Source organism: Pseudomonas kitaguniensis, from assembly GCF_009296165.1.
GTDB lineage: Bacteria > Pseudomonadota > Gammaproteobacteria > Pseudomonadales > Pseudomonadaceae > Aquipseudomonas > Aquipseudomonas kitaguniensis.
This window is the reverse complement of the sequence record NZ_VUAZ01000093.1, coordinates 1-56,187: the sequence shown is the minus strand read 5'-3', so window position 1 is coordinate 56,187 and position 56,187 is coordinate 1. Positions and strand designations below refer to the sequence as shown.

The window sequence follows — 56,187 nt, the reverse complement described above, 5'->3', positions numbered from 1 at the left end:
AATGCCGGCCTCACTTGAGAAGTCGGCAAACACCCCGACCGCCCCGCGCTCGCGCAACGTGTGCACGCCGGCGCGTTCGCTGCGGTAGCTGAAAATCACCGAATGGCCTTCGTCCAGCAGGCGCTCGGCGCAATGCAGGCCGACACGCTGGCCGGCACCGGTGATCAGGATCGGGGCGTCTGTTGCAGTCATGGGAGGCTCACGTCGCGGGCAGGTTGAAACTATACCAGCGAGCGGCCGCCCCTGTACTCACGCAGCGGCTTCGGTGACCTTGCGCGCTACGGTCGGGTGCAGCCAGCTCGCCAGCAGGTGCGTCGACAGCGGGATGAACACGTAAACCATCAACGGTGTGAGCGCCAGGGTACTGACCAGCACGCGGGTGAACAGGTCCAGCTCGCCGAGCAGTGGCCCCAGCACAAAGTTGAACAGCAGCGACACCGGGAAGAATGCCAGCCAAATGGCCACTGCCTGCTTCCAGCGCGGGGGTCGTGCACCCACGGCGCCAAACCAGCCATCAATGCCACTGACGCGGTGCTCGGACGGGTCGGCGAACAGCTCGCTGCCACGGCTTAACCAAGTGCTGCGTGAGGCGGAGAATTCCCAGGCATGCAGGGTTTTTTCATCGGCGAAGCGGAAGATGATCTGGAATTCATCATCATTGGGCGGCGGTGCCAGCACGCCGGAACCCAGGTAACCGGGGAAGTCAGTGGCCAGTTGCTCGCCTTCGCGCAGCCAGGCCATCAGTTCTTCATAGCGCCCTTTTGCCACGCGGCGCGCAACCATCAAGGTAACGGGTGAGGTAGACATTGTGTATCTCCAAGTAATCAGGTGCGCTAAGCCGGGTAGGCGGCGCACAAACGTGGCGGCGGGTAGGCCACTACGTTGCTCTTTGTCGCAAAAGCAGCAAGCAAGGATTATTCCTGTTTTACCTGAATACGCCAGAGACTTCGGACGGATTGCCGTAGCCCTTGAATCAGACGCTTCAATCAGCGTTAATGGGATTCAACTTCAACCGGCAGTTTGCCCCCACTGATGCCTGAAATCATTGAGCTTCAACGCGAGACCACACAGGTCGACGACGCCGACGCCGAGGGGTTGTTTCCGATTCGCGAAGTCGCAAGAGTCACCGGGGTAAACCCGGTTACCTTGCGCGCGTGGGAGCGACGCTACGGTTTGATCCAGCCCACGCGCACCGAAAGCGGGCATCGGTTGTATTCGAGCACCGATATCAACACCGTGCAGCGCATTCTCGAGTGGATCGAACGCGGCGTGGCCGTGAGCAAGGTCGGCAAGATTCTCGCGCGTGACGAATCGCACGAGGTACACGGCGCCGCGCAATCTGCGGATACCCAAGATGATTGGGGCCAACTGCAAGCACAGATGCGCCTGGCAATCAGTGATTTTGATGACCGCGAACTGGACCGCATGTACGGCCGGATTTTCTCGGCTTACCCTGTCAACGTCGCTTTTCAAAACATCTTCATGCCGCTGTGGCAGCAACTGCAGCGCCATCAAGGGCGGTTTGGTCAAGCCAGTGAATGGCTGTTCTTTGATAACTTCCTGCGTTCGCGCACTGCGCAGCGCTTGCAGTTGGCCTGCGAGCTGCCGGTGCCCAGGGTGCTTTTGTCGGCGATTGATGCAGAGTGCCGCGAGCTTGAGTTATTGGTGGCAGGCTTATTGATGTCGGGAGAAGCGCTGGCGGTGAAAATCATCGGCGTCGGTCAGCCGTTCGATGAATTAACGCTGGTCTGCGAAAAAATGCGGCCACAGGCCTTGGTGCTGTTTTCCAACCGCTCGCCCACCAGCGATTTACCCGCGCGGCTCAAGCGCCTTGCGCTGACGCTCGATTGCCCCTTGCTGCTGGCCGGCGATGCGTGCGACCTGGCGCAAGACAGCCTGGCAGGTAGTTCCATCGGCTGTCTGGGCAATGAAGGGCGTTTGATGCAACGCCGTCTGCAGCAATTTATCAGTGGCCGGTTGGACAGCTGAATCAGGCGTGTAAGTGTGGGTGAACCAGGCGGTGCTGGTGCAGGATGAACTGGCGCAGGCGCGCTATTTCGTCCGCATCACTTTGGCTCAGGCGGTAGGCGAATAAACCCCGGGCGGTTTCCCGCTCCAGCGTGCCGCGCAACGCAATGCGTTCGTAACCGGACGGGCTGAACCGCAGGCAAAAGGTTTTGGGTGGTTTGCCGCGGCCACGGTTCTCCAGCAGCACGCCCTTGAACGACACCTCATGCACCCACAAAGCGCCAGGGATGCTTTTCACGTTCTCCAGTGCCACCGGCTTTTCGAGCACCAGGCGCCAGGGGCGGATCATCGGGCCGTCTTCGAAAATGCTCGGCACGCCCAAGCGCAGATGAACCGCATGAAACTCGTCTTCCACCAAGTGCAAGGGGAAGGTCAGTTGCTGGTTGTCGAACTGCGCCTGAATCGTCACGTTGTCATGAGCGGCCAACCGGGTGAGCAAATCGCGAATCTGTGCACCGCCGTTGACGGTCAGGCTCGACCACGTATCCCGCAGGTTGAGCTGCGGGTTATGCGCCATGTCCTGGATAAACTCCATTTCGTCCTGCGTCAGTAAAGCGTCGCGTTGCATGATGTTGCTCAAGGGTTAAGTAATAAAGCGCCAATACTGCTCTAACGACTGGGTTATTTACAGCGTGTTATCACCGCTTGTCGACTTGAGCGCCGCCAACTGCGCTTTAAGCTCGGCCACTTGCGCTTCCAACTGCGCGACGCGCAACTGCGCTTTCACCTGTGTGGTGACGTCTTTTTGCACGCCGACGAAATAGGTCTGCTTGTCAGCGTCGTTGTACACCGTCGAAATCGAGAGTTCGTTCCAGAAGTGTGTGCCGTCCTTGCGGTAGTTGCGCACTATTTCCCGGCAGGAACGACCTTGCTCCAGCGCTTCACGAATGGCCAACAAGCCAGGTTGGTCACGGTCACCCGACTGCAGGAAGCGGCAATCCTGATACAGGATGTCATCCAGTGTGTAGCCGGTCATGCGTTCGAACGCGGGGTTAACGTATATCAGCGGTTTGTCCTGGCCTTCGCGTTCGGCGACGACGATGCCGTCGTTGGACGCATTGATGACCATTTGCATCAGTTGGGCGTTAATCATAGAGCGGTCCATGGCGTGTTTCTGGCACTTGGAGTGTATGGCACGGGTTGAGTGTTGCACGGCACGCGCTGAAATATCTGTGCCAACTGCTAATATCCCACGCTTTCGCTTAACCACAGGATCAGATTGATGAAAGTCGCCATCCTTTCCGGCTCGGTTTACGGCACGGCTGAAGAAGTCGCCCGCCACGCTGCCGACATCCTCAATGCAGCTGGTTTTGACGCCTGGCACAACCCTCGTGCCAGCCTGGCAGACGTGCAGGCCTTTGCCCCGCAGGCCTTTTTGGCGGTGACCTCGACCACCGGCATGGGCGAACTGCCGGACAACCTGCAACCCTTGTATTCAAGCATTCGCGACCAACTGCCTGCTGCCTGGCGCGGCCTGCCCGGCGCGGTGATCGGCCTCGGCGACGCCAGTTATGGCGATACCTTTTGCGCTGGCGGCGAGCAACTGCGTGAGCTGTTCGTTGAACTCGGCGTGCGCGAAGTGCTGCCGATGCTGCGCCTGGACGCGAGTGAAAGTGTCACCCCGGAAACGGACGCCGAACCATGGCTCGCCGAGCTGGTGACTGCACTGCGCGGTTGACCACAGGTTCGCTGCCCGCCTGTGTCACGCGGCTTTTCGCGCTTTTATTGGCGCCGCCGCGCTGACGCGGCGTGTACTATTCTTAAGGCTGACTCGCTCGGTCATTAAGCTGGCTGCGAAGGCAACTACTTGCATCGCGGCGTCTTACTAGACTGGCCCTTCACCCAAAAAAACAATAAGAAAGTCCGCCAAGGAGGTCGTTGCCGTGAGCTTATCGCCCGTTCAATCCTCACAGACTGTCAAAGAGCAGGTCAGCGCTGCCGAATGGCAAACCCGTGTCGACCTGGCCGCCTGCTATCGCCTGGTGGCGCTGCAGGGTTGGGATGACCTGATTTTCACGCATATTTCGGCCAAGGTGCCGGGCACTGACGACTTCCTGATCAACCCTTACGGGCTGATGTTCCATGAAATCACGGCGTCGAGCCTGGTCAAGGTCGACCAGGCCGGCAATAAGCTGATGCATAGCCCTTACGAGATCAACCCCGCGGGCTACACCATCCACAGCGCCATTCATGAAGTACGCCACGATGTGGTCTGTGTGCTGCACACCCACACGGCGGCCGGCGTTGCGGTTGCCGCGCAGAAGCAAGGTGTGTTGCCGATCAGCCAGCAATCGCTGTTTGTGCTGGCGAGCCTGGCGTATCACGCCTACGAAGGCGTGGCACTGAACCCCGAAGAAAAGGCGCGCCTGCAGGCGGACCTGGGCCAAAACAACTTCCTGATGCTGCACAACCACGGCCTGCTGACCTGCGGTAGCAGCATTGCCGACACTTTCCTGATGATGTTCACCTTCCAGCGCGCTTGCGATATACAGGTGCTGGCGCAAAACGGTGGGGCAGAGTTGATCACCATCGAACCGCAGATTCTGGCCGGTGCCAAGGCGATGGTGGCGGCTGTCACCCAGAGTGCCCAAGGTATGGGAGGGGCGCTGGCGTGGCCGGCGCTGTTGCGTAAATTGGACGCGCAAGACCCTGAGTATAAAAGCTGATGCCTCTCGCCGAAATTCCGCTTAGCGTCTGGCGCAAACGTGGCCAGGAATTCGTCTTTCGTGGCCACACCATTCGTTACTGGGTGGCCGGGCAGGGCGAACCGTTGTTGTTGATTCATGGTTTTCCCACCGCCAGTTGGGACTGGCATTACCTGTGGCAGCCGCTGGCGCAACGCAACCTGGTGATCGCGTGCGACATGCTCGGGTTTGGCGAATCGGCCAAGCCGCTGGACCATGAATACTGCCTGTTGGAGCAGGCCGACCTGCAACAGGCGCTGCTCGACCACCTGCGCGTAAAGCTGGCGGTGCATGTGTTGGCCCATGACTACGGCGACAGTGTTGCCCAAGAATTATTGGCCCGCCATTACGAAGGGCGTTTTAAGTTGGCCAGCTGTGTCTTCCTCAACGGCGGGCTGTTCCCCGAAACCCATCGGCCGGCGCTGGCGCAAAAACTGTTGCTCAGCCCGCTCGGCTGGATGATCGGTCGCGTCTATGGGCGCACGGCCTTGTCGAACAGTTTCAGGCAGATTTTCGGCCCCGACACGCCGCCCAGCGAAAGCGCGCTGGATGATTTTTGGAGCCTGATCAGTTGCAATGATGGCCCACGCATCCTGCACAAACTGATCGCCTACATTCCTCAGCGTCGACGCCTGCGTGAGCGCTGGGTGACGGCGATGCAACGTGACGAGGTGCCGTTGCGGGTGATCGACGGCGCAGTCGACCCGATCTCCGGCGCCCATATGCTGGAGCGCTATCACCAGTTGGTGCCCGGTGCCGACAGCGTGTCGTTGCCCACTATTGGCCACTACCCACACATCGAGGCGCCGGTGCTGGTGCTTAAGCATTACCTGGCGTTTCGCGAGCGCATTGGTCAGCCAGCGCCGCGTGTCGCCTGTTCCTGAGCGACACGCACCCGGTAACCATCATCATCGCGTTGCCTTATCGGGCACCATTCAGCCTCGGCCGTCTTTATTGTGACCAAAGGCTGCGTGTCTGACACTCAAGCCATTCCCATTGTGGCCAGCGGAGTTCGGTATGAGTGAGTCAGTGCAGTTTAAGGATAAGGTCGTGATCGTCACCGGTGCCGGCGGCGGGTTGGGCCGTGCCCATGCGCTGCTGTTCGCCAGGCACGGGGCCAAAGTGCTGGTCAACGACCTGGGGGGTTCCGCTCAGGGCGAAGGCGCGAATGCGTCGGCGGCTGACCGGGTGGTCGCCGAAATACGCGAGGCAGGCGGCATTGCCGAAGCCAACCATGACTCTGTCACCGACGGTGACAAGATCGTGCAGAACGCGCTCGACGTATTCGGCCGCATCGACGTGGTGGTGAATAACGCCGGTATTCTGCGCGACAAGACCTTCCACAAAATGGACGACAGCGACTGGGACCTGGTTTACCGGGTGCATGTCGAAGGCGCGTACAAAGTTACCCGCGCCGCCTGGCCGCATCTGCGCGAGCAAGGTTATGGCCGCGTGATTTTTACCGCGTCCACGTCGGGCATCTACGGCAACTTCGGCCAAGCCAACTACGGCATGGCCAAGCTGGGTTTGTACGGCTTGACCCGCACCCTGGCGCTGGAGGGGCGCAAACACAACATTTTGGTCAACGCCATCGCCCCCACCGGCGGCACGCGCATGACCGAGGGCCTGATCCCACCGCAGGTGTTCGAGCGTCTCAAACCGGAGTTGATCAGCCCACTGGTGGTGTACTTGGGCAGCCAGGTCTGCCAGGAAACGTCGGGGCTGTTTGAAGTGGGTGGCGGCTGGGTCGGCAAGACCCGCTGGGAGCGCAGCCTGGGCGTGGGGTTTGACCCGCAGGCCGGGTTTTCAGCCGACGACGTGGCGGCGCATTGGGCGCAGATTTGCGACTTCGAAGGCGCCGCGCATCCCAAGGACACGGTCGAGTCTTTGAAGGAGATGATGGCTAACTTGCAGAGGTTCAGCGGCTGATCATTGCTTGAACATTGTTCAATCATACGGGGCGCGAAGGCGCCCCGTTTTTTTGCGCGCATAAAAAAAGCCGCTGCAAAAGCAGCGGCCGAAGTCAGACGTTGGATCAAGGAGCGACAAATCAACGTCAGTGAACAGCGCTAACAGATTGATACAGCAGATCAATCCATTGGAATCAGACTTTTCTTGCAGTGACGCAAGCGGGCCATTGGCCCTGAAAGCCCGCTAAGAATAATCTTCTGTAACAAATTGAGTAAGAGCGGTTCACGACAAGGACTGTTACAAAAACAGCAACAATAATCCCAGCCCACCTCAACACCCCTTGCAGCTCACCGCTTAAAGCTTGCAGCTTAATTGAGGTTTATCCATCCACTTGATAACCCGCTATCTACCCAATCCATGGCCCTGCGCGAACCCCGGCCTGCGGGCGGGCTAATCCTTTCGAGCGACAACACGAATACTCCTTTGGTGCGCTTATCGCTCTTGATCGGCGGCAGTACGGTGGAGCCTTCTGTCACTCACCGGGGAAGACGCATGACAAAAACAACAATGCGCGCCATCTTCACGCCACAGGCGCTTGCCGCTGCGGTTGCGTTGGGATGCTGTGCCCAGGCACAGGCTGTTTCGTTCAACATTGGCGAAATCGAAGGGCAATTCGATTCCTCGCTGTCAGTGGGTGCCAGCTGGGGCATGCGCGACGCCGACAAAAAACTTGTGGGCACACCCAACGGCGGCACGGGGCAGGCAACCACCGGGGATGACGGGCGACTCAACTTCAAAAAGGGCGAGACCTTCTCCAAGATCTTCAAGGGTATTCACGACCTGGAGCTCAAGTACGGCGACAGCGGCGTGTTTGTGCGCGGCAAGTACTGGTACGACTTTGAGCTGCAGGACGAAGACCGCGAATTCAAGCAGATCAGCAATCACCATCGCGACGAGGGCGCCCGCTCTTCCGGCTACGAATTGCTCGATGCGTTCTTCTATCACAACTATTCGATTGGCGACCTGCCGGGCAACGTGCGCGTCGGCAAGCAGGTGGTGAGTTGGGGCGAGAGTACGTTTATCGGTAACTCGATCAACAGCATCAACCCCATCGACGTCTCGGCCTTCCGCCGTCCGGGCGCCGAGATCAAGGAAGGCCTGATCCCGGTCAACATGCTGTTCGCTTCCCAAAGCCTGACCAACCAGTTGTCGGTGGAAGGTTTTTACCAGTTGAACTGGGAAAACACCGTACTGGATAACTGCGGCACATTCTTTGGTGGCGACGTGGCGGCCCACGGTTGCAATGGCAACTACACCGTCGGCAGCCCGGCGATTGCACCGTTGCAACCGGTGGCGGCCGCCTTCGGCCAGGGCTTTCAGGTCACGCGTGAAGGCGTGGTGGTGCAGCGCGCCAAGGACCGTGATGCGCGCGACAGTGGCCAGTTTGGCGCGGCGTTGCGCTGGCTCGGCGATGACACCGAGTACGGCCTGTACTTCATGAATTACCACAGCCGTACGCCCACCGTGGGCACGATTACCGCCAACACCAACCTGGCCACCATCGGGCGGATCGCCGCCACCGCCAATGCCATCGCGCCTGGCAGCGGGGCGGGCCTGGCCCAAAGCACGATGCTCGGCCGTGGCCAGTATTACCTCGATTACCCGGAAGACATTCGCCTGTACGGTGCCAGCTTCTCCACCACCTTGCCGACGGGCACGGCGTGGACCGGCGAGATCAGCTACCGGCCGAATGCGCCGGTGCAACTCAACACCACCGACCTGACGCTGGCGCTGGTCAACCCGATTGCGGGGAACACCGCCTCGCCGATCCGCAGTTCGTTTGGTGCCGATAACGCCGGCTATCGGCGTAAAGCAATCACCCAGATCCAAAGCACCATGACCCAGTTCTTCGACCAGGTGCTGGGCGCTGAACGCCTGACGCTGGTGGGCGAGGCGGCCTTTCTGCACGTCGGCGGCCTGGAAGCCAAAAACAAACTGCGCTACGGCCGCGATTCGGTGTTCGGCGCCTACGGCTTTCAGGGTGATACCGACGGTTTTGTCACAGCCAATTCGTGGGGTTATCGCGCCCGCGCGATCCTCGACTACAACAACGTGTTCGCCGGGGTGAACCTCAAGCCCAACGTGTCTTGGTCCCAAGACGTCAGCGGCTATGGCCCCAACGGTTTGTTCAACGAAGGTGCCAAGGCGGTCAGCCTCGGCGTGGACGCGGACTACCGCAACACCTACACCGCCAGCCTGAGCTACACCGACTTTTTTGGCGGCGACTACAACACCCTCACCGACCGCGACTTTATCGCCCTCAGCGTCGGCGTGAACTTCTGATTGGGTTTAAGCAAGGATAAGTACCTATGCACAAGATAATTGCAGTGATGGCCCTGAGTTTGCTGGCGACCAGTGTGCTGGCGGCGGTCCCGCCCGAAGAAGCTGCCAAGCTCGGCACCAGCCTCACGCCGATGGGCTCCGAAAAAGCCGGCAATGCCGATGGCTCGATTCCGGCCTGGACCGGCGGCCTCCCTAAAAACGCTGGCGCGGTCGACAGCAAAGGCTTCCTCGCTGACCCGTTTGCCAACGAAAAGCCGCTGTTCGTGATTACCGCCGCCACGGTGGACACGTACAAAGACAAACTCTCCGACGGCCAAGTGGCGATGTTCAAGCGCTACCCCGAGACCTACAAGATCCCGGTGTACCCAAGCCACCGCACGGTCAACCTGCCGCCGGATATTTATGAGTCGATCAAGCGCAGTGCGCTGAACGTGCACGCGATCAACGACGGCAACGGCCTGGAAAATTTCACCGGCAACCGCTACTACGCGTTCCCGATTCCGAAGAACGGCGTGGAGGTGCTGTGGAACCATATCACCCGTTACCACGGCGGCAACCTGCGCCGCATCATCACCCAGGCCACCCCGCAAACCAACGGCAGCTACACCTCGATTCGCTTCGAGGAAGAAGTCGCGGTGCCGCAAGCCATCGCCGACATCGACCCGGCCAAGGCGGCCAACGTGCTGAGTTTTTTCAAGCAGTCGGTCACCGCTCCGGCGCGCTTGGCGGGCAACGTGCTGCTGGTGCACGAAACGCTCGACCAAGTGAAGGAACCGCGCCTGGCGTGGATCTACAACGCCGGCCAGCGCCGCGTGCGCCGTGCGCCGCAAGTCTCGTATGACGGCCCCGGTACGGCCTCCGATGGCCTGCGCACCACGGATAACTTCGACATGTTTTCCGGTGCGCCCGACCGTTACGACTGGAAGCTGGTCGGCAAGAAGGAGATGTACATTCCCTACAACAGTTACAAGCTGGATTCGCCGCGCCTCAAGTACGACGAGATCATCAAGGCTGGGCATATCAACCAGGACCTGACCCGCTATGAGCTGCACCGGGTGTGGGAAGTGGTCGGCACCGTCAAGCCGAGCGAGCGGCACATCTACGCCAAGCGCCACATGTACATCGACGAAGACAGTTGGCAGGTCGCGCTGGTGGACCACTACGACGGCCGTGGCCAACTGTGGCGTATCGCCGAGGGCCATGCACAGTTCTACTATGACCACCAAGTGCCGGCCTACACCGTGGAAACCCTGTACGACATCATCGCCGGCCGCTACATCGCACTCGGCATGAAGAACGAAGAGAAGAGCAGCTTCGTGTTCGGCTTCGCGGCCAAGGCGGCCGACTACACCCCGGCAGCGTTGCGCGCAGAGGGCGTTCGCTGATCCTTTAGGGGGACGGGTAAGGTGTGCTGAGCCCGCTCGGCACAATTAAGGTAATGGTCATTAATCAACCCGCTGAATACTTCTTCAACAACCGCCGACCACAGGGCTAGGGTAGGCGGCAGGTTGCATAACAATAAAAAAGCAGGATGCAGCAATGACCGCCATGACACGCTGCCTGGACCGTCCTGGATTCATGCCACGGCTGTCTGCCCATCATCTATTGCGCCCGCGCCTTGCCGGGCCTTTGCTCGCGGCGCAGGCACGCGTGAAATTGCTCTGCGCGCCGGGCGGCAGTGGCAAGAGCGCGCTGCTCGCCGAGTGTGCATTGCAGGCCCCGACGGGCTGCCAGGTGTATTGGCTGCCGCTCAACGGCAGCGTGCTCAGCCCTCTCGATTTCTGCTCGCGGCTCGCACAAAACCTCGGCCTGGCGTTTGTCGACGAAGCGACCTTGCTGCTCGACCTCAGCCGTTGGCAAAACCCTGCATGGCTATTTTTCGATGATTTCTGTCGCTTGCCCGCGCCCGCGCTGGACGCCTTGCTCGACCGCTTGCTCACCGCCAGCAGCCCCTCGCTGACGTGGTGGCTGGGTGCGCGGCGGCGCCCGGTGTGCAACTGGCCCCGGCTGTTGCTCGACGACGAGCTATTGGAATGCACTGACTTGCTCTTCAGCCGTGCGGAGATCCAGCAACTGCTCGGCCCCGGCCACAGCGTCGACAGCGTGATGCAGTTCAGCGCCGGTTGGTGCGCCGGCGTACGCATCGCCTTGCTCGGTGACGGGCACCCCGAAAAAACCCTGCTCGACTATCTGCAACATGAGTTGCTGCACAGCTTGCCGGTCGAGCTGGACGAAGCCTGGCGGGTGTTGGCGCTTTTGCCGCGATTCAATGCGGGCTTGTGCGAGCACCTGTTCGGTTCGGGCGACGGCGATCAGTACCTGCGCGATTTGCAGGCGCTGGGTGCGTTTATCCAAGCCTGGGACGACAGCGCCGATTGGCTGCAGGTGTTCCCGCCCTTGACGCAATTGATCCGCGATGCGCCCTGGCCGGCCAAACGCGCCTGGCACCGGCGTGCGTGCCAATGGTTCACCCGCCAACAAGACTGGCAAGCCGCCTTCGAACAGGCGCTGTTGGCCGAAGCCTATGAAGTGGCGGTCAGCCTGTTACAGCATTTCAGTTTTGAAGACCTGTTCCGCGAGCAAAACGTGGTGCTGCTGTTGCGCCTGCATGAGCAACATGGCGATGAGCTGATGCTCGGCTCGGCGCAACTTGTGGGGCTGTTGACGGCCGCATTATTGTTTGCCGGGCGGTTCGACCAGGCGGTAGCGTGCATCCACCAACTCGCGCGGTTCGCGCCGCAACCGACGGCGGCGCAACAGCGCTATCTGTTGGCCCGCTGGCAAGCGCAATGGGGCTGGTTGCTGCATTTGGGCGGCGATGCCGAGCGCTCCCGCGAGCATTTTCTGGAAGCGTTGCAAGCCTTGCCCGACAGCGCCTGGACCTCGCGCTGATGTGCCTTTCGGGCCTGACCCAGCAAGCCTTGCTGCGCGGTGAGTTAAACGTGGCGCAAGGCTTGAACCGCGAAGCCTTGTGCCTGGCCCGCGCGCAGGGCTCGCTGGTGCTGGAGGCGTTGCTGGAGCTGGACCACGCGCAATTGCTGGAGCAGCGCGGCGTGCCGTATCGGGCGCAGAGCCTGCTGGAAAACGTACAGGCGATGCTGGCTCGGCAGCGGCTCAAGGCGCAGCCATTGGAAGGCCGAATCGCTTTGCGGCGCGGGCATTTGGCGCTGCGCCAAGGCCACGACAGCCTGGCCACCGAGTGTTTCGAGGCCGGGTTGAAGCTGTGCCTGCACAGCCAGGACAAGCGCGTGCTGTACGGGTTTCTCGGCCTGGCGTTGCTCGCCGCGAACCACGGCGATTACGCCCAAGCCTTTGTCCAACTGCGTGAGGCCGAGCGCCTGATGCAACAACGGCAGGTGCCTGACACGGTGTATCGCGCGGTGCTGCTATTGGTCAGCGGGCACTTCTGGCTGCAACAAGGTCGCGCCGAGTTGACCGTGGCAGCGGTGCGCCGAGTGCTGCGTCACTTTCGTGGGCCACAGGCCCGACAGGCGCCGCCGGCCACGCTGGAACTGATCCCGCGGCTCGAATATTTGTTGGTGCTGGCCGAAGTAAAACTGGGCTGCGCCGATCAACCTGTGGCGCGCTTGAATGCCTTGCTCACCACCACGCAACAGCGCGGCATGCTGTGCCTGGAGACCGAGCTGCACTTGGTGTTGGGCGAGGTGGCCTGGCAACTCGGCGATGCGGCCCTGGCCCGTCGCGCCCTGCAAGCCGGGTTGGCATTGGCCGGGCGTTGCCAGGTGCAGCAGGCGATTCGCGAGCTGCGTTTGCGCTCGCCAGGGTTATTGAGTGAGCTGGGCCTGGAGGCGCAGGCGGCACCCAGCGCTGCGCTGCAAAACCCGCTGAGCCAACGTGAGCTGGAAGTGCTGCAATTGATCGCCCTCGGCAACTCCAACCTGGAAATCGCCAATCGGCTGTTTATCTCCCTGCACACCGTCAAGACCCACGCGCGGCGCATCCACAGCAAGCTCGGCGTGGAGCGGCGTACACAAGCGGTGGCCAAGGCGAAGACTTTGGGCTTGATGGCGTGAAGGTTCAGGCGGTGCAGAACGCCTGGCGGTATTCGCCAGGCGTGGCGCCCATGGCCTGGCGAAAGCGTTGGCTGAAGTGGCTGGCGCTGGCGAAACCGCACAGCCAGGCTATTTCACCCAGCGCCAGAGCGCCGCTGCGCAGCAGGCTTTGCGCATGGGCCAAGCGCCGCGCCAACAGGTATTGATGCGGCGGCAGGCCGAAGCTTTGGCGGAACATCCGCGCAAAATGGTATTCCGACAGCGTACACATCGCGGCCAATTGGCTCAGGCTGATCGGGTCTTGCAGGTGGTGGTCGATGTAGTCCACCAACAGCCGCCGTTGGTGCGCCGCCAACCCGCCTTTCAAGCGCAGCCCGTCGCGCGCGCCGACTTGGCTGAGCAATGTGTGGCTGAGCATTTCATGCGCCAGGCTGCTGGTCAGCAAGCGCTCGGCGGGCTCGTGCCAGTTGAGGGCGATCAACTGGTGAAAGCGCCGGGCCTGGTGTGCATCTTCAAGAAAGGTGCTTTCGCGCAATTGCAGTTCACGCGGCTCACGGTCGAGCAGGGTGACGCAACCGAGGGCAAATTGCTCGGGGCTGAAATACACATGGGCCAGGCGAATCTCTCCGTTGATCACCCAGGCTGACTGGTGCTCGGCGGGCAAAATGCACAGTTTGTCGGGGCCGCCTTTGGTGCCCGGCTGGTCGCGGCGGAAGGTGCCGGTGCCGCCGCCGATGTAGCACGACAACGTATGGTGGCTGGGCGCCTGGTAATCCTGTGCATCGTGATGGTTGCTCCACACCGCCGCAGACACGCCGTCACCGAGCTCGGCGCAGGCTTCAAGGCGTGCGTTGGGCGAGCGGTTAAGCGCTTGAAACACGTGCAGCGATTCCAGATCAGGCATGGTGTGTACTCTTTGACGCCTTGCATCGTACTCCGCAGCGCGCGGGCTGTGAGCCCGCCGCGCAACAAAAGCGCAAGAATATGCAAGAGCGCCGGCGGGTTGCCGAGCAACACTGTGGCTCAACCACCGGAGCCTGCCATGAACCTTTCCCTGTATTTACTCACCGTGCTGATCTGGGGCACCACCTGGATCGCGCTTAAATGGCAACTGGGCGTCGTGGCGATTCCCGTGTCGATCGTCTATCGCTTCGGCTTGGCGGCGCTGGTGTTGTTTGTCGTATTGCTGCTTAGCCGCAAGTTGCAGGTGATGAACCGGCGCGGGCACTTGATCTGCCTGGCGCAAGGCTTGTGCCTGTTTTGCGTCAACTTCATGTGCTTTCTGACCGCCAGCCAATGGATTCCCAGCGGTTTGGTGGCGGTGGTGTTTTCCACGGCCACCCTGTGGAACGCCCTCAATGCGCGGGTGTTTTTCGGCCAGCGGGTCGCGCGCAATGTGTTGCTGGGCGGCGGCCTTGGGTTGATGGGCTTGGGCTTGTTGTTCTGGCCCGAGCTGGCGGGGCACACCGCCAGCCCGCAGACCCTGCTGGGGCTGGGCTTGGCGTTGTTGGGGACGATGTGTTTTTCGGCGGGCAATATGCTCTCCAGCTTGCAACAGAAGGCCGGGCTCAGGCCGTTGACCACCAACGCGTGGGGCATGGCGTACGGCGCGGCGATGCTGGCGACCTATTGTGGGGTGCGCGGTATACCCTTCGACATGGACTGGAGTGCGCGCTACGTCGGGGCGCTTTGGTATTTGGTGATCCCGGGGTCGGTGATTGGTTTTACCGCTTACCTCACCTTGGTCGGCCGCATGGGGCCGGAGCGCGCGGCGTATTGCACGGTGCTGTTCCCGGTGGTGGCGTTGAATGTGTCGGCGTTTGCCGAGGGGTACCAGTGGACCGCGCCGGCCTTGGCGGGGTTGGTGCTGGTGATGCTGGGGAATGTGTTGGTGTTTCGCAAGCCCAAGCCTGCGAGCCCGACGCTTCAGGCCAAGGCCATCTAACGCGCGCGCGCTGGCTAGCCTGCGATGCCCTTCTGCCTGATCGTTCTAATGGGGGAGGGTTATTTGAGGCCCAGCCGTTTGGCCATGCGGCCCAGGTTGGCGCGGTCGAGGCCGAGTTCGCGGGCGGCGCTGGCCCAGTTGTGTTGGTGGCGTTGCAGGCACGTGCTGATGACCTGGCGTTGGTAGTGTTCGGTGGCCTGGCGCAGGTCGCCGGTGACGGTGACGGCGGCGGCATCCGCCTGTGCCTCGGGCACCGGCGGCGCGCTGACGCAGGGCAAGTCGAGGTCCTGCGCGCTCAAGCTCAGAATGTTCGGGCGCTCGCGACAGCTACCCAGCGCTTTGAGCGCGCTGCGCCCGATCAAATGTTCCAGCTCGCGCACATTGCCCGGCCAGTTGTAGGCCAGCAATGCCGATTGGGCATCGCTGGTCAGGCGCAGGCCGCCCAAGCCCATGCGCGAGCGGTTCTGCTCCAGGAAAAAACCCGCCAGCAACAGCACATCGCGTCCGCGCTCGCGCAGCGCCGGCACGTGCAGCGGGTACACGCTCAGGCGGTGGTAGAAGTCTGCACGGTAATGGCCGTTGCGCACCTCTTCGGCGAGGTCGCGGTTGGTGGCGGCGATCAGGCGCACGTCCACCTGATGCTCTTTGTCCGAGCCCAGGCGCTGTAACTGACCGCTTTGCAGCACGCGCAGCAGCTTGGCTTGCACGCTCAGCGACAACTCGCCCACTTCGTCCAAAAACAACGTGCCGCCATTCGCCAGCTCGAACTTGCCCCGGCGCTCGTTCAGCGCGCCGGTAAAGGCGCCGCGCACGTGGCCGAACAGCTCGCTTTCCACCAACGTCTCGGGGAGTGCGGCGCAGTTGAGGCTGATCAGCGGTTTTTCCGCACGCGCGGAGGCGGCGTGCAGGGCTTGAGCGACCAGCTCCTTGCCCACCCCGGTTTCGCCGGTGATCAGCACGGTCAGGTCGCTGCCGCCCACCAGCTTGATTTCTTCGACCAGGCGCTTGTGAGTCTTGCTCTGGCCGATCATTTCTTTGTGCTGTTGGCCGCTGGCCTGGCGGTAGATTTCGGCGCGCTGGTGCGCGTCTTCGGCACGCAGTGCCAAGCGCTCGATACGTTCGGCGACGTTGACCGTGGCCGCAGCGAGGCTGGCGAAGGCTTGCAGCGCTTCCAGCTCGACGCGCTCGAAACGTTCAGTGTCCAACGCGTCCAGGGTCAACAGGCCCCACGGCGTATCCTCGATAAACAGCGGGCAGCCCATGCAGTCATGCACTGGCAGGTGGCCGTGCAGGCCATCGATCAAACCGTCGTAGGGGTCGGGCAGTTCGCTGTCGCTGTCAAAACGGGTAGGGCCGGGGCTGCTCAGCAGCACGGCGAAACGCGGGTGTTCGCTGACCTTAAAGCGCCGACCGAGGGTGTCGGTACTCAGACCATCAACGGCCAACGGCACCAACCACTCACCGTCGAGCCGCAACAACGCGGCGGCGTCGCACGGCAGCAGGGCGCGCAGCGCGTGCAGCAGGCGGCGGTAACGCTCGCCTTCGGGCAGCTCGCGAGACAGGTCTGCGACCAGCGGCAGCAGGGTAGTGAGCAGCGATTGTGCAGTCATAATGACTCCTTGTAGTCCGTATGACTATAAAGTGCTAGAAGTCATATTGACTACATTGAATTTAACTTATTGAATAATATAGTTTTATTTGTTGGCACACATACTGACTAAGCAAAGGCATTCAGTTAGAAGACTCAGGAGTCTGCCATGCTTAGTGCCCAAGACCGTGCCATCATTCAATCCACTGTGCCGCTGCTCGAAAGTGGCGGCGAAGCGCTGATCACGCATTTTTACCGCATGCTGCTCGCGGAGCACCCGAGCGTTCGCCCGCTGTTCAACCAGGCCCATCAGGCCAGCGGCGACCAACCCCGCGCCCTGGCCAACGGCGTGTTGATGTACGCGCGGCATATCGATCAGTTGGACGCGTTGGGTGACCTCGTTGCCAAGATCATCAACAAGCACGTGGCCTTGCAGATTTTGCCGGAGCATTACCCGATTGTCGGCGCCTGCCTGCTGCGCGCCATCTGCGAAGTGCTGGGCAGCGAGATCGCCACGCCTGCGGTCATGAGTGCCTGGGGCGCGGCGTACGGCCAGTTGGCCGACATCCTGATAGGCGCCGAAGCCGCCATCTACGATCAAAAAGCCCAGGCGCCGGGTGGCTGGCGCGGTGCGCGGCCGTTTGTGCTGGTCAAACGCGTGGAGGAGAGCGCTGAAATCACCTCGTTGTATTTCGCCGCCGCAGATAACGGGCCGATCCTGGCCGCCGCTCCGGGCCAATACATCGGCATGAAGCTGCTGCTTGATGGCGAAGAAGTGCGCCGCAATTATTCCCTGTCGGCGCTGAGCGATGGGCGCTTTTACCGTATCAGCGTCAAGCGCGAGCCCGGCGGGCGGGTGTCCAACTACCTGCATGACCAAGTGCATGTGGGCGCGACAATCGACCTGTTCCCGCCGTCGGGTGAGTTCATCCTGGCCGCCAGCGATAAACCGTTGGTGCTGATCAGCGGCGGGGTGGGTATTACGCCGACATTACCAATGCTCGAAGCGGCGTTGGCGACTGAGCGGCCGGTGCACTTTATCCACTGTGCGCGTAACGGCTCGGTGCATGCGTTCCGCGAGTGGGTCGATGGCTTGGCGGCCATGCACCCGCAACTGAAACGCTTTTACTGCTATGCCGAAGAGGATGGCACACGCCCGGCGCCGCACAGGGTGGGCATGCTGAGCCAGGCGCAACTGGCGGCGTGGTTGCCCGAGCAGCGTGATCTGGATGCTTACTTTCTTGGCCCTAAAGGCTTCATGGCGGCGGTCAAGCGGCACCTGAAGGCGTTGGGTGTGCCGGAGCAGCAAAGCCGCTATGAGTTTTTTGGCCCGGCTGCGGCGCTGGAGTAACGCGCTTAACAGTGTGCTTTTTGTAGGTGTGTCAGTTGAGAAATACTTAGCTGACACACCGCTATCGCGAGCAAGCCCGCGCCCACAGTTGACTGCATTCTGCTTGAGAGAGTGGCTTGGCTATTCGCGCTGATTAATCCCCCGTTAACCCCTCTCTGTTTTAACCACACTCTGTGTGTAAACTTGCGGCCATCAGGCACAACCATAATCAGGCAAAGGGAAACGGGGATGAGTGACGAATTGCGTTTAGGCAGGGAGCGACGCTTTCTAGTGTTGCTGGGCATCATCTGCCTGGCGCTGATTGGCGGCGCGCTGTACATGCAAGTGGTGTTGGGCGAGGCGCCGTGCCCGCTGTGTATCCTGCAACGCTATGCGTTGCTGTTGATCGCGGTGTTTGCATTCATCGGCGCCGCGATGCGCAGCAAAGGCGCGGTCACCCTGTTTGAAGGGCTGGTGGTGGTCAGCGCTCTGGGTGGCGTGGCGGTGGCCGGCCATCATGTGTACACGCAGTTCTTCCCCGAAGTGAGCTGCGGCGTCGACGTGCTGCAGCCTATCGTTGATGAGCTGCCGCTGGCCAAAGTGTTCCCGCTGGGCTTTCAGGTTGACGGCTTTTGCAGCACGCCATACCCGCCGGTGCTCGGCCTGTCGCTGGCGCAATGGGCGCTGGTGGCGTTCGTGCTGACGGTGATCCTGGTGCCACTGTGCATTTACCGCAATCGCCAACGCCGGGCCTGAACCGATTCACCTAAGCGCCTCGACCCTCCTTTAAGGAAGGGCGGGGCGTTTTTTGTGCTCAGGGATGTGTGAAAGGGCTGTGACAAGCGGTAATGTCTGTGGCGCGCAGCATGCGACATGTTGTCACACGGAGCCTGTCGCGGTAGGCTCCTGACGCGTAGAAACGCCGCATAAATTTGCGCCCGGCGGGTAAATTGTGCTGTCAGTTCGTCGTTTGAACGCTGCCACAAATGCAACCCGGCCCGCGCCATTTGGTGATGTCCGAATGCCTTGTTTTATGGGGACTTTCTTCGTGTTTGCGTGCCCCTACACGGTGCAGGGGAGGGTGTGGCCTGCGCAATAACACGGCAATTTTTGTGGTTTTTGTTGAGAATCGAACACGATAAGATCCTGAATCTTTGCAGGATTGGTGAAGGATTGTTGCTGGAATCGATAAAAATTATTTCTTTATAAGACATGGTTTATACATCGCTAGCTAACTACAATCGCCCGCAGTGGAAGTCCGATGCTGTTCAGTATTTGAGCATCGGAGTGGTCGAGGGGCAGACGGATCGCTCTGTGCGACCCCAGTTTCCGGCAGCCTTTCAACTATCCGCACCAAATGGAATTGGTCTGTAACAAGGCCTTTAGCCACGAAATCGAATAAGAACTCACCGCAGGTCCGTGAAACGCCCCGTCATGGCGTGCCGGGCAGGCTCTTATTCAATCGAAGAGAAATGCCAACCCTTGGCAGGGTGAAGTGTTGGCGATCAAAACCCAACTGCATTGCGCAAGCTGCTTTAGAGGTCGTGAGATGAGTAAAAACAGGTACCCCCGATTACTAGGCTTTTTGCCGCTGCTTGGCATGATGTTAATGCTGGGAGGCTGCAAGTGGACCTTGCTCGACCCAAAAGGACAGGTCGGTCTGGATGAACGAAACCTGATCATCACCGCCACCCTGCTGATGCTGCTGGTCGTGGTCCCTGTGATCATCATGACCTTCGCCTTCGCCTGGAAATACCGTGCGTCGAACACCAGCGCTACGTACGCGCCGAAGTGGTCGCACTCCACCAAGATCGAAGTCGCAGTTTGGCTTGTGCCGATCCTCATCATCGTTGCCCTGGGTTATGTGACCTACAAGTCCACCCACGCGCTGGACCCGTACCGCGAGCTGGAATCGGACGTCAAGCCGATCAACATCCAAGTGGTTGCGCTGGACTGGAAGTGGCTGTTCATCTACCCGGACCTGGGTATCGCCACTGTGAACCAGATCCGGTTCCCGGAGCACACTCCGCTTAACTTCAGGATCACCTCCGACGCCGTGATGAACTCGTTCTTCATCCCTGCGCTGGGCGGCCAGATCTACGCGATGGCAGGCATGCAGACCCGCCTGCACCTGATCGCCAACCAGAAAGCTGAAATGGAAGGCATCTCCGCTAACTACAGCGGCGCTGGCTTCACCGGCATGAAATTCAAAGCGATCTCGACGAGCCAGGAAGATTTCGACGCCTGGGTAGCCGAAGTCAAGGCCGCACCTAAACAGCTTGATCAAGCTGAATACGACGCCCTTGCCAAACCAAGCCAAAACAACCCTGTTGCGCTGTACTCCGCGTTCACGCCGAACCTGTTTCAGAAAATCGTCGACAAGTACGAAGGTATGAAACCAGGCAAGCCGGTCAAGCACGAGAAGAAAGAAGTGGCTGCGGTTGAAGGTTCTGACACAGGCTCGCATTCAACTGCTGGGGCAGAGGAGTAAACGATGTTTGGTAAATTAAGTTGGGATGCGGTCCCGTTCCACGAGCCGATCGTGATGGTGACCATCGCCATGATCGCGCTGGGTGGTCTGGCACTGTTTGCAGGTATCACTTACTTCAAGAAGTGGACCTACCTGTGGACCGAGTGGCTGACTTCGGTTGACCACAAGAAAATCGGTGTCATGTACGTCATCGTGGCCATGGTCATGCTGCTGCGTGGTTTTGCCGACGCCATCATGATGCGTACCCAGTTGGCCATGGCCACCGAGGGTTCGCCTGGCTACCTGCCGCCTGAACACTATGACCAGATCTTCACCGCTCACGGTGTGATCATGATCATCTTCATGGCGATGCCTTTCTTCACCGGCCTGATGAACCTCGCCTTGCCGCTGCAGATTGGTGCGCGTGACGTTGCCTACCCGTTCCTGAACTCCCTGAGCTTCTGGCTGCTGGTATCGGGCGTTGTACTGATCAACCTGTCGCTGGGCGTCGGCGAATTCGCCAAGACCGGCTGGGTGGCGTACCCGCCGTTGTCGGGCATTCAGTACAGCCCTGGCGTGGGTGTGGACTACTACATCTGGGCGCTACAGTTATCAGGACTCGGGACGACACTGACGGGGGTCAACTTCCTGGCCACCGTCTTGAAGATGCGCGCCCCTGGCATGAAACTGATGGACATGCCGATCTTCACCTGGACCTGCACCTGGGCCAACGTCCTGATCGTGGCTTCGTTCCCGATCCTGGCCGCTACCATGGCGCTGCTGTCGCTTGACCGTTACCTGGATTTCCACATTTTCACCAATGAACTTGGTGGCAATCCAATGATGTACGTGAACCTGTTCTGGGCATGGGGTCACCCTGAGGTGTACATCCTGATCCTGCCAGCGTTCGGTATCTTCTCTGAAGTGATCTCGACCTTTACCGGCAAGCGCCTGTTTGGTCACCACTCGATGGTCTACGCTTCCGGCGCGATCTCGGTACTGGGCTTCATGGTTTGGCTGCACCACTTCTTCACCATGGGCTCGGGGGCAAGCGTCAACGCCTTCTTCGGCCTGGCGACGATGCTGATTTCGATCCCGACGGGGGTGAAGCTATTCAACTGGCTATTCACCATCTACCACGGCCGTTTGCGTGTCACCAGCCAGGTTCTGTGGACCCTGGGCTTTATGGTGACCTTCGCTATCGGCGGCATGACCGGCGTACTGCTGGCCATTCCGGGTGCTGACTTCGTGTTGCACAACAGCCTGTTCGTGATTGCTCACTTCCACAACGTGATCATCGGCGGTGCGGTATTCGGTTACATCGCTGGTTTCAGCTTCTACTTCCCGAAAGCGTTCGGCTTCAAGCTGCACGAAGGCTGGGGCAAGGCTGCATTCTGGCTGTGGATCTCGGGCTTCTTCGTCGCGTTCATGCCGCTCTATGCACTGGGCTTCATGGGCATGACCCGTCGTCTGAACGCCACTACCAACCCTGAGTGGGTACCGTACCTGTACGTTGCCATGTTCGGCGCACTGATGATCGCTGCGGGTATCGCCTGCCAGCTGATTCAACTGTACGTCAGCGTGCGTGATCGCAAGCAGAACATGTGCGAGTCGGGCGACCCATGGAATGGCCACACCCTGGAATGGTCGACCTCGTCGCCACCGCCATTCTACAACTTCGCTGTGATCCCTACTGCGAACACGATCGATGCGTTCACCGAAGCCAAGGAAGACGGTACTGCGTACCAGCAACCGAAGCATTACGAGCCGATCCACATGCCAAACAACACCGCCACCGGCGTGGTGATGGGTGCGCTGTTGACGGTGTTCGGTTTCGCGATGATCTGGCACATCTGGTGGCTGGCAATCGTGGGCCTGGTAGGCACCATCGGTTACTTCATCGTTCACGCAGCGCGTGACGATCAAGGCTACATGGTGCCGGTCGAAACGATCGAACGCATCGAAGCCGAGCAACACGCTCGCCTGGTAGCCGAGAAGAAAATCCCGGCCAACCGTGTAGAAACCTCGTTGGAACAGGCTTAAACCATGTCGAACTTAGTGACCAATGCTGGACACGCCCATGTCGATGACCATGGGCACGATGACCATCACCACGACGCCGGGCCAACGACCGTATTCGGTTTTTGGCTCTACCTGATGACCGACTGCATTTTGTTTGCGTCGATCTTCGCGGTGTACGCGGTACTCGTAAACAATACTGCCGGTGGCCCGTCGGGCCACGACATCTTCGAACTGCCTTACGTGCTCGGCGAGACCGCCTTGCTGTTGTTCAGCTCGATCACTTACGGCTTCGCCATGTTGGCCTTCTATAAGGGCAACAAGAAGGGCGTACTGACCTGGTTGGCTCTGACCTTCCTGTTCGGCCTGGGCTTCATCGGCATGGAGGTCAACGAGTTCCACCTGCTGATCTCCGAAGGTTACGGCCCGCACCGTTCCGGCTTCCTGTCTGCGTTCTTCACGCTGGTAGGCACCCACGGTCTGCACGTATCCGCTGGCCTGCTGTGGATGGCAGTGATGATGTATCAGGTCAATAAACACGGCCTGACCAGCACCAACAAGACGCGTCTGAGCTGCCTGAGTCTGTTCTGGCACTTCCTGGACGTGGTCTGGATCTGCGTATTCACCGTCGTCTACCTGATGGGGACTCTGTAATGGCTAATGCAAACTCCCATGACAGCCACGATGCAGGCCACGGCAGCGTAAAGTCTTACGCTATCGGCTTCATCCTGTCGGTAATCCTGACCCTGATCCCGTTCGGCCTGGTGATGTACCCAACCCTGCCGAAGTCGATCACCTTGATGATCGTCCTGGCGTTCGCGGTGATTCAGGTGCTGGTTCACCTGGTGTACTTCCTGCACCTGGACCGCTCGGCAGCCCAGCGTGAGAACGTGATTGCGTTCGTGTTCGCAGGCCTGGTGATCGTTCTGCTGGTTGGTCTGTCGCTGTGGATCATGTTCAGCATCCACACCTTCATGATGGCGAAGTGAGGTAAGACCCGATGTCGCTTAAGCACTTTATCCAAATCACCAAACCGGGGATCATTTTCGGTAACGTGCTTTCTGTGGCAGGCGGCTTCTTCCTGGCCTCCAAGGGACATGTCGATCTGGCCATCTTCCTGGCAGCAATGATCGGTACGTCCCTGGTGGTGGCTTCCGGTTGTGTGTTCAACAACTGCATCGACCGTGACATCGACGTCAAGATGGAGCGCACCAAGAACCGCGTGCTGGTGCAGGGCCTTATCTCCCTGAAACTGGCACTGCTGTTCGCGACCGTCCTGGGTGTTGCCGGTGTGGTGCTGTTGTACAAGGTGGCTAACCCGCTGGCGGCGCTGTTTGCCGTGATCGGCTTTGTTATCTACGTTGGCCTTTACAGCCTGTACCTCAAGCGCAAGTCGGTTCACGGCACGCTGGTGGGCAGTCTGTCGGGGGCGATGCCGCCGGTGATTGGTTATGTGGCTGTAACCAATAGCTTCGACATGGCCGCGCTGGTGCTACTGGTGATGTTCAGCCTGTGGCAGATGCCGCATTCCTATGCCATCGCGATCTTCCGTTTTAATGACTACCTGGCTGCTTCGATTCCGGTTCTGCCGGTTAAACGTGGCATTCAAGTCGCCAAGAAACACATTTTGCTCTACATCCTGGCCTTCCTCGTGGCGACCTTGATGTTGACCTTCAGTGGCTACGCCGGCATGAGCTACCTCGCCGTTGCCGCCGCCATGGGCATGTACTGGTTGTACATGGCCTGGACCGGCTACAAAGCGGTGGATGACACCGTGTGGGCGCGCAAGCTGTTCGTGTTCTCGATCTTCACCATCACCGCGCTCAGCGTGATGATGTCCCTGGATTTCCAAGTGCCCAAAGAGCTGTTGCTGACCTACGCCCACTGAGTGTGCGAGCAATAAAAGGCCCCGCCTTCGCAAGAAGCGCGGGGTTTTTTATGGCGTGCCCTTTAAACTATTCCCACCCTTTACACCTGCAGGAAGCAAAGCAATGAGTAAAAAAGCCGTTATCGTATTCAGTGGCGGGCAAGACTCGACGACGTGTCTGATCCAGGCGCTGCCGCTGTATGACGAAGTGCACTGCATTACCTTCGATTATGGCCAGCGCCATGTCGCAGAAATCGAAGTCGCACAAAAGCTGGCAAAACAACTGGGCGCCACCGTTCATAAAGTCATGGACGTGTCATTGCTCAACGAGTTGGCCATCAGCAGCCTGACCCGCGACAACATCCCCGTGCCGACCGTGAGCAGCTCAGGCGACAGCCTGCCGAGCACGTTTGTGCCGGGGCGTAATATCCTGTTCCTGACCCTGGCTGCGATCTACGCGTACCAGGTAAAGGCCGAGACCGTGATTACCGGCGTCTGCGAAACAGACTTCTCGGGTTATCCCGATTGCCGCGATGAGTTCGTCAAAGCGCTGAACAAGGCGCTTGAACTCGGCATGGAATACAACGTACGCCTGGAAACCCCGTTGATGTGGCTGAACAAGGCCGAGACGTGGGCATTGGCCGATTATCACCACCAGCTCGAGCTGGTGCGTGAGCAGACCCTGACCTGCTACAACGGGATTATCGGCACAGGCTGTGGCAATTGCGACGCGTGCAACCTTCGCGCGCGTGGCCTGAATGACTACCTGCAGAACAAGCCGGCCGTCATGCAGAGCCTGAAGCAGAAGTTGCAGCTGAACTAAGTCACTGACGCCGATGGGTTGCCCCGTCGGCGTCTTGTTGAATCAGGCAGCGGTAGCGCTACCGGTGATCCAGCGTTTGAACAACGCACGCGCGCCGTAGGCGGGCAAGATATTGAAAAACGCAAAGCCGACTTTGATCGCGATTTGCACGTAGATCATGCTCAGGATGTCACTGGTCTGCATGGCGCCGTAGAAGGCGATGAAGCAAAACAGGAAGCTGTCGATAATCACCGCAAAGAACGTGCTGAGGAAGATGCGCAGGTACAAGTATTTGGAGTTGGTCAGTTCTTTGATCTTGCACAGCAAGTACGAGTTTATATTCTCGGACACCAGGAACGACACCGAAGAGGCGACCAATACCGAAGACACTTGAATGATCACGTCATTGTACGGCCCATCAAGCTTCCAGCCCGGCAGCCCCGGCAAAAACGTAGAGCCATAGAGCAAGATGATGATCATCGCGTTACTCGCAAACGCGAACAGAATGGCCCTTCTGGCGAGGCGCAAGCCGAATTGCTCGTTGAGCAAATCCACGATCAAAAACGTCAGCGGGTAAAGAAACGTGCCCGGCGTGACGATGATGCCCAGCGACTCCAGGTAAAGCGGTTTGGTCGCGGCAATACTGGTAAAAATATAAAAAGTGAACAGCAGCAAGTTCAGGATGATGTAAATCATCCACGAGCTTTCATTGCGGTCATTCAGGTCGTAGGCCGTGAGTGTCTCCCCCTGTGAGTAAAACTTCTTGTACATGTTCTTAACTTCCATTTTGTTGAGGTTATCCATTATTTCGCTGTTGATCACTTCACTGATCTTTTTCTTGATGACCTTGCCGGTGGCGATCACCATGATCACCGCCAGGCGCTTGTCATTCTCAAACCCCAGCAACTTGTATTTGCTGTTTTCAACGGCGCCCTCATGCGTTGTCATTGAAGCGCTCCTCAATGATGTCGCCGACCACACACACGCGCTCTGAGCTGGCACAGGCCTCAAGGGTGATGAACATTTTTTTACTGGCCCGGTCGTACACCAGCTTGTCTTTGCCGAGGCTCGACGCGCCTTTTTGCACGATCAGTAAATCGCCCGGTTCATAGCTGCCGGAAATCGCGTGCTCAAGCCGCACACCGATCAGGTTGTGGGAGGTGCCGAAGTAGTAGGTCAGCGGATACAGCGTGGCCAGTTCGCCAATACGCTTGTCCAGATTTCGAATCACCTGGCTTTGCTTGAGGATCGGCACGGCCGCCGGGTTCATGTTGCCCTGCGGCGAAACACTGCTTTCGATGATTTCCTTGGCTTCAAAATCGAGGGTCTCGATTTCGTCGTAAGACACGCCGAAGAAGTCGGAGATCTTGCGGATGGTCGACTGCTGGACGTTGACGACCTTGCCTTCAAGGATGTTGTAGATGGTGGTTCTGGTCAGGCCAGCGGCACTGCATAACGACAGCTGCGTTTCGCCACGACTCTTGATCAAATACTTGATGTTGCTCTTCAAGTGCTCGGTTTTTTCCCGTCGGTGTATCAAGTGCTCACCACTCCCTTTTAGTCATAACTGTCCATTTTTGCAGCCAATCACGCGCTGGAGTGACCGTTCCCGAGGCGCATCTGGCGTTGCGGCGGCGCAAGTGTTGCATGCGTTAACCCCAACAATAAAGCCCCGGCTGCGCTGCCACGGCGCTTTGGCGGAGCCCAAGGCATGCAAAAAAACACATTTAATTTGGAAAATGTTTAATTTCCTGTTTAATTAACCGCTCGGTTCAGGACGAATCGGCCCGTAACGCCCAGCAAGGGACCTGCACTGATGGCAGTCAATACCGTACAACTGAAAACCCAGGCCGACCTGCTGCGTCGTGGCCTGACGGCGCTGCAAGCTGAAGATTTCGAGCTTGCAAGCCTCCTCGATGCCGAAGTCACCCGGCAACACCGCACCCTCTCTCTGGTAGCCTCATCCTGCGCCGTAACGCCGCGAACCCTGGTGGCCTGCGCCTCGGCCCTGGTCAATGTGACGGCCGAAGGCAGGCCCGGCAAACGCCGGGGCAGCGGCTGCGAGAACGTCGAACAGGTCGAAGCGCTGGCCATTCGCAGAGCGCGCGAGCTGTTCGATGCCCACTACGCCGGCGTGCAGTCGGAATCGGCGTGCAGCGCGATTTCGCAGGTGCTCTCGGCGCTGCTTGAGCCTGGCGACACCTTACTGGACATGGCCAATGACGATGCCGGCGATGTTGCCCTCGGCAGCCCGGCGGTGTTCATCAGCGCGGCGTGTTACAAGGCCGTTCGCTACGGCATCACCCGCGAAGGCCTGATCGATTACGCGCAGGTGCGCAGCCTGGCCCTGGCGCACCGCCCGCGCATCATCCTGTGCAGCGCCTCGGCGTACTCGCGAGGGCTGGATTTCGAGCGGTTTCGCGCGATTGCCGATGAGGCGGGTGCGATCTTGTTGGCGGATATTTCCGACATCGCCGGGCTGGTGGTGACCGGGCGCCATCCGAGCCCGATCAACGCTGCACACGTCACCATCACGTGCACCCACACGCAACTCGGCGGCCCGCGTGGCGGCTTGATTCTGTGTGGTCGAGATGCCAACACCAAGGTGCCCGGCTTGCGCTCGACCTTCAGCCGCGTGCTCGATCACGCCGCGTCGCCGCGCACGCAGTGCGCACCGGCGGTCAACCTGATCGCGGCAAAAGCCGCCGCCTTCGGTTACGCAAAAACCGCGCAATTCGACGCCTGCATGGGGCGTTTTCGCACACTTGCCGATGAAGTCACCGATGCGTTTCAGGCCCATGGCTACCACGTCGTCGGTGGCTGCAGTGAAAACCCTGCGGTGCTGGTCAGGTTGCAGGGCGGCATGACCGGCTACATTGCGGAGTCGGCGCTGGAGTCTTGCGGCATCGTCGTCAACAAGCATCGCGTACCGGGCGATGCACGCTCGTCCTGGGTGACCAGCGGGTTATGTATCGGCACCGGCGCCATGGCCCAACGCTTGGTCGACCGTGAGGGCTGCCGGCAAGTTGTTGCGCTGGTGTGTCGAGTACTCGACAACGTCACGCCGCTGGGCGAGCTGGATTACCAACTGCAACCGGCGGTGCGCGAGCAGTTGCGTGCCGAGGTGCAAACGCTGTGCGCGGAGTATCCGATTGGCGACTACCTGGAGGGCTGATTCGCGGGTGCCCGGTTAAATCAGCCGGCGCTTTCCTCGTCATATTCCTGTGTACGAGCAGTGCGAACCCATCACCCGCCTACAAGGAGTAGTCCCCATGGTCAGCGTCAGCCGTCGCTCCCTTCTCGCCCTCGGTGCGGCCCTGCCGGTGCTCGGGCGCCTGGATTGGGCGGTCGCCAGCCCTTCGCCGACCAAGGCTGACACGGTGCGGCTCAATTACAACGAAAGCCCCTACGGGCCTTCAGCCGCCGCCCGCGAGGCGATGCAGCGCGGGGTTGGCATTTGCGCGCGTTATCCCTACAGGCACATGTACGCGTTGGCCGCGCTGTTTGCCCAGCAGCAAGGCATTGCCGAAGAACAGGTGGCGGTGTTTGCCGGCTCCATGGCGGCCCTGCGTTACGCCGTTTTGGCGTTCACCAGCCAAAGCCGCGGCCTGGTGATGGCCACGCCGTCCTACGAAGTGCCGCGCCAGGCTGCCGAATCGTGGCAGGCGCCGGTGCACGAGGTAAGCCTGGACGCTACGCACGCGCATGACCTGCCGGCGATGCTCGCAGCCGACCCCCAGGCGGGCATGCTGTATGTGTGCAACCCCAACAACCCGACCGGCACGCTGACGCCGCCCGAGGCGCTTCGGCAGGCCTTGGCGAACAAACCCAAAGGCAGCGTATTAGTGGTGGACGAGGCCTATATCGACTTCTCTGATGCGGCCAGTTGCGTCAGTTGGGTCAAGGACCATGACGACGTGTTGGTGTTGCGCACGTTCTCGAAAATCTACGGCATGGCCGGCGCGCGTCTTGGCCTCGCGATCGGCCACCCGGCGCTGCTGGAACGGCTGGCGGTGTTCGGCGGCGACAATGTGCCGGCGGCTTCCACGTTGCTTGGCGCGCGTGCAAGCCTGGAGGACATCAAATTGCTTGCGCATCGCAAGGCGCTCAACACCCAACTGCGTGATGAAACCGTGGCCTGGCTGCAGGGCCGGGGGTTTACCTGCACGGCGTCGCAGAGCAATTGCTTCATGGTCGATGTGAAGCGACCGGCGCAGCAGGTGATTGAACGGCTGGCCGCACACAACGTACTGATCGGGCGCGTGTGGAAAGACTGGCCGCAGTGGGTACGCGTGACGGTGGGCAATAAACACGAGATGCAACGCTTTCGTGAGGTGTTTGCGGCGCAGGTGACCTGACCCGAAAGGCCGGTGTAAATCTTCACTGGCTGTCTGTGGCTGGCTCGCCCCACGATGCGCTGGACACGGCTGTTACGGCATGATCCATTCATGCCTCAGTGTTAGAGATATTTCCTACGATGTGAGTCGACTCTGATCAGAGGCTTCGGGATTGAAGCATTGCTGTCAGAGCGTTAGCCTCATCGTTGTCAATCATCAGGGGCGATAATCATGCGACGCGATGGTCAAGCCAGTAACTCCCTGTCCATACAGCCCGCCGATGTACGCCAATTGCTCGATGCCGAGCTGACCCGGCGTGGGTTGGGGCACTTTGAGGTTTACCAATGTGGGCCGGCGCTGGACGAAGCGGAAATCATCACCAATTACCCCGATGCGCTGGACAGGGCCGACTCGGCGGATGATTTTTACCAGCGTGGCCAATTGCTGTCCTTGTCCAAGGGCCGCGTAAAACCGTTTTTCTGGAGTGATGAAAACCTCCTCACGCCTGCCGCTGAAGCCGTCCCGGTGCCCGGCCCGTGTGCGCCGGTAGGCGAAGGCGCGAGCTTTATCGTGCATGGCAACCGGGGTTTTTACTCGATCCTCAACTTGTGCAGCTTCGGCGAAGAGCAACAATTTCGCGACACGGTGCTGGCCAACAAAAGTGAGCTGCAGATGCTGCTGGTCTCGGTCTACGACGAAGCCCTGGAACGCTGCGCACCAGCACCCGTACCCGCCGCGCCGGCGCACGACAGCGTACTGACGCCGCGAGAAACCGAGGTATTGACCTGGACCAGCCTGGGCAAAACCTACAACGAAATAGCACTGTTGGCCGCCATGAGCCCGCGCACCGTCAAATTCCACATGAAGAACGTCTGCAGCAAGCTGGATGTCACCAACGGCAAGTCGGCAATCCGCAAGGCGCTGAACCTCGGTTATATCCGCGAACAGGCCTGATCCCCACGCATCCCTGCATAAACGTCACGCTCGCCGGTGTTTTTTCACCGGCGAGCGCTCGCGTATGCGCGTCATTCGGGCCTACCTGTCTAAAAGGGCAGCTTGTTCGCCATCGAGCGGTGCTTTAGTTTTTTTGCAGCCAATGAGTCTAGCTCAGGCAAAAAATAACAATAGCTGCAACACCGCAAAAAATACCTACGCCCAGCAATGAGCACGGTGTTACAGCGTGCCGCTTAATTATGGAGTGATTATGCTGGTCGATAAGAATAACGAACCTGCTGGCGAATACGCGGCGGGCATTTCCCGTGAAACCTTCGGGATGCTCAAGCATCTGTGCAAAAAAGATAACTACCACTGGGCCATCGCGTTGGGTAAGGACTACGCAATCATTGCCTTCGCGATTTACCTGTCGTTGGGTATCAGCTATTGGTTCTACCCGGTTTCGCTGTTTCTGATTGGCACCACACAGCGCGCCCTGGCGAATGTGCTGCACGAGTCAGCGCACAAAATGTTGGCCAATAACCGCGCGATCAATTGGGTTTCCGGTACGTTCCTGTCGGGCTATCTGATCTTTCACCTGCACCAGTCCTACAGCACCTCGCACATCAAGAACCACCATGTGCACTTGGGCCACCCGGAAAAAGACCCGGACTACAACTTCCACCTCAAATGCGGGCTGTACGACGTCAAGCAGAGTGAACGTGAGTTCTTTCTCAAGAACGTCGTGATGGCCTTGTCCGGCTACCGGACCGTGCAGTACATCAACTACATCATCAAGGACCGCGTGAAAGCCCAAGGGGCAGACAAAAAGCTGCGCAACGAACGCATCATGCTGTGGGCTTATTGGGCGGTGATCGTTGCAGTTGCCGCGTGGTTCGGCGTGGTCGCGCAACTGCTGCTGTTCTGGCTGGTGCCGCTGTTCACCACAGCCGTGGCCGTGGGCTGGATCATCGAGTTGGCCGAGCATTACCCGTTGCCGGCCGCTGAGACGGAGAAGCTGCTGCTAACGCGTAATCGCAAGGGCAACGCGTTGGAAAACTTCTTTTTCGGTCGCCATGACGACAACTACCACTTGGTGCATCACCTGCACCCGGCTATTCCTCACTGGAACATGCGCAAGGCCCATGACCTGCTGATGTCGCACCCCGAGTACGCGCGTTGGGACAACTTGTGGGCAGGGATTTTTACCCGCGACCGCCACGGCCGTCACAAAGAAACCATGCTCAGTTACGCGGCCAAGTTCCGCGCCCACAAAATTGCCAACCACGCCGACGAATCGAGCTTCGCCCGTCGCATGCTCAACCAGGCCTACGGGGGTTAATGCCGTGACTCACACTGACAACAGCCTGATGGCGACCCTGGCCCTGAAAAAGCTGGCGGCGAACAAGACCTACCGCGACCTGTTCCTGGCCAGTGAGACCCTGCGTGACTTCCTGCGCCCGGCCGCGCTGCGCTACATCATTTCCGAAGATCGCCTGGAAATGCTCGACAAGCTCGCGGCCCTGCAAGGCAAAGGCTACCGCACCGGCGTCGAATACGTTGGCGAAGAGGCCACCACGCTGGCCGAGGTGACCACTGCCACCGACGAATACCTGAAACTCATAGATTTGATGGCGCTGCACCCCACATTGGTCGAGCCGCCGCAACTGGGCTTCGACCTGTCCAACGTCGGCAGCCTTATTTCCCGCGAACTGGCGATCGAGAATTGCTCGAAGATTCTCAGGCATGCCGCCGACAAGGATGTCGGCGTGATCCTGAGCATGGAGCGGTCGCAGTGGACCGACTCGATCCTGGATATTTTCATGCACCTGAGTGCGCATTTCGCCAACCTCGGCATCACCCTGCAGGCGCAGTTGAACCGCACGCCCGATGACCTTGCGGCGATCCTCGCCACCGGCTGCAAAGTGCGCTTGGTCAAAGGTGTCTATGCTGAGCCGGCGGCCATTGCGTTGCCGCGTGGCAAGCAACTGAATGAGCGTTACCTGGGCTTGCTGGACCGCATCAACGGCGCCAGCACGAACTACGCCTTTGCCACGCAAGACCCGTTGCTGGTGGAGGAAATCCTCAACAGCCAGGTTGCCAGCCGAGGCGAGCTGGAGATGCTTCACGGTGTGCGCCCCGAGCTGATCAAGGCGATCAACGACCAGGGCCAGGTCAAGACCCGAGTATCAGCGGTCTACGGCACTCACTGGTACTTGCACCTGTTGCACCGCGTGGCCGAGTTTCCGCAGAACATTTTTCTGGCGCTGGATGACGTGGCGTCGCCGCAACCGTCCGCAACCGCCACTTACTACTGAAAAGGACATCCCCATGAAACAGTACGTCGCGTTGGTTGATGTCTACTCAAGCGGTAACTTTCTGCCGCAGTTCTTCCATGAAGCGGGCATCGGCCTGATCCACGTGCAGAGCACGCCGCAACTGATGCCGAGCATGCTTGGGCCGAACCTCTCAGAGTTTGAACACAACCTGATATTCAACGGCAACCCCGAAGACGTGGTGCGCCGCCTGCGCGAGTTCAACGTGATCGCGGTAATCGCCGGCCAAGAACCTGGCGTGCCGTTCGCCGACTATTTGAGCGAGCAATTGCAATTGCCATCATCGAATGGCAGTGCCGGTTCGCGGGCACGCCGCGACAAGTTCGAGATGATCAGCAAAGTCGCCGCCGGCGGCCTGTTGACCGCGCGGCAGATCAAGTCCGCCGAGCCTGCCGAGTTGTTTGCCTGGGTGCAGGACGGCCAGGTGTTTCCCTGCGTGATCAAACCGCTCAGCTCAGCCTCGACCGACGGCGTGTCGATCTGCCACAACGTCGACGACGTTAAGCGTGCCTGCGAAGAAGTGGTGTCCAACCTCGATATTTTCGGCCTGGCCAATACCGAAATCCTCTGCCAGTCCTACCTTAAAGGCCCGGAGTACATCGTCGATACCGTCAGCCGTGACGGGCAAACCTACGTCTGCGGTATCTGGCGTTATGTGAAGCGTGAAATCAGCGGTGGCAAAAACATCTACGACCGCGACGTGCTGATTGCGCCTGACAGCGCAGAGGCCAACGTTTTAGTGGATTACATCGTCAAGGTGCTCAAGGCGTTGGGCATCAATAACGGCCCGGCCCATTCGGAAGTGATCCTCACCGAAGCCGGCCCGGCGTTGGTGGAAGTCGGCGCACGCTTGAACGGCAACATGGAACCTGCTTTCCATGACATCAGCCTCGGCGGCAACCAGGCGCAACTGACTTACCTGGCGTATTGCGACGGTGAGGCGTTCAAGGCGGGCTATGCCGGCAAGCGCTATCACAAGCTCAAGGAAGCCTGCGTGATCAACACCGACACCACGTTGCAAGGCGAGGTGACGGGCTTCAACGAAGCGGCCATTCACCTGATCGAGGCGTTGCCCTCGGTGCATAAGCTGAGCGTCAAATACAAGGCCGGCAAGTCGATGAAAAAAACCGTGGACCTGCTCAGCAGCCCGCTGCGGGTGTTCCTGGTAGCGGAAAACCAGCGCGCTATTGACCAGGATTACGAACAGATTCGTCAGAACAAAGATAACGTGTATGTGATCCGCTGATGGGCACCTATCGCGCGTTACGCGGGCTCAATGGACGCTTGCAGGCACTGTTCCTGATTACCCTGGTGTTTCGCATGGGCACCATGGCGTTCCCTTTTTATGCGGCGTACCTGATTCATCAGCACGCCGTATCTGCGGGCACCGCCGGTTTGCTGGTGGGCGTGTACGGCGCGGGTGCTTTGTTTGTGGATTTGATCATCGGCGCGGTGATCAAGCGCTTTACCGCCAACCGGGTCATCCTCGGGTCGTTGCTGCTCAACGCGTTGCTGCTGATGGTCATCCCTTCGGTGGATAACACGGCGGCGCTGTTTGTGTTGTCGTTTGTCTGGGGCGCTTGTTACGAGGCCTTCACGCCCGCGACGTTCTCCGAAACCGTCACCCACAGCAGCAATGAGACGCGCAAAGTGGCGTTCTCCTGTAACCGCCTGGCCATCAACATCGGCATGGCGATTGGGCCGTTGCTGGGCAGCCTGATTTTCTTGAGCAACGCCGACGCGGTGTTTTATCTCAACGCGGCGTTGTCGTTGGTTGCGTTCGCCGCTTGCCTGCGGTTTGGGCGCGCGGTGCCGGTTACGCCGCAAGCGGCCGTGGTGGGCAAAGGCAGCGGTTTGCCGGAAACTGCACCGCACGAGCGTTCGCGGTTGTGGGTAATTTTGCTCGCAGCGTTGCCGGTGCACATCGCCTACGCGCTGCCGCCGACGTTTCTTTCGGCCTACATCATCAATTACACCGAGTTGCCAGCGTATTACGTCGGCATCATTTTCTTCATCAATGCACTGTTGGTGATTCTGTTCGAAGTGCCGATCAATCAACGCATGTCGCACCTGTCGAGCAGCCGCTCACTGGTGGCCGGTTTCCTGCTGGCGGGTGTGGGTTTCTTCCTCATGGGGTTCAGCCACATCGGCGCGCTGTTACTCGTGGCCACGGTGCTTTGGAGCCTGGGCGAGATGATCGTGTTTCCCGGCATCACCCACTATGTCAGCAGTATTTCCAGCCGGCATACCGTCGACCGCAACCTTGGCTATTACTCGGCGGGCGTGAACATTGGGGTCATGATCACGCCGTCGCTGGCGTTCATGTTGGTGTCCCAGCCATCACTGCCTTCGCCCTGGCTGTTGGCCGGGAGCGTGTTGCTGTTGTTCGCAGTGGCAGTGGGCGTGATGAAAAGCTCGACTCTTTTGTGGAACAAGGAAGCGTGAAATGAATATCGTGCATTTGAACACCGCTGGTGCGGGTTTGATGTCGGCGGGCACCCTGAATGCGATCCAGCGCTTTACGGCCATAGAGGCTCAAATGGGCAGCTATGAGACGGAGCTGGCCTATGAGGAACTGCTCAATGTCGACCTGTACCGGGTCGCGGCCGGCCTGTTAAATGCACAGCCCTCGGACATCGCTTTTTTCAGCAGCGCCACCGAAGCCTGGACCAGCATCCTCGGCAAGTTGAACTTCCCCCGAGGCAAACGGGTGTGGGTGTCGACCTCGGAGTACGCGGCGAACCTGATCTTTTTCAACTACCTCAAGTTATCGCGCGAGATTCGCGTCGACGTCATCCCAGCCACCGCCACCAGCCCGCTGGACCTTGAATGGGTGCGACGCCACTTGGACGACGATGTGTTTCTGGTCAGTGTCTCGCACCTTCCGTCGTGCTGTGGCGTGATCAACCCGGTAGAAGCACTGGGTGCGCTGCTCAGGGGTTCGAACGCGCTGTATGCCGTGGATGCGTGCCAGTCGCTGGGGCAGTTGCCGCTGGACGTGCGTGATATTCACTGTGATTTATTGACCGGCGCGGGCCGCAAGTTCCTCTGCGGGCCGCGTGGCAGTGGGCTTGCCTACGTGTCGCCACGCCTGCTCAATCAATTGCAGCTGAATTTCGCTGACTTGCACGCCGCCAGCACCGATGGCCACGTCAACCGGCTGGACGTGGCCGGTGCGCGGGTGCTGGAGATTGCTGAAAAGAGCTTTTCGGCCCTGGTCGGCTTGCACACAGCGTTGCAAGAGTACGCGCAGGCAGGCGCGAAAGTGAGCACGGAGCCCTACGCGTTGCTCGTGCAAGAATTACGACGCCTGCCGCAGTTAACCCTGCTGTGTGAGCAGTTTGAGCAAACCGGGATTGTCTCGTTCGTGCCGCACAACCTGCCGGCCAAGGCATTTGTCGGCCAAGCCCGCGAGTTGGGGCTCAACCTGTGGGCGGGCACTGCCGCCCATACGCCGTTGCTGTTGAAGGACCTCGGCGCGAGCCATTTTGTGCGCGCCTCGGTGGGCCGGCATATCACCCTCGCTCAAGTCGAGCAGGCGCTGTTGACCCTGCGCAGCGTGTAGCGCCTGGCATTTACTGCGCGGCGATGCTGTAACCGTCAAACGCGCTTTGCTGTTGCAGTGCGGTCACGATGCTTTTGCGCGTGACCGGCTGCTCCACGCCACTGTTGTCGACGAAGGTTGCGTTTTCCAGCTCCGCCTCACTGCCTTCACCCACAAACGTGAAGCCCAGGAACTCCAGCGCTTCACGGTCAACATTAAGCTTGGTGCGCGGGGTGCGCAGCGCCAGGGTGACGCTGACGTCATCTTTGCTGATCACAAACACTTCAGCGTCTTTCTTCGGCCGTGCAGCTTTGCTTTTGCCGGTACTTGGGTTGCTGATGGCCTGGTGAGACTGGTTCAGCACCTTGAGGGCCAGGCCGTAGACCAACTCCTGAAACTGCGGGTCGTCCTTGAAGCTGGACAGGATGCGGCTGATCGAGAATTTGCTGCTGAGGTCTTCCAGCGCAATGTTGTCGGCGGCCTCGGCGTCCTTCAGTTGCTTGAGCTGGCCCATCAGGTCATAAGCCTTGTCGTCGTCGAAGGCGTCCTGTGCCTGGCGGATAGCCACGCGCAGCTCGCGTATCTGGTCGCTTTCCCTGGAGGTGTGAAACGCGTCCAGGACCATCTCGCTGATGATCTTGGCGGCCGGCACATGCTGTGAAAGATTGATGGCGTTTTCGTATTCAGCTTTGGATTGCAAGGCGATCACGGATGCTTCTGCGGATTCGGACATTGAAATTTCACTACTTCAGTAAACGGGACAAAAAAGCGTCGCGCATTTTCAGCGGGGAGGGGGATCAGGTCAAGGCGGCACACTGCCCTTGTCGCGGCGTTACTCCGACACGCTGTCCTTGCCCGCCGCCTTGGACCGATACAGCGCTTGATCGGCGCGTTGCAGCAGGGCCGCGGGTGACTCACCCGATAGCCGCTCTACGACACCCTGGCTCAGGGTTAATGTGTGGTTGCCCACGGTGGGAACCTCGATGATTTTGCGACGAATTCTTTGCGCCAGTTGCCTGGCACTGCCCAAGGTACTGTTGGGCATGACCACCACAAATTCATCCCCGCCCCAGCGAGCCAGCAAGTCACCTGGGCGCACACAGGCTTCCAGGGCTTCCACCAAATTCACCAGGGTTTGGTCGCCGACGCCGTGGCCATGTTGGTCGTTGATCGGCTTGAAGTCATCAATATCCATGGCCACCAGCGCGAGCGGCAAGCGGAAGCGTTCGGCACGCTCGCACTCTTCCAGCAGCACTTTTTCCAGGCGATAGCGGTTGGCGATGCGCGTCAGGGTATCGCGCTCGGCCAGGGAGCGGTTTTCGTCCACCTGCAGTTGCAACTGCAGGTTGACCCGCGACAACTCACGGGTGCGTTCAGACACCAGCGTCTCCAGGGAGTGGTTACGCTGTTGCAGCGTTTCGAGGGAGTGTTTACGCGCCTGAATATCGCGTTGCGCGCCGACCATGCGTGCGACTGAACCGTCGGCGTTACGCGAAATCACGTAGCCATGGTCCTCTACCCACATAAAAGTGCCGTCTCTCTTGAGGCAACGGTATTCGACTTGGTAATGAGTGGCTCGCCGACTGATGTATTCATCAAACTGCGCCATGACCTGAAGATAGTCATCGGGGTGGATCACGCTTTCCCAGGTGAACACGCTGTTCTCCAGGGAGTGGCGGGCGTAGCCAAGCATGTCGTACCAGCCGGGGTTGCGATAAACGAAACCGCTGTTGGCGTTCCAGTCCCATACGCCATCGCTGACCAGTTCCATGACGGCATGCAACATGTCGGCGTTTAGTTCGGAAAAATCATTCCTGTTGCCCGGAGCATCATCCATTTTGCACGGTTTCCTGCGTTGGCTGGCGCGTAGGCCAGTCTTTATTGACGCCGAGACTCCGGGGCTGATTTTACTGTACATCGGATTGGATGGATTGGGGGGGCGATGTTTTAGTCGAATGGCTTTGTGCTATTGCCTGAATCGAAAAAAGGCGCGCTACGCCTTCATTTGTTTGGCGATAAAAAAACCGGGCTGATGCTGATTTAATCTGCGCAAGCGCCGCGCCTTACTTCGGCGCGACCATCCGCGTTTTCGGTTTGCCATTCGCGTTGTGCTGGTAAATCTCCTCAGGCTGGCCCTGCTCATTGAAAAATACCTGGCCGATGCCCGCCGAATTCCACAGCCGTTCACCGGCCTCGGCATGCTGCGGAATATGCGGCACCACCTGCATGGTGCGGCGGCGAGTAAACCCGTTGAGCGGCGAGCGCGGCGAGTAGAGCCAGCGGTTGAGGCGGTCGAACCATTCCAGCAGGCGTGGCGGGAACTCGTTCTTGATGCCGCTGCTGGTGATCTGCCAGATCCTGGGGCCCGCGTTGCGGTGGCGGATCAGCACTTCATAGACGAACGAGTAATGCACGTCACCCGAGAGGATCACGTAGTTACCCGGCGTGCGCGAATGGCGAAAGATGTTGAGGATCACCTGCGCTGCGCCGCGATGGGCCATCCAGTTTTCGGCGTCTACCAGCAGCGGGTAGCCGCACCAACTGAACACCTTCTGCACGGTCTCGATCAACTTCACACCAAAGATCGGTGCGGGCGAGACGATGATCGCTGACGGATGGTCGAGCAACGCCTGTTGCAGCTCACTCAGGGCTTCCCAGTCCAGCAGGCCGGAGGGTTGCTTGAGGGTGAACTCGCTGCGCCAGCGCCGTGTGCGCGTGTCGAGTACCACCAGGGCGGGCGTGGTGGGCAGTACGTAATGCCAGTGCTGAAACTTCAGCAGTGTTTGCAGCAGGGTATCCTGCGCGCCGGCGTCTAGATGGTTGCCGTGTGGGTGGGCGGTCAGTGCCTGGGTTTGGTTCACCAATGGGACAAACACATCCGGCTGGTTGCCCCAGCCCTGGCATAGCATGTAAGCGAGCAGCGCGTTGCCGATGATGCGTTTGGAGAATGGGTGGCCGTAGGCGGTTTCTTCCCATTGGGCGCTGAGGTTCCAGTCGTCGGTAATGTCGTGGTCATCGAAAATCATCAGCGTCGAGAGGTGCGCGAACACCCGTGCAACACCGGGCAGTCCGTCACGGAAACGGTCGATCTGCACCTGCTCACGGGCATAACGCGGCTGTTCTTCGGCGCTCAGTGTCGGCGGCTGCAGGGTGATCAGCGCCCAGGGCGTGGGCGACCAGACCAGTGCGTACATCGCGATCACTTCGGCAAAGGTCACCAAGTGGTTGTCGGCGGTGCTACTGGTGAAAATCGGCTTTTTTACGCCACCAAAAAAACGTTCGCGCAAGGTCTCGTTGCTGTCCAGCGCGGGCAGCAGGTCGGCGCGATTGTAATAGCTGGCGCGATGCCCATAGAGGCTGGCGCTGTCATCCACCACCGCGCCTTCCAGGTATTCGTCGAACAGCCCGAGGCGCGCGATCAGTGCATGAATCGCGCGCAGCATCGGCCCGGCCACATCGTCGGCGTAGATCTGGTCGCCGCTCATCATCAGCAGCGCCGGGCGTTCGGCCAGCGTGTGTGCGTCGGCCAGCAGGCGGTCGACGCACAGCAAGCCTTCGTCCGCTGCGTGGTGGGGTTTACGGCACGAGCCATGCACCAACTGGTGCAGGCGGCTGTGCAACACGAACGTCGCGGTGGGCGCTTCGGCATACAGCAGGTGCGGCGCCCATTCGGCGATGCCGAGGTGATCGATCAGCAGGTCATAGCCGATCACCACGTCCAGCGGCAGAGCGTCGTTCAGCGGCACGTCGATCAGGTGGATGAAGGCGTGGCGCCCCACCGCTACGACTTGGCACTGGCCTTGGTCCAACTGAATTTCGCGGGTGTGTTCGCCAACGTGCAGCCTCAGGGTTGGCGACAGTTCACGGGTTGCCATCAGCCACAGCACCAAGCGTTTGGGTTCCAATCGCCGCAACAGCGGCCCAACAATAACGGCGGGCAGGGTGCCTGCTTGACGCATAGGGAAGACGGCTCTGTGCAAATAAAGCACCCAGCTTAACCCAGCGGATGTCAGCGTTTTGTTAAGCCCCGGCTGGCGGGCCTGTGTGGCAAGCCCGCTCGCCACACAAGCCCAGCCTCTATCAGGTACACAACCCTTCAACCGCCTTGGGCACGGTAAAGCGGAATTCGCTGCCTTTGCCCAGCTCACTTTCAGCAACGATCATGCCGCCATGTGCCTGGATGATGCCTTGGGTGATGTAAAGCCCCAAGCCGCTGCCGTTGGGGTTGTTTTCGGTCTGTGTCCAGTAGCGTTCAAACACATGCGGCAATTGCTCAGGCGCAATGCCTTCGCCGGAGTCGCGCACCGAAAACAACACATCGTCGCCGTCGCTTACCGCGTTGATGTCGATGGCGCCCAGGCGTGGGGTAAATTTGATCGCATTGCCGACCAGGTTCGACAGCACCTGGAACAAACGCTCCGGGTCGGCATTGATGTGCAGGCCGGGTGTTGCGTTGAACGACAGTTCGATGCCTTTCTCCATCGCCAGCGGCGCGAGCAACGAATAGGCCTCTTCAAACATATGGCTGACGTCGAGTGCCACCGGCTTGACCACATAACGCCCGGCTTCGATTTTTGAGGTGTCGAGCAAGTCTTCCAGCAGCACATTCATACGCCCGGCCGCCTGTTGCATGGTGTCGATGGCCGATGAGATACGCCGCGACGTGTGTGGGCCTTCAGAGCTGAAGGTCTTTTGCATCATGCCGCAGAGCATCGAAATAACCGTCATCGGGTTACGCAGGTCGTGGGACACCACCGCCACCAGCTCATCACGCGCACGCACCGCTTGCTGCTCGCGCAGCACCTGGCGCGCCAAGTCGTTTTCCAGCGCCGAGCGGCGCAGGTCGTTGGCGGCAAACAGGTCGCCATGGCTCCATCGAGTGGAGATGCCGGCCATTTCCACTTTCCAGATTTCAAACGAGGTGCGTGGGCGCAGGCGCATACCGGCGTCGGAATTGTCCAGGTCCAGCGGTTTGTTCGGGTTACCGCTCCAGTTGATGTTCTCTTTCACTTCCGGGCGAAACCACAGCACGCCGTTGTCCACCGGCTTGGGCAAACTCATGGCCAATACGCCACTGGCCACCTGCTGATAGTCAAGTGCGGGCGGGTACACCGAGGCCAGGTTGTGGCTTGCAAACACCGGTGTGCCGCGCGCTTGCAGCCACGTGTGCAGCGCGCGAATCTGCGCTGGCTGTGGGCAATCGCCGTAAACGTGCAGTTGCTTGTCTTCGATGATCGCCACGCCGCTCGAATGGGTCAGGTCCATCAACCACTGCGGCTGCTGGGCCAGGCTCTCGAACACGCCTTGCTCAGAGGCTTTCATCGCCTGATCGAGCAGCGCCAGCGCCTCGACTTTTTCTTCGCGCTGACGGCTCAGGTCCAGCGCCTCCATGGCGCTGATCTGCAACGACAGCACCTGGCCGATGGTTTGGCACGCGGTGCGCAGGTCATTGGGTACCAGCAACGGCTCGCGGTTGCCGCAACTGATCAAGCCCCAGAGTTTGTCGCCCTTCATTAACGAGATGCTCATGGACGACAGCACGCCCATGTTTTGCATGTACTGGCAGTGAATCGGCGACACACTGCGCAGCGTCGCGAAGCTTAGATCCAGCGGCTGGCCGGTGTCCGGGCGCAACGTGGGCAACAGCGGCACCGGCTCGTAAGCAGCATTCGGGATAATGCGCAGCCAGTTGGTGCGATACAGCTCGCGGGCCTGCTCGGGGATGTCGGACGCAGGAAAGAACAGCCCGTTGAACAGCTCCATCGACGGCGCCGAGGCTTCGGCGATCACCTGGCCATGGCCTTCATCTTCAAAGCGATAGATCAGCACGCGGTCGTAACCGGTGATGGCCTGAACTTCATTCACGCTGATTTCGTAGAGTGCTTGCAGGGTTGTTGCCGACTGCAAGCGTTGCAACATTTTGCCCAAGTCACTGATGCGGCCATTCAGCGCGCGTGGCTTGAAATCTTCGAGCCTGGGTTCGAACTCCAGCACCAGCACGTGTTGATGGCGATGCAGCAGGCCTTCGAATGGCGCACCGTTGAGCGTGACATGCAGCGGCGGCGCGTCGAAAAAACAATTGTCTTCAGCCATGGCGCGCACGGCCTGGGCGTGTTCTGCGCCAATCAGCGTGTGCAGCGGCTGGCCTAACAGCGCTTCAGGCGCATGGTTGAACACGCTGCCGACGTTGGTGCTGACCTGGATGATGTTCAGGTCAGGCTCCGACAACGTCAGCAGCACACCGTGAGGCTGAATCGCCCCCGGGAAGCGAATGGGTTCGTCGGCACAGTTGGCAAGCAGCGCGTCAAAATTCTCGGGTTTCATAGCAGTACCTCCTGGCTGGCCAGCCATTGCTCAAAGCAACTGAACGTTGCACACGCCGCCATCACCGCGCGCTGATTGGCGGCCGTGCTCAGTGGCTGGCGGCCCAGGTAATCGAGAAAGTCTTTCCAGCGGCGACCGGTCTCGGCGCCGTACACGTTGAGAAATGCGCCGCCGTTATCCGCGTCGAGGTCCAGGCGTCGGGCCATTTCGCGGCGCAGCACCTGGCCACCCAATGTCGCGCCTTCCAGCACATACAGGGCGCCAAGGCAGGCGGCGGGAGTGGCCAAGGTCGGCAGTTCGCAGCAACGGGGCAGGGCGCGGATGGCCGTGTCATTCAAGCCGAGGGCGTGCAGGTCGTTGACCAACGTGGGGGTTTTCACACGCAAAACGCTGTCAAATCCATTCGGGATCAAGCCACTGTCAAACAGCGCCGTCTCCATCGGCCGATAGAACCCGTAATACGCCTGGATCAAGCGCCGGTACCAATCAGCATCCAACTGCTCGGAAAAAAACGGCAGGCGTTTTTCCAGCGCTACGTGCAGCAGGCCGGTGCCTGTGCGCAGCGATTCCAACAATGACGGCGCACCAACCTCAAGGGCCTGTGAATGCATTCAATACGCTCGAACTGTGGGCCTTTCGGCCATGAATGACGCGAGTAAACAGGCGCCGATTCTACACAACTCATTGCGGCCGACCGTGCGCATAAAGCGAAAAGGCTGACCGGCGAATCAGAAAAGTCGCACCTGGCGTACGTAATGGCCACAAAGCCGTCCCACCCGGTCGGTTTGACTGATGTCGCTACGACATCAATGCAGCGACGAGCCCTGTTGGGTCAGGGCCGTTTGTACGCACTCAACCAGATGTTCAGTACTCCACGGCTTGGGCAAAAACCGCACGGAACTGCCCAGTTGCGCCGCGAGCTTGGCATTGCCGGAGGTCAGCACCACCGGCATCGATGGCCAGCGATGCGCCACTACTCTGCTCAAATCATAGCCGTTGAGCAACCCCGGCATCTGAATATCACTGACAATCAGGTCGACCGGGTCATCGCCGCGCTCCAGATAGATCATGCCTTCATCCGCCGACGGAAAGGACGTGACCTGCGCACCCAGCTCCTCCAGCACATTTACCATTAACGAGCGAATGATCTCGTCGTCTTCCAGCACTAAAATCGATGGCTGAGCCATGATCCTTCTCCACCATCAGGGTTCAGTTAGGTGGAGTGGGGCGTGCGGGGTTAGGTTCGATTGAATATGTTCCAGGCGATGGGTGGTCATTTAGAGGGCCTGGGTTGTGCATCGTCACGGCGCATGCAGGCCTGACAAACAGGCATAATCGTCAGTAACACCCGCTGTGGAGTCCCCCATGAAATACGCTTTATTGAGCCTTGCTGTCATCTTCAACATCACCCTCAACTGCGCCACGGCTATCGCGGCAGGCGATGCCGAGGCGGGCGGCAAGTTGTTCACCAAGACCTGCGGCGGTTGCCACAGCGTCGGCGAAGGCGCGCGCGGCGGCTTTGGCCCCGAACTCAACGGCATTATCGGCCGACCTGCTGGCACCACGCCCGACTATCAATACTCCGACGCGATGAAAAACTCCGGCGTGGTCTGGACGCGCGACAAGCTCGCCGCCTATATCGAGGCGCCGAAAAAAGTGGTCAGCGGCACGCGCATGATCTTCTGGGGCATCAGCGACCCGGAAAAGATCGAAAACATCCTGGCGTACCTCGAAACCTTCCAGCCCAAATAATCATTCGCGCACATTCTTGAACAGCATCAACCGCGCACTCTCATGCAGCCCGCGCGTCAGCCCCTGCAGGCGCTGAAACTCTTGCGGGTGCTGCTCGGCCACGTCCTCGCGCGGGGTTTGCGAGGCCAGGTCATGCAGCGTCGGCGAACTGCCGTCGTGCTGCATCTGCAGCAAAAAGTCCTGGGTCACGCCGCCGATTATCGGGAACGTGCCTTCGTGCAACACCAACGGCACCATGCGCTCGCCTTCCGGCGCCGGTTGCTGAATGTCGCGGCCCATCGCGCCATTGCGAAACGGCACGCCGGCCATGCCCGCTACCGTCGGCAGCAAATCCGCCAGGCCCACGGCCTCTTCAATCACCCGAGGTTGCAGGCCAGGGGCATGGATCAACAGCGGCACGTTGTTGCTTTCAAGGCCCAATTGTTCAAAGGCGGGCAGCATGTGCGGGATCTGGCTGATGCGCGTGTTGTGGTCGCCGAAAAACACGAAAATAGTGTTGTCGTAATAGCCGCCGGCCTTGGCGATTTCCATTAAACGGCCGATGTTGAAGTCCAGCAGGCGCACCGCGTTGTATTGCTCGACGCTGCGCGAGCCGGCTTCCTGTGCTTGCTCCAGGGTCACGTTGCGCACCTCAAAACCATCGTTTTGCTTGGGGATGGTGAACGGGCGATGGTTGCCGGAGGTTTGCAGGTAGGCGAAGAACGGCTGGTTTTTGGGCACGGCGCGCAGCAGTTGATCACCTTCCTTGAACAGGTCCAGGTCAGAAATGCCCCATACGTCGACCCGTGGTGAGCGCCAGTAGCTTTCCTCAAACAGTTGCACGCCGTCGATGCTCTGGCGGATCAAAGCGTTGATATTCGCCCAGCCGGCGTTGCCGTTGATCATGTAGAACTTCTGGTAACCCTCGAACGCGTTCACCAGCGTGTGTTGCCGCGTGATCAGCGGGTTGCGCGTGGCGGTCTCCTGGCGCGTCACATCGGGCACGCCGGTGAGGCTGGCCCACACGGTTTTGGCGGTGCCGGTGACGGGCACATAAAAGTGTTTGAAGAACCAGCTTTGCGTCGCCAGTTGGTCCAGGTTCGGCGTAGGGTTCAGCGGGTTGCCGTAGGCGCCGACGGCGCTGGTGCCGAGCGATTCGAGCATCACGAAGATCACATTGGGTGGGCGATCACCCGGCAGCCGATAAGGCTGTACACCTTGTTCACGTATGAAATTCAGTTGCTGGGGGTCGGGTTTATCAACACCCAAGTACTGCGCCACTTGCGGGTAATGTGCGCGCACCTGGGTTTCATCGAACTGCGATTGGCCGACCTTGAACGTGTCGTACAAAAACAGCACCGGGTTCAGGCCCACGGCGGCGACTTGGGTATTGCCGGAAAAGAACGCATCGCTCCAGCGCAGCGGCACCGGGTTCTCCAGGTTCAGGTTGGCGACGCGACCGAGCAGCGCCAGCAGCACGGCGACCACGCCCACCACGGCCACCGAGGCCAGCGCCCACTTGCTGCTCGCGGTGGGTTCACGGTCGAGGGTCAAGCGCTCCAGGCACACCAACGCCCACACCCACAGCGCCACCGCTGCCAGCCAACAGGCGGTTATCCACAGCACCGGGTAGGTTTCCCAGACCATCTGTTGAGAAATCTGCGCGTCTTGCAGGTAGCGCAACACCGTCGCGTTGAGGCGTACGCCGAGGTAGGCGTAATGGCCGAAGTCGATGATGTACACCAGGCCGACCACGGCCAATGCCACCACCAAATAGCCGCGTGCCAGCCAACGCAGCGCGGGCAGGGTGGTCAGGTTCCAGCGCGGCAGCCACGCGAGTACGGCCAGCGGCAGCAGGATCAACACCGCCAGGCGCAGGTCGAAACGCAGGCCGATGCCCACGGTTTCCAGGAGTGCCGGGGTGTTTAAGTCGAGGCCGGAAAAAGCCAGCACAAACACCAGCCGCAACGCCGCGAGTAACACAAACACCAGCCCGATGGCCCCCACGCCGTAGCGCAGGCGACGCGATTGCAACGCACCCATTATTAACCTCTGTTCAATTTCATAAATCCCACAAGACACCTGTGATTGCGGTGTGTCAGCACTGCATTTTTTTGCGGGTAGACCGCCATCGCGAGCAAGCCCGCTCCCACAGGTTGAGTTGCATTAATCCGGCGATGACGCAGTAAACCACCAGCAGCGGATCGACCAGGTAGTCCCAGTAGTTTTCCGAGGCTTTGAGCCGCAGCGCGAACGCCAACGTGCCGATTGCCAACATCCACACCGCCAGCGCGTTACGCAGCCACAGCATCAGCAACGCCACTGCGCCCACCAGCACAATCATCGGCCTGGGGTTGAAGCCCCAACGGTAAGGGTCGACATACGTCAGCCCCATCGTGGCCGGGTACAGCACAAGGCTCAGCGCGCCAAACAGCAGCAACATTTGCACTTGATGTGTGCGCCCAAGCGGCTGCACCACGCCTAACCTGCACAACGCCACCCACGCCAACAACACCAACGTGCTGATGGCCAGGTCATCGGTAAAGCTGCGTACATACGCCGCCACGGGCAGCTCATTGACCGGGATAAAACTCACCGCCACCAACATCGGCAACAACCACGGCCGCCACGGTGCGGTAAATCGAAACAGGCTTAAGAGCACAAACCCCAGCAGTACAAAACTCAAATGGGCTTGCCAGAAGGCCGTCATCACAAGCGCTCCTCCAGCCAGGCTTCGTTGAAGCTGACATGTTTGATAAAGGTGTTATTCCACGAGTACACCAAGTGGTACATACCGTCCGGGCTGCGGCTGAAGTACGGGTACTCGTACTCGAAATCACAGCCACGCGGTTTGCATACGCGGTAGTCCAGGTTGCTCAGAAAGCGCTGTTCCAGCGGCAAGCGTTTGGCGCCACTGGAGGCGCGAAAGCCTTCGCCGATAATTTCTTTGTAAGCCTGGGGCGAAAACGGTTGGCCAAGCGGGTCGGGCGATTGGTCCAGCTCCACCACCGTGCGCCACTGGCTGAACCGGGCGTCGGTGCCATAAAGGCTGAGCTTGAAACGGCCGTCTTGCAGGTCGTTGAGGGCCACCAGCAAACCGTCATCCTGGGTGGCCACCGCGGCCAGCGATGAGTTGGGGTTGGCCGGCTCCAGCGGGTAGGGCTCGCTCCAGGTTTGCCCGGCATCTTCGGTGCGGCTGGCAAGCACGCGGTGATGGGTTTCGCCGGCGTAGCGCAACATCGCCACGGCGCGTTGGCCGTCCAGCGGCACGATGGTCGGTTGCAGCGAGTTTTTACCGCGGCTGATGCGGAATTTGTCGATCACCGCACCGTCGGGGCTCAAGTACAGGTACTCGGCAAACTTGCCCATCAACTCGTGGTACACCGGCAAGCCGATCGAGCCGTCAGCGTGGAACACCGGCGCGGCGCGCACCAACGTGCTGATATTGAAGAACGGCGACGTCACCAGTTGCCTCGGTGCGGTCCAGTTCGCGCCGAGGTCTTCGGAGACCATCACGTTGATCGCACTGGTGGCCCAGCCGCCGACCGACACCGACACATAAAACAGCCACAGGCGTTTATCTGGCCCCAGCGCAATCACCGGGTTACCGAGTTTGCGAATGTAGCGCTGGGTGCCGTCGCGGGTACTTTCGCGCGTGGCCAGCACCTGTTCGGCGCCCCATTCGGCACTGCTTGCATCAAACCGCGCGGTGCGCACCTGCACATCGGCGGCGCCTTCGCGCGAGCCTGCAAACCACACCGCCATTAAGTCGCCGCCGGGCAGCGCCGTGACGGACGAAGAATGCACAAAGTCGGTGAGCTCGGAAGACACAAAGCGGCTGGTGTATTGCGGCGCGGCCGCCACCTTCGAGGTGTTCGGGCTCGCCTGGGCAAAGGGTGCCAGCACGTGGGGCGGATGGCTCAGCCAGGCGGCGATGAATACGCCCAGCAGGCTGCAAATCAGTAGAGCGGAGCGCATAGAGAACCTGTCGGAAAGAGGATTACTGCGCACGTTCATCCGGCAGGCGCGTCCTGCGACCGGTGAGCATGGATAACGGCAGGTTGTCCCGCACCTGGACGCTTTCGAACACCGCTGCCAGTACATGCACGCAGACCAAACCGAGCAGTACATTGGCGGCGGTCTCGTAGACTTGCAGCGGCCAATCGGCGCCCCACAAGGCGTCGACTTCCTGCATCAAGAAGCCGCTGGTGCCGATGGTCAGCAATGCCAGCAACATCAACAGCATTACCAATGCGCCAATCGGCGAATGGCCGAGCCGATGCAGCGGTCGCCCGTTGACCAAACTACGCGCATGGGCGGCGAGCCGTGCAGGCGTTGGCCAGAAATCTGACCAACGCGCGCTGCGCGGCCCAACGAACCCCCACACGGTGCGCACCAGCAGCCAGGCCATGGCGTAGTAGCCCAGCCAAACGTGCCAGTCGTCGCCTGCTTCGTTAAAGAAGTAATTGGCGGCAAAGACCCCGGCGATAGACACATGAAACAGCCTCACCAAAGGGTCCCACAGGCGCAGGGATTCGCCTGGCATCAGCCCTTGATCTCAGTCTTCAGCGCTTTGCCGGTGACCGGGTCGTGGTAGATTTCGACTTTGCGCTTGTCCTTGTCAAAGCCGTAGATTTCATAGCAATTGCCGTCGGTGACCTTGAACGTGCTGATCTCATAGCCTTCGGCCTTGAGCTTGTCCTGAAACACCTTTTGGGCTTGCCATTGCGAGCGCTCGGCGGTGGTGCACTGCGGGCCGGCGACGGCCAAAGGGCTGGCGATAATCAGGGACAACAAGAGAATTTTGCGCATGGAAAAGCTCTCAGCAGATGTGGGAGATTGCACAGTGCAAAACCAACCTTAGCGCAACCTTAGTTGGCAATGAGCCGTAACATCTTTCCCGGAATAGCCCGCGCCAGAACCCGGCATGATGCCGCCGATTCCTACAGAGATTCCGTTATGCGCCTACTCCTCGTCGAAGATGATCGCGCCCTCGGCCAAGGCATTCGCGTGGCATTAGGCGCCGAAGGCTACACCCTCGACTGGCTGCAGGATGGCCTCAGCGCCCTGCATGCCCTGCGCACTGAAAGCTTTGATTTGCTGCTGCTCGACCTCGGCCTGCCGCGCCTCGATGGCCTCGACCTGCTGCAGCAACTGCGCGCCGAACAGCACGACCTGCCGGTGCTGATTCTGACCGCCCGTGACGGCACCGCCGAACGCATCGCCGGGCTCGACGCGGGCGCCGACGACTACCTGATCAAACCCTTCGACGTCGAGGAACTCAAAGCCCGCGTGCGCGCCCTGTTGCGCCGCAGCCAGGGCCGCGCGCAACCGCTGCTGGAACATGCCGGCGTCAGCCTCGACCCGGCCACCCAACACGTGCGCTACCAGGATGAAGACATCATCGTCACCCCGATGGAATACCAACTGCTGCACCAACTGATGGTGCGCCCCGGCAAAGTCGTGACCCGCGAGCGCTTGTCCCGCGCGCTGTACGGCTGGCAAGACCGCGTGGAGAGCAACACCCTCGAAGTACTTATCCACAACCTGCGCAAAAAACTCTCCACCGAGCTGATCCGCACCGTGCGCGGTGTCGGCTACGTGCTGGCGCTCAAACCATGACCTCGGTTCGCGCGCGTATTCTCATCCCGGTGCTGGTGCTGATACTGCTCGGTGACGCCCTGATCAGTTGGCTGGTGCTGCGTGACAGCCACCACGAAATCGAAGAAGTCTACGACGCCCAACTCGCCCAAAGCGCCCGCCTGCTGCAAGGCGTACTGCGCCAACGCGACCCCGGCGAGGCCGACTGGAACCGCCTCTACCAAGCCTTCGACCACGCCATGAGCCGCGTCGGCGAAGAGGGCGTCGCCCACCCTTACGAAACCCGCCTGACCTTCCAGGTATGGCGCACTGATGGTGAATTACTGGTGCGATCCGCCGAAGCGCCAGTGCTGGCTGCGCCGCCCACCACCCTCGGCTCCCACGACCTGATCGACAACGGCAACGACTGGTGCGCTTTCCTCCTCGCCGACCCGCAACAGGGCCTGTTGATTTGGGTGGGCGAGCGCGACGACATTCGCCAAGACCTGATCGAACGCATCGTGCGCCACACCCTGTGGCCCACGCTGATCGGCGTGCCACTGCTGACCCTATTGATCTGGCTGGCCATCGGCTGGGGCCTCAAACCGCTGCGCGCAATGGTGCTATCCATTCGCGGGCGCAACACCGACACCCTGCAACCGCTGCACTTAAAGCCCCTGCCAACCGACCTGGAACCCATGCAAACCGCGCTGAACCGGCTGTTGGTGCAAGTGGACGACCTGCTCGACCGCGAACGCCGCTTCATCGCCGACGCCGCCCACGAACTGCGCACGCCACTGGCGATACTGCGCATCCACGCGCAAAACGCGCAAAGCGCCGCCACCGAAGAACAGCGTCGCGAAGCACTGGACTTCCTCGTCAACGGCGTCGACCGCGCCACCCGCATCGGCAGCCAACTTCTGACCATGGCGCGCATCGAACCGCACCTCAGCAACCCCGTGTGCAAACGCGTGCAACTCACCGAACTGGTGCGCGAAGAACTCGCTGAACTGACACCGCTGGCCATGGAAAAAGGCGTGGAACTGGTGCTGGAGGGGCAAGAAGAATGCTGGGTGCAAACCGAACCGGTGGCGCTGGCGATTGCGCTGCAAAACCTGGTGACCAACGCGCTTAACTTCTCGCCGGCCGGCAGCGAGGTGCGCGTGGTGATTGGTGCTAATTGTTTGAGCGTGGAAGACCAAGGGCCGGGCATCGATGAGGCGGAATTGGGGCGGTTGTTCGAGCGGTTTTACAGCCGGGGGAACGCGAATGGCGCGGGGTTGGGCTTGGCGATCGTGGAGATGATTGTGGGGAAGATCGGCACGCGGTTGACGTTGCAGAATCTGGCGACGGGTGGGTTGTGTGCACGGTTGGTGTTTGAAGAGAAGTCGGTGGGATAGGCAGGGAAATAATCTGCATAAAAAGGGCGTCAGAATTTTGAGGACACATCTGACTCAGGATCAGGAAGCACCCTGCATCAAGTGCGTGCCTGTCTATCGTAGCCTGCGGCCAAATTGTCATCAGATGTAAGGGGCGCGCATGATCGATCCGCTCATCAAAAATAGCCTCTCGGACTACACAGAACACGAATTTATCAGGTTCCTGGAAGCGCTGTATAAGGCGGATGTTTCGCCGAGCGAGGCCCGCGCTGATGCGCTTTTATTCCACTTCAGGAACATTATTGGACACCCCAATGGGGCGGACCTGATCTACCACCCAGAGCCGGGTGCTGATACGTCGGCGCAAGGAATTACCCGCACGGTTAAGGAATGGCGGGAAGCTAATGGCTTGCCGGGGTTCAAGCCGGCCGGTTAACGCAGTGGTGCAAATGCACCGAACAAATGCGGGTTCTGTGCTTGGAACGATTTAAACGTTTGGTATTTCCAGCGTTCACCGCCTGGGTCTTGATCCGTTACGGTGACTTCGCCGAAGTACCAATGCTCTGACTCGAAAATATCTCCGTCTTCATCCTCGTGGGTAAAGTGAAAACCTACTTCGTGAAGCCCTGGTGGGAGAGTCAGGTTCCATTCATGGGCGAGGCTTCGGCCAGTGATTCGGGTTTGACGAAAGTGGTCATAGTTGAAAGGCTGGGTGTGACCGAGGTGGCGGGCTTTGTCGGTGTAGACACAGACTCGGCTTGAGAACATATCCGGAACCATGACGCAGGCGACAACCCAGCAATCAGGGGCTTGCTCTGGTCGTGCGGCAAGCAGGTGGCCTGAGACATTGATTAACTGCTGAGCACAGTGCGCTAGAATTTCCGGCGTGGTTTGTTTGCCCTCAACAAGATTTTCTATGACGGGAATTCTTTCGTTTACGTAATCGGGTTTTGGCGGCAGCTCTTCATAGAAGTAGCCTTCGAAGCTGTCGGCCCAGCGGCTCAGCGCTCTGAGGTGCCTGGGGATGTTGCGGAGTTTTTTGTCTGTGAGTGAAAGTCTGCGCATGAAATTGAATGCTCTTGGGTTGGTTACTCGTGTGAGGAAAGGAACAGGTCAAGGTGGTTGGGCAGCTTCAAAGCGCATGCCTCTTCTATTTTGAGTGTTTGTTCTTCGGTCAACGGGTAATCAAATACGCAATCCTCAGGCTGGCTCCATCCCATAATCCTCATTAGCTCTTGAGTGGATAGAGATAGCTCTTGCTCAAAGGACGCAAAATCCTCGTTGGGCAAAACACCCATAATTACGTGGTTCATGGCTCTACTCTCCTACTAGGATCGGCTGGTTTTCTTTGTTTACCGGTTATATGGTCGAACTCGCCGAGATGCACTCCATGTTTGGTGTACTTTTCCACAGCTCCATGTTGAGAGTCCCATTCATAGATTGTCCCATCGGGGTCTTTCCACCTAGGACGTTTACCTCCTCCTTTCATGGACGTTTTCGAGCGTGCCCATTTTGCTTTTGGGAACGCAGCCAAGAGTTTAGGCTTGGTGTGGTAAGAGTGATCCCCAGCCCGAACGCTCACCACCACATACAGCGGCCGAACACCCGACTCCACCGGGAACACCAGAATAAAGTCCCGGTATTGCGGTGGATAAACCGGGTTTACCAGAATCTGCGCAGCTTTCTCGGTCGGTGGATAAATCCAAATCACCGGTGCCTGTGGCGCGGCCTCCAACGCCGGAATACCCAACGTATCGCCCGGATCAACCGCAGGCGTCCATATCAGCTCCACGCCCTCACCCAAATCCGCCACAAACTGATCGCCACGGTTTTGGAACTGCACCACGTCGATCATCTGCCAATCGGCATTGTTGCCTGTGTAAAACCCATACCCCTTGAGCGTGCCGTCTTCGCGCTGCTCGACATGCAAGCGCATCTGCGACCGCGCCCGCTGCATCGAGCGCAATTGCTCCTCGCTGTAGAGTGCGCTGTCGCCCAACTCCGATGGCCACGCCAGCGACACCAAACCCGCCAATAAGCCACCGACCATAGTGCCAACGGCGCTGGCAGCCGACTCCAATACCACCGAACGCAACGCCAACTGCCCCAAACCAACGGGCAGTGCGCTGCCGCTGATCTTGCGCAGCGCAACCGCGCCCTGGCTGTCCACCTCGCGCCCACCCAACAGACTGAAATGGCCGTAGTCCTTGATCAGCTCCAGCGGCACATGACCGGTGGGGTCGTTGTAGCGAATGATGCCGTCGGGCAGTTGGCAGGGTTTGGTAAACGTGCAGCCACAAGGTTTGGCCAGCGTTGGCGCTGGCATCGGTGGCGCGTCGAATACCGCTATCGGCGGCGAATAGGCCGCCCGCTTCGGCTGCGGGGTCAGGATGCGCCGTTTGAGTTGTTCTTCTTCGGTGATGGGGTAAGAGCGTTCCGACATGACGGGCTCACTTCCTTGTGCGAGGGAGTGAGCCTACGAGGGGGAATCAGACGCCGATGTCGGCTTTGTTCGATGGTGGGCGTGGGAAAAGTCGACGGATGCCTGATCTGGCGGATTTGTTTCGATTATTGCGATTTTCGTTTGTTTCGTTTAGCGTGGGCATCAACTGAACTGCGTAACGCTGGAGCCGCATCATGATCGCCAATCACCTCCCCAAAACGATCCTTCCGCTGGAAAAGGAAGTTGAAGCTGCCGTGCAAGGCCAGCGCGAACTTGCCTCCTTGCTGTCGACCAAATTTGAAACACAGCGCATCGACATCTTCGACAAAGAAGACAAACCCCACACCCTCGTACTCCCAACCTCGGCACTGCGCTTGCTGGTCGATATTCTGGGTGAGCTGGCGCTCGGCAATGCCGTCAAGGTTGTGCCCATCCATGCCGAACTGACCTCGCAGGAGGCCGCCGATCTGCTTAACGTTTCACGCCCGCACTTGGTCAAGATGCTGGAGGAGGGTGCTATTCCATTTACAAAAACCGGCCGACATCGGCGAATTCGGTTTTCGGATTTGATCGCGTTCAAACAACGGCGCGATGAGGAAAGCCAAGAGGCAATGGACGCACTTGCGCAACAAGGGCAGGAACTGGGAATGGGGTATGACGGATGAGGTGTTCGCCTTTTACTGCGGTATACGATGCGTGTGTTCTCTACCCGGCCGCGCTCCGGGATTTACTGATGTGGCTTGGATTGTCTGGGCTGTACCGAGCGCGATGGACTAGCCAGATTCATGGGGAATGGAAGCGCAACGTACTCAAGAACCGGCCCGACCTCACTGCGGCGCAAATGAATTGCACCTCGGCGCTGATGGATAAGGCTATACCCGACGCCTTGGTGACAGGGTACGAGGACCTCTGTTCTAGTTTAGATTTACCTGATCCTGATGATCGTCACGTGCTGGCGGCGGCAATTCGGAGCAAGGCTGAGGTTATTGTGACGTTCAACCTCAAAGACTTTCCGGCGCATGTGTTGGCTGCGTACGACATTGAGCCGATGCACCCGGATGATTTTATCTCGGATCTTTGGGATTTGGATCAAGCGGCGGTTTTGGGGGCGGCGCAGAAGCAGCGACGGGCCTTAAAACGGCCACCGATGGATGCGGGAAGTTATCTGGAAATGTTGATGCGTCAGGGGTTGGTGCAGACAAGTAAGGCGCTTGGGCCTTATGAGGTTATGTTGTAGCTTCTTTTGCGAATTGCAATAAACTCTGATGGTGTCCAAAACTCCATATATAAGTGACAGTTCTTTAGTTTTGCTAGGGGTATAAAATAGGTCACGACTGTTATTTTAAAACAATCGTGATTTAGTCCGATTTTCTAAGATCTAGTACTTGCGCGCGTAATTTTTTTTAACTGTACGAACAATATAGCTATTCAAGCCCCGACCGGCTATAGCAAGACGAGATAATTCTGTGACTATTGCCGCGCCGGGCGCGGTCTCGTCATAGACGTAATTTCTATGAGTGCCAGTTGCGAACTGGACTGTGATGGTATCGACGCCTAGTTCATACCCCAACACGTTTGAATCCCCGCTTAAGTTTTTATATTGCTGCATTTTTTTGATCCTATGGTAAGTGGCGAGTTGCCACTTTTGAAGTGTAGTTATTCAATTTTCGGATCGGCTTTTAGAGTGTAATAAAATATGACTCGATGAATGGTATGAGATTGGTATCTAGTAAAAATTCGAGTGCGTCCGGAGTTTTCTTGTTTTTTCCAGTGCTGACATGTCTTGGCACAATGTACGGGTTTAGGTCTGTGAGCTGTCGCGCTATTTTCTCCCGTCGCTGCAAATTCAGCGACCGGGCCTGGAAACCCGCGGAATAAAGGGCGCACAGGCGCCACCATTTATCACGACTGCTGGTGCTATTTTTGTGCCAGCATATGCGTGTTATGGCGGCTGTGCGTGGGAGACTTTCGAGTCTGCCGGGTTTGCCCTTTTGCCCCGGTTTCCAGCCTGCGCACAGCTGCCACCATTCGCCTGGAAACGAATGGTGCAGCTCTCATCGAAAAACGGGAGTTACACCAATGAGTCTTTCTGAAAAGTCTTACCCTATTAACACCGCAACCCACACCCCCGCGCAGTCCGGAGGTGCCCAATGATCAACCCACCCCTCAACAAAACCCTCGGCGTTATCACCTTCTCCACCTGCGGCAAGCAGCCCAACCTTCACCGTCTATTCCGCGTCAATGCTGGCGTACCCATTCGCGATGCGCTGGAGCATGCCTCCGAGCTGCTTCACTGTTCAAAAATGCTCGCCTTGGACGCGGCCATGGACACAAGCGCGGACCGTTATGCCTGGGCGGCGCATTATTTGGGCGAGATGGCCAAGGCGGTGGTGGATGATTTGGCGAATGGGATGTTGCCGAATGGGGCAACGGAGGAGGGTGAGGCAGTTGCTGTGTAGGCGGGTAGTCTGAGGATGTTTGGGCTGGCGTCATCGCAGGCAAGCCAGCGCCCACAGTTTGAGTGGGGTACACCCGCTTAAACCGTGTAGGCAATAAAAAAGACCTTGGCATGCCAAGGTC

At 59.4% G+C, this 56,187-nt stretch carries 53 protein-coding genes and 1 pseudogene (1 of these 54 only partly in view); 32 read left to right on the top strand and 22 right to left on the bottom strand.

Annotated features, from left to right (window positions below):
- Together folM and F0169_RS16220 are read right to left on the bottom strand one after the other, a co-directional pair.
- Positions 1–192: the start of a dihydromonapterin reductase gene (gene folM, locus F0169_RS16225; protein ID WP_058414921.1), read on the bottom strand. It extends 519 nt beyond the left edge of the window; only the first 192 of its 711 coding nucleotides appear in the window; its start codon is at positions 190–192; its stop codon lies off the left edge, out of view.
- Positions 193–249: 57 nt separating this feature from the next.
- Positions 250–807, bottom strand: coding sequence for a putative antibiotic biosynthesis monooxygenase (locus F0169_RS16220; RefSeq protein ID WP_058414920.1), 558 nt, complete (start codon positions 805–807; stop codon positions 250–252).
- A 225-nt stretch (positions 808–1,032) separates the two neighbouring features.
- On the opposite strand from F0169_RS16220, the gene F0169_RS16215 reads away from it, so the two are divergent.
- A complete protein-coding gene (locus tag F0169_RS16215) occupies positions 1,033–1,989 on the top strand; it encodes a MerR family transcriptional regulator (protein ID WP_152747067.1) in 957 nt (318 codons plus the stop codon).
- Between the two features lies 1 nt (position 1,990).
- On the opposite strand, the gene F0169_RS16210 is transcribed toward F0169_RS16215, so the two are convergent.
- Together F0169_RS16210 and F0169_RS16205 are read right to left on the bottom strand one after the other, a co-directional pair.
- Entirely contained in the window at positions 1,991–2,596 is a 606-nt protein-coding gene (locus F0169_RS16210; protein ID WP_152747066.1) for a hypothetical protein, read from the bottom strand.
- A 57-nt stretch (positions 2,597–2,653) separates the two neighbouring features.
- Entirely contained in the window at positions 2,654–3,121 is a 468-nt protein-coding gene (locus tag F0169_RS16205) for a PAS domain-containing protein (RefSeq protein WP_152747065.1), read from the bottom strand.
- 129 nt (positions 3,122–3,250) lie between these two features.
- Here F0169_RS16205 and F0169_RS16200 point away from each other — a divergent pair, with 129 nt between their 5' ends.
- From F0169_RS16200 to F0169_RS16170, 7 genes and pseudogenes are all read left to right on the top strand, one after another.
- Positions 3,251–3,706, top strand: coding sequence for a flavodoxin (locus tag F0169_RS16200; RefSeq protein ID WP_058414916.1), 456 nt, complete (start codon positions 3,251–3,253; stop codon positions 3,704–3,706).
- Positions 3,707–3,911: 205 nt separating this feature from the next.
- On the top strand, positions 3,912–4,694 hold the full coding sequence (locus F0169_RS16195) for a class II aldolase/adducin family protein (protein ID WP_058414915.1): 783 nt from the start codon (positions 3,912–3,914) through the stop codon (positions 4,692–4,694).
- On the top strand, positions 4,694–5,596 hold the full coding sequence (locus F0169_RS16190; protein ID WP_152747064.1) for an alpha/beta fold hydrolase: 903 nt from the start codon (positions 4,694–4,696) through the stop codon (positions 5,594–5,596). The genes F0169_RS16195 and F0169_RS16190 overlap by 1 nt, the downstream gene beginning before the upstream one ends.
- Positions 5,597–5,729: 133 nt before the next feature.
- Positions 5,730–6,641 (top strand): SDR family oxidoreductase, encoded by a 912-nt coding sequence (locus tag F0169_RS16185; protein ID WP_152747063.1) that lies wholly within the window; start codon positions 5,730–5,732, stop codon positions 6,639–6,641.
- Positions 6,642–7,175: 534 nt separating this feature from the next.
- Positions 7,176–8,966 carry a DUF1302 domain-containing protein gene (locus F0169_RS16180; protein WP_152747062.1) on the top strand — a complete coding sequence of 597 codons (1,791 nt, stop codon included), beginning with the start codon at positions 7,176–7,178 and terminating at the stop codon, positions 8,964–8,966.
- 26 nt (positions 8,967–8,992) lie between these two features.
- Complete coding sequence (locus F0169_RS16175; protein WP_058414911.1) at positions 8,993–10,351, top strand: DUF1329 domain-containing protein; 1,359 nt, start codon at positions 8,993–8,995, stop codon at positions 10,349–10,351.
- Positions 10,352–10,505: 154 nt separating this feature from the next.
- Positions 10,506–13,000: pseudogene (locus tag F0169_RS16170) on the top strand (helix-turn-helix transcriptional regulator).
- Positions 13,001–13,004: 4 nt separating this feature from the next.
- On the opposite strand, the gene F0169_RS16165 reads toward F0169_RS16170, so the two are convergent.
- Positions 13,005–13,883, bottom strand: coding sequence for a helix-turn-helix domain-containing protein (locus F0169_RS16165; RefSeq protein WP_122251635.1), 879 nt, complete (start codon positions 13,881–13,883; stop codon positions 13,005–13,007).
- 138 nt (positions 13,884–14,021) lie between these two features.
- Between F0169_RS16165 and F0169_RS16160 the strand changes: the two genes are divergently transcribed.
- Positions 14,022–14,924, top strand: a complete 903-nt coding sequence (locus F0169_RS16160) for a DMT family transporter (protein WP_058414908.1) — start codon at positions 14,022–14,024, stop codon at positions 14,922–14,924.
- Between the two features lie 59 nt (positions 14,925–14,983).
- Here the strand turns inward: F0169_RS16160 and norR are convergent, their stop codons facing one another.
- A complete protein-coding gene (gene norR / locus F0169_RS16155) occupies positions 14,984–16,534 on the bottom strand; it encodes a nitric oxide reductase transcriptional regulator NorR (RefSeq protein WP_152747061.1) in 1,551 nt (516 codons plus the stop codon).
- 147 nt (positions 16,535–16,681) lie between these two features.
- Between norR and hmpA the strand changes: the two genes are divergently transcribed.
- From hmpA to queC, 8 genes are all read left to right on the top strand, one after another.
- Positions 16,682–17,863, top strand: a complete 1,182-nt coding sequence (gene hmpA, locus F0169_RS16150; RefSeq protein ID WP_152747060.1) for an NO-inducible flavohemoprotein — start codon at positions 16,682–16,684, stop codon at positions 17,861–17,863.
- A 228-nt stretch (positions 17,864–18,091) separates the two neighbouring features.
- Positions 18,092–18,598, top strand: a complete 507-nt coding sequence (locus tag F0169_RS16145; RefSeq protein ID WP_058414905.1) for a disulfide bond formation protein B — start codon at positions 18,092–18,094, stop codon at positions 18,596–18,598.
- A 793-nt stretch (positions 18,599–19,391) separates the two neighbouring features.
- A complete protein-coding gene (gene cyoA, locus F0169_RS16135; RefSeq protein WP_058414904.1) occupies positions 19,392–20,333 on the top strand; it encodes a ubiquinol oxidase subunit II in 942 nt (313 codons plus the stop codon).
- 3 nt (positions 20,334–20,336) lie between these two features.
- Positions 20,337–22,355, top strand: a complete 2,019-nt coding sequence (cyoB, locus tag F0169_RS16130) for a cytochrome o ubiquinol oxidase subunit I (RefSeq protein WP_152747059.1) — start codon at positions 20,337–20,339, stop codon at positions 22,353–22,355.
- A 3-nt stretch (positions 22,356–22,358) separates the two neighbouring features.
- On the top strand, positions 22,359–22,985 hold the full coding sequence (locus F0169_RS16125; RefSeq protein WP_058414902.1) for a cytochrome o ubiquinol oxidase subunit III: 627 nt from the start codon (positions 22,359–22,361) through the stop codon (positions 22,983–22,985).
- Positions 22,985–23,320, top strand: coding sequence for a cytochrome o ubiquinol oxidase subunit IV (gene cyoD, locus F0169_RS16120; protein ID WP_058414901.1), 336 nt, complete (start codon positions 22,985–22,987; stop codon positions 23,318–23,320). The genes F0169_RS16125 and cyoD overlap by 1 nt, the downstream gene beginning before the upstream one ends.
- Positions 23,321–23,331: 11 nt before the next feature.
- Positions 23,332–24,219, top strand: coding sequence for a heme o synthase (cyoE, locus tag F0169_RS16115; RefSeq protein ID WP_058414900.1), 888 nt, complete (start codon positions 23,332–23,334; stop codon positions 24,217–24,219).
- A 103-nt stretch (positions 24,220–24,322) separates the two neighbouring features.
- On the top strand, positions 24,323–25,021 hold the full coding sequence (queC, locus tag F0169_RS16110) for a 7-cyano-7-deazaguanine synthase QueC (RefSeq protein WP_058414899.1): 699 nt from the start codon (positions 24,323–24,325) through the stop codon (positions 25,019–25,021).
- 42 nt (positions 25,022–25,063) lie between these two features.
- On the opposite strand, the gene F0169_RS16105 is transcribed toward queC, so the two are convergent.
- The gene (locus tag F0169_RS16105; RefSeq protein ID WP_058414898.1) at positions 25,064–25,948 is read right to left on the bottom strand and encodes a queuosine precursor transporter; all 885 of its coding nucleotides are present in this window, start codon (positions 25,946–25,948) and stop codon (positions 25,064–25,066) included.
- Positions 25,935–26,540, bottom strand: a complete 606-nt coding sequence (locus F0169_RS16100) for a helix-turn-helix transcriptional regulator (RefSeq protein WP_152747058.1) — start codon at positions 26,538–26,540, stop codon at positions 25,935–25,937. Before F0169_RS16100 ends, F0169_RS16105 begins: the two co-directional genes overlap by 14 nt.
- A 276-nt stretch (positions 26,541–26,816) precedes the next feature.
- Here F0169_RS16100 and glyA point away from each other — a divergent pair, with 276 nt between their 5' ends.
- The 8 genes from glyA to F0169_RS16060 all read left to right on the top strand — a co-directional run bounded on the left by glyA (position 26,817) and on the right by F0169_RS16060 (position 36,171).
- Positions 26,817–28,175, top strand: a complete 1,359-nt coding sequence (glyA, locus tag F0169_RS16095; protein WP_152747057.1) for a serine hydroxymethyltransferase — start codon at positions 26,817–26,819, stop codon at positions 28,173–28,175.
- 97 nt (positions 28,176–28,272) lie between these two features.
- Complete coding sequence (gene ptaA, locus F0169_RS16090; protein WP_152747056.1) at positions 28,273–29,358, top strand: pyoverdine biosynthesis transaminase PtaA; 1,086 nt, start codon at positions 28,273–28,275, stop codon at positions 29,356–29,358.
- A gap of 210 nt (positions 29,359–29,568) precedes the next feature.
- The gene (locus F0169_RS16085) at positions 29,569–30,291 is read left to right on the top strand and encodes a helix-turn-helix transcriptional regulator (RefSeq protein WP_152747055.1); all 723 of its coding nucleotides are present in this window, start codon (positions 29,569–29,571) and stop codon (positions 30,289–30,291) included.
- 250 nt (positions 30,292–30,541) lie between these two features.
- Positions 30,542–31,612, top strand: a complete 1,071-nt coding sequence (locus tag F0169_RS16080; protein WP_152747054.1) for a fatty acid desaturase family protein — start codon at positions 30,542–30,544, stop codon at positions 31,610–31,612.
- 4 nt (positions 31,613–31,616) lie between these two features.
- Positions 31,617–32,588, top strand: coding sequence for a proline dehydrogenase family protein (locus F0169_RS16075; protein ID WP_172979459.1), 972 nt, complete (start codon positions 31,617–31,619; stop codon positions 32,586–32,588).
- Between the two features lie 13 nt (positions 32,589–32,601).
- A complete protein-coding gene (locus F0169_RS16070; protein WP_152747053.1) occupies positions 32,602–33,852 on the top strand; it encodes an ATP-grasp domain-containing protein in 1,251 nt (416 codons plus the stop codon).
- A complete protein-coding gene (locus F0169_RS16065; RefSeq protein WP_172979458.1) occupies positions 33,852–35,051 on the top strand; it encodes an MFS transporter in 1,200 nt (399 codons plus the stop codon). The genes F0169_RS16070 and F0169_RS16065 overlap by 1 nt, the downstream gene beginning before the upstream one ends.
- Before the next feature lies 1 nt (position 35,052).
- Positions 35,053–36,171 (top strand): aminotransferase class V-fold PLP-dependent enzyme, encoded by a 1,119-nt coding sequence (locus tag F0169_RS16060; RefSeq protein WP_152747051.1) that lies wholly within the window; start codon positions 35,053–35,055, stop codon positions 36,169–36,171.
- Between the two features lie 10 nt (positions 36,172–36,181).
- On the opposite strand, the gene F0169_RS16055 is transcribed toward F0169_RS16060, so the two are convergent.
- From F0169_RS16055 to F0169_RS16030, 6 genes are all read right to left on the bottom strand, one after another.
- Positions 36,182–36,883, bottom strand: coding sequence for a hypothetical protein (locus tag F0169_RS16055; protein WP_152747050.1), 702 nt, complete (start codon positions 36,881–36,883; stop codon positions 36,182–36,184).
- Positions 36,884–36,982: 99 nt separating this feature from the next.
- A complete protein-coding gene (locus tag F0169_RS16050; protein ID WP_241679131.1) occupies positions 36,983–37,987 on the bottom strand; it encodes a diguanylate cyclase domain-containing protein in 1,005 nt (334 codons plus the stop codon).
- Between the two features lie 226 nt (positions 37,988–38,213).
- Positions 38,214–40,109, bottom strand: coding sequence for an alkaline phosphatase D family protein (locus F0169_RS16045; protein ID WP_152747049.1), 1,896 nt, complete (start codon positions 40,107–40,109; stop codon positions 38,214–38,216).
- Positions 40,110–40,230: 121 nt separating this feature from the next.
- Positions 40,231–42,474 (bottom strand): ATP-binding protein, encoded by a 2,244-nt coding sequence (locus tag F0169_RS16040; RefSeq protein ID WP_152747048.1) that lies wholly within the window; start codon positions 42,472–42,474, stop codon positions 40,231–40,233.
- Entirely contained in the window at positions 42,471–43,085 is a 615-nt protein-coding gene (locus F0169_RS16035; protein WP_152747047.1) for a biliverdin-producing heme oxygenase, read from the bottom strand. Before F0169_RS16035 ends, F0169_RS16040 begins: the two co-directional genes overlap by 4 nt.
- A 195-nt stretch (positions 43,086–43,280) precedes the next feature.
- Positions 43,281–43,661 carry a response regulator gene (locus tag F0169_RS16030; RefSeq protein WP_058414889.1) on the bottom strand — a complete coding sequence of 127 codons (381 nt, stop codon included), beginning with the start codon at positions 43,659–43,661 and terminating at the stop codon, positions 43,281–43,283.
- A gap of 178 nt (positions 43,662–43,839) precedes the next feature.
- Here F0169_RS16030 and F0169_RS16025 point away from each other — a divergent pair, with 178 nt between their 5' ends.
- Positions 43,840–44,226, top strand: a complete 387-nt coding sequence (locus F0169_RS16025) for a c-type cytochrome (protein ID WP_122251769.1) — start codon at positions 43,840–43,842, stop codon at positions 44,224–44,226.
- On the opposite strand, the gene F0169_RS16020 is transcribed toward F0169_RS16025, so the two are convergent.
- The 5 genes from F0169_RS16020 to F0169_RS16000 are packed head-to-tail and all read right to left on the bottom strand — an operon-like array spanning position 44,227 to position 49,017.
- The gene (locus F0169_RS16020; protein ID WP_152747046.1) at positions 44,227–46,248 is read right to left on the bottom strand and encodes an LTA synthase family protein; all 2,022 of its coding nucleotides are present in this window, start codon (positions 46,246–46,248) and stop codon (positions 44,227–44,229) included.
- A 55-nt stretch (positions 46,249–46,303) separates the two neighbouring features.
- A complete protein-coding gene (locus tag F0169_RS16015; protein ID WP_152747045.1) occupies positions 46,304–46,915 on the bottom strand; it encodes a hypothetical protein in 612 nt (203 codons plus the stop codon).
- Positions 46,915–48,183, bottom strand: a complete 1,269-nt coding sequence (locus tag F0169_RS16010; protein ID WP_058414886.1) for a sialidase family protein — start codon at positions 48,181–48,183, stop codon at positions 46,915–46,917. Before F0169_RS16010 ends, F0169_RS16015 begins: the two co-directional genes overlap by 1 nt.
- 22 nt (positions 48,184–48,205) lie before the next feature.
- Positions 48,206–48,751 carry a cytochrome b/b6 domain-containing protein gene (locus tag F0169_RS16005; protein ID WP_152747044.1) on the bottom strand — a complete coding sequence of 182 codons (546 nt, stop codon included), beginning with the start codon at positions 48,749–48,751 and terminating at the stop codon, positions 48,206–48,208.
- Complete coding sequence (locus F0169_RS16000; protein WP_152747043.1) at positions 48,751–49,017, bottom strand: PepSY domain-containing protein; 267 nt, start codon at positions 49,015–49,017, stop codon at positions 48,751–48,753. The genes F0169_RS16005 and F0169_RS16000 overlap by 1 nt, the downstream gene beginning before the upstream one ends.
- Positions 49,018–49,164: 147 nt before the next feature.
- Here F0169_RS16000 and F0169_RS15995 point away from each other — a divergent pair, with 147 nt between their 5' ends.
- The 3 genes from F0169_RS15995 to F0169_RS15985 all read left to right on the top strand — a co-directional run bounded on the left by F0169_RS15995 (position 49,165) and on the right by F0169_RS15985 (position 51,600).
- Positions 49,165–49,827 carry a response regulator gene (locus tag F0169_RS15995; RefSeq protein WP_099235506.1) on the top strand — a complete coding sequence of 221 codons (663 nt, stop codon included), beginning with the start codon at positions 49,165–49,167 and terminating at the stop codon, positions 49,825–49,827.
- Positions 49,824–51,185, top strand: coding sequence for a sensor histidine kinase (locus tag F0169_RS15990; RefSeq protein WP_122251776.1), 1,362 nt, complete (start codon positions 49,824–49,826; stop codon positions 51,183–51,185). The genes F0169_RS15995 and F0169_RS15990 overlap by 4 nt, the downstream gene beginning before the upstream one ends.
- A 139-nt stretch (positions 51,186–51,324) precedes the next feature.
- The gene (locus F0169_RS15985) at positions 51,325–51,600 is read left to right on the top strand and encodes a bacteriocin immunity protein (RefSeq protein ID WP_152747042.1); all 276 of its coding nucleotides are present in this window, start codon (positions 51,325–51,327) and stop codon (positions 51,598–51,600) included.
- Here F0169_RS15985 and F0169_RS15980 read toward each other — a convergent pair.
- Genes F0169_RS15980 through F0169_RS15970 form a run of 3 tightly spaced genes read right to left on the bottom strand, consistent with a single transcriptional unit; the run spans position 51,597 to position 53,607 of the window.
- A complete protein-coding gene (locus tag F0169_RS15980) occupies positions 51,597–52,229 on the bottom strand; it encodes a DUF3916 domain-containing protein (protein WP_152747041.1) in 633 nt (210 codons plus the stop codon). The two genes, F0169_RS15985 and F0169_RS15980, sit on opposite strands and share 4 nt — an antisense overlap.
- A 23-nt stretch (positions 52,230–52,252) precedes the next feature.
- Positions 52,253–52,477, bottom strand: a complete 225-nt coding sequence (locus F0169_RS15975; protein WP_122251779.1) for a hypothetical protein — start codon at positions 52,475–52,477, stop codon at positions 52,253–52,255.
- On the bottom strand, positions 52,474–53,607 hold the full coding sequence (locus tag F0169_RS15970; RefSeq protein WP_152747040.1) for an S-type pyocin domain-containing protein: 1,134 nt from the start codon (positions 53,605–53,607) through the stop codon (positions 52,474–52,476). Before F0169_RS15970 ends, F0169_RS15975 begins: the two co-directional genes overlap by 4 nt.
- Positions 53,608–53,801: 194 nt before the next feature.
- Here F0169_RS15970 and F0169_RS15965 point away from each other — a divergent pair, with 194 nt between their 5' ends.
- From F0169_RS15965 to F0169_RS15950, 3 genes are all read left to right on the top strand, one after another.
- On the top strand, positions 53,802–54,272 hold the full coding sequence (locus tag F0169_RS15965) for a helix-turn-helix domain-containing protein (RefSeq protein WP_152747039.1): 471 nt from the start codon (positions 53,802–53,804) through the stop codon (positions 54,270–54,272).
- Positions 54,269–54,844, top strand: coding sequence for a PIN domain-containing protein (locus F0169_RS15960; RefSeq protein ID WP_152747038.1), 576 nt, complete (start codon positions 54,269–54,271; stop codon positions 54,842–54,844). Before F0169_RS15965 ends, F0169_RS15960 begins: the two co-directional genes overlap by 4 nt.
- A gap of 913 nt (positions 54,845–55,757) precedes the next feature.
- Positions 55,758–56,066, top strand: a complete 309-nt coding sequence (locus F0169_RS15950) for a DUF3077 domain-containing protein (protein ID WP_152747036.1) — start codon at positions 55,758–55,760, stop codon at positions 56,064–56,066.
- Positions 56,067–56,187 lie beyond the last annotated feature (121 nt).

What these genes read in the sequence shown, in the direction of transcription:
- F0169_RS16220 (WP_058414920.1), bottom strand. Translation starts at nt 807, where the DNA reads ATGTCTACCTCACCCGTTACCTTGATGGTTGCGCGCCGCGTGGCAAAA.
- F0169_RS16215 (WP_152747067.1), top strand. Translation starts at nt 1,033, where the DNA reads ATGCCTGAAATCATTGAGCTTCAACGCGAGACCACACAGGTCGACGAC.
- F0169_RS16210 (WP_152747066.1), bottom strand. Translation starts at nt 2,596, where the DNA reads ATGCAACGCGACGCTTTACTGACGCAGGACGAAATGGAGTTTATCCAG.
- F0169_RS16205 (WP_152747065.1), bottom strand. Translation starts at nt 3,121, where the DNA reads ATGATTAACGCCCAACTGATGCAAATGGTCATCAATGCGTCCAACGAC.
- F0169_RS16200 (WP_058414916.1), top strand. Translation starts at nt 3,251, where the DNA reads ATGAAAGTCGCCATCCTTTCCGGCTCGGTTTACGGCACGGCTGAAGAA.
- F0169_RS16190 (WP_152747064.1), top strand. Translation starts at nt 4,694, where the DNA reads ATGCCTCTCGCCGAAATTCCGCTTAGCGTCTGGCGCAAACGTGGCCAG.
- F0169_RS16185 (WP_152747063.1), top strand. Translation starts at nt 5,730, where the DNA reads ATGAGTGAGTCAGTGCAGTTTAAGGATAAGGTCGTGATCGTCACCGGT.
- F0169_RS16180 (WP_152747062.1), top strand. Translation starts at nt 7,176, where the DNA reads ATGACAAAAACAACAATGCGCGCCATCTTCACGCCACAGGCGCTTGCC.
- F0169_RS16175 (WP_058414911.1), top strand. Translation starts at nt 8,993, where the DNA reads ATGCACAAGATAATTGCAGTGATGGCCCTGAGTTTGCTGGCGACCAGT.
- F0169_RS16165 (WP_122251635.1), bottom strand. Translation starts at nt 13,883, where the DNA reads ATGCCTGATCTGGAATCGCTGCACGTGTTTCAAGCGCTTAACCGCTCG.
- F0169_RS16160 (WP_058414908.1), top strand. Translation starts at nt 14,022, where the DNA reads ATGAACCTTTCCCTGTATTTACTCACCGTGCTGATCTGGGGCACCACC.
- norR (WP_152747061.1), bottom strand. Translation starts at nt 16,534, where the DNA reads ATGACTGCACAATCGCTGCTCACTACCCTGCTGCCGCTGGTCGCAGAC.
- hmpA (WP_152747060.1), top strand. Translation starts at nt 16,682, where the DNA reads ATGCTTAGTGCCCAAGACCGTGCCATCATTCAATCCACTGTGCCGCTG.
- F0169_RS16145 (WP_058414905.1), top strand. Translation starts at nt 18,092, where the DNA reads ATGAGTGACGAATTGCGTTTAGGCAGGGAGCGACGCTTTCTAGTGTTG.
- cyoA (WP_058414904.1), top strand. Translation starts at nt 19,392, where the DNA reads ATGAGTAAAAACAGGTACCCCCGATTACTAGGCTTTTTGCCGCTGCTT.
- cyoB (WP_152747059.1), top strand. Translation starts at nt 20,337, where the DNA reads ATGTTTGGTAAATTAAGTTGGGATGCGGTCCCGTTCCACGAGCCGATC.
- F0169_RS16125 (WP_058414902.1), top strand. Translation starts at nt 22,359, where the DNA reads ATGTCGAACTTAGTGACCAATGCTGGACACGCCCATGTCGATGACCAT.
- cyoD (WP_058414901.1), top strand. Translation starts at nt 22,985, where the DNA reads ATGGCTAATGCAAACTCCCATGACAGCCACGATGCAGGCCACGGCAGC.
- cyoE (WP_058414900.1), top strand. Translation starts at nt 23,332, where the DNA reads ATGTCGCTTAAGCACTTTATCCAAATCACCAAACCGGGGATCATTTTC.
- queC (WP_058414899.1), top strand. Translation starts at nt 24,323, where the DNA reads ATGAGTAAAAAAGCCGTTATCGTATTCAGTGGCGGGCAAGACTCGACG.
- F0169_RS16105 (WP_058414898.1), bottom strand. Translation starts at nt 25,948, where the DNA reads ATGACAACGCATGAGGGCGCCGTTGAAAACAGCAAATACAAGTTGCTG.
- glyA (WP_152747057.1), top strand. Translation starts at nt 26,817, where the DNA reads ATGGCAGTCAATACCGTACAACTGAAAACCCAGGCCGACCTGCTGCGT.
- ptaA (WP_152747056.1), top strand. Translation starts at nt 28,273, where the DNA reads ATGGTCAGCGTCAGCCGTCGCTCCCTTCTCGCCCTCGGTGCGGCCCTG.
- F0169_RS16085 (WP_152747055.1), top strand. Translation starts at nt 29,569, where the DNA reads ATGCGACGCGATGGTCAAGCCAGTAACTCCCTGTCCATACAGCCCGCC.
- F0169_RS16080 (WP_152747054.1), top strand. Translation starts at nt 30,542, where the DNA reads ATGCTGGTCGATAAGAATAACGAACCTGCTGGCGAATACGCGGCGGGC.
- F0169_RS16070 (WP_152747053.1), top strand. Translation starts at nt 32,602, where the DNA reads ATGAAACAGTACGTCGCGTTGGTTGATGTCTACTCAAGCGGTAACTTT.
- F0169_RS16065 (WP_172979458.1), top strand. Translation starts at nt 33,852, where the DNA reads ATGGGCACCTATCGCGCGTTACGCGGGCTCAATGGACGCTTGCAGGCA.
- F0169_RS16060 (WP_152747051.1), top strand. Translation starts at nt 35,053, where the DNA reads ATGAATATCGTGCATTTGAACACCGCTGGTGCGGGTTTGATGTCGGCG.
- F0169_RS16055 (WP_152747050.1), bottom strand. Translation starts at nt 36,883, where the DNA reads ATGTCCGAATCCGCAGAAGCATCCGTGATCGCCTTGCAATCCAAAGCT.
- F0169_RS16050 (WP_241679131.1), bottom strand. Translation starts at nt 37,987, where the DNA reads ATGGATGATGCTCCGGGCAACAGGAATGATTTTTCCGAACTAAACGCC.
- F0169_RS16045 (WP_152747049.1), bottom strand. Translation starts at nt 40,109, where the DNA reads ATGCGTCAAGCAGGCACCCTGCCCGCCGTTATTGTTGGGCCGCTGTTG.
- F0169_RS16040 (WP_152747048.1), bottom strand. Translation starts at nt 42,474, where the DNA reads ATGAAACCCGAGAATTTTGACGCGCTGCTTGCCAACTGTGCCGACGAA.
- F0169_RS16035 (WP_152747047.1), bottom strand. Translation starts at nt 43,085, where the DNA reads ATGCATTCACAGGCCCTTGAGGTTGGTGCGCCGTCATTGTTGGAATCG.
- F0169_RS16030 (WP_058414889.1), bottom strand. Translation starts at nt 43,661, where the DNA reads ATGGCTCAGCCATCGATTTTAGTGCTGGAAGACGACGAGATCATTCGC.
- F0169_RS16025 (WP_122251769.1), top strand. Translation starts at nt 43,840, where the DNA reads ATGAAATACGCTTTATTGAGCCTTGCTGTCATCTTCAACATCACCCTC.
- F0169_RS16020 (WP_152747046.1), bottom strand. Translation starts at nt 46,248, where the DNA reads ATGGGTGCGTTGCAATCGCGTCGCCTGCGCTACGGCGTGGGGGCCATC.
- F0169_RS16015 (WP_152747045.1), bottom strand. Translation starts at nt 46,915, where the DNA reads ATGACGGCCTTCTGGCAAGCCCATTTGAGTTTTGTACTGCTGGGGTTT.
- F0169_RS16010 (WP_058414886.1), bottom strand. Translation starts at nt 48,183, where the DNA reads ATGCGCTCCGCTCTACTGATTTGCAGCCTGCTGGGCGTATTCATCGCC.
- F0169_RS16005 (WP_152747044.1), bottom strand. Translation starts at nt 48,751, where the DNA reads ATGCCAGGCGAATCCCTGCGCCTGTGGGACCCTTTGGTGAGGCTGTTT.
- F0169_RS16000 (WP_152747043.1), bottom strand. Translation starts at nt 49,017, where the DNA reads ATGCGCAAAATTCTCTTGTTGTCCCTGATTATCGCCAGCCCTTTGGCC.
- F0169_RS15995 (WP_099235506.1), top strand. Translation starts at nt 49,165, where the DNA reads ATGCGCCTACTCCTCGTCGAAGATGATCGCGCCCTCGGCCAAGGCATT.
- F0169_RS15990 (WP_122251776.1), top strand. Translation starts at nt 49,824, where the DNA reads ATGACCTCGGTTCGCGCGCGTATTCTCATCCCGGTGCTGGTGCTGATA.
- F0169_RS15985 (WP_152747042.1), top strand. Translation starts at nt 51,325, where the DNA reads ATGATCGATCCGCTCATCAAAAATAGCCTCTCGGACTACACAGAACAC.
- F0169_RS15980 (WP_152747041.1), bottom strand. Translation starts at nt 52,229, where the DNA reads ATGCGCAGACTTTCACTCACAGACAAAAAACTCCGCAACATCCCCAGG.
- F0169_RS15975 (WP_122251779.1), bottom strand. Translation starts at nt 52,477, where the DNA reads ATGAACCACGTAATTATGGGTGTTTTGCCCAACGAGGATTTTGCGTCC.
- F0169_RS15970 (WP_152747040.1), bottom strand. Translation starts at nt 53,607, where the DNA reads ATGTCGGAACGCTCTTACCCCATCACCGAAGAAGAACAACTCAAACGG.
- F0169_RS15965 (WP_152747039.1), top strand. Translation starts at nt 53,802, where the DNA reads ATGATCGCCAATCACCTCCCCAAAACGATCCTTCCGCTGGAAAAGGAA.
- F0169_RS15960 (WP_152747038.1), top strand. Translation starts at nt 54,269, where the DNA reads ATGAGGTGTTCGCCTTTTACTGCGGTATACGATGCGTGTGTTCTCTAC.
- F0169_RS15950 (WP_152747036.1), top strand. Translation starts at nt 55,758, where the DNA reads ATGATCAACCCACCCCTCAACAAAACCCTCGGCGTTATCACCTTCTCC.